The organism is Actinomyces sp. HMSC08A09 (assembly GCF_001807465.1).
In the GTDB taxonomy this organism is placed as follows: Bacteria; Actinomycetota; Actinomycetes; order Actinomycetales; family Actinomycetaceae; genus Actinomyces; species Actinomyces oris.
The window spans coordinates 1-56,309 of record NZ_KV789088.1 but is presented as its reverse complement, the minus strand read 5'-3'; the positions used below and the strand labels follow the sequence as shown (position 1 = coordinate 56,309).

Here is a 56,309-nt window from a genome sequence, read left to right as displayed (position 1 = left end):
CGTCAGGGACTTGATCGTTTAGAAGTCTCGGAGAATTCGGGGATGCCGACTAACTTAGCTGTCGCATCATTCGAGGATGCTATGCGCGAAAGTGCTCGCGAGCTCAATGCAGAGGTTCGGAAGAGAAGTTTCGGCGAAATCATCCGGAGCAACTCCGTACATGCGGCTATCGGAGTTGCGGCGGCTGTTCCTGGTGGTGCTATGCCTGCGGGAATCGCTGGAGCGGCCTCGGTGGCGACGGTGATTTACGAGTGGCTGCGAGGTCGCCGTTCCCCAGGGCGGTCGGCAGTCAGCCTCCGTTACCTATCAATGCTTGGTGGCGCCCGGTCGCATGACTCAACTTCAGCTTGAGTTGTTCAAGATGAACCGGGATTTGATAGGTTGGGTTGTCAGGTCGCGAGTTTGGGTGATGTACATCAGCGTGTGGAGTGGAACCAGTCACTGCGCGATGGTTGCTGCGATGTGGTTAACCCTAGGGCTGTATGTCGACGGTAAGGCTTGTTCGGCTTCTCGTTTGTGGCCGAAGTTTTCTCCGAGTCTCGATTTCGTCGAAGTTGGAGGTGTCGTATTCTGATTTCAGGTTAGACTTTGGGGTGGCCTGTATTAATCGGTGGGAGGTTTTGATTGAACTAACTCAATATCCGGTGTATTTGCATATAGGTCGCTACTTTCTGCGCTTCTTGGCTGTAAGTGAGAATGCTTCCCGTGATGGTGTTTCATTTTGTCTTAATGTTAAAGTTTGCTCTTCTTGATCCCACTGAACAGAGAACTTGAATCGACTTTTCCTATCCTCCTCTTCGTCAGTTCCGTGAGCCCAAGTAAACGACTCCGGCATGTCTTTGGTGTCTAGTTCTTTGGGGATTCCTGAAGCGGTATCTTGATATTCATATACAAAGTTCCTCTCCTCTCCTTCTTCTGTCACAGTCACAGATGTTCCAGACATAACCCATGCTCCATGACCGGTTCGATATGGCGCGTCGTCTTTTCTCGCCTTCAGGTCCCAGGTTCCATCGCCAACCGTCAGGACGGCGTCTCTCCAGTCGGGCAAATTGTCGAAAGAAATTCCCCATTTACCGACGGCAAACTTCTTAAAGGCGAGTGTTGTTCCAGAGCAGCCAGTGAGTGGGCTGATTGCTGCGCCTATAGTCGCGATCGACAGGTACTTGAGCGTCTCGCGGCGGCCAAGAGTTCTGGTGAGAAAACGAATCTTCTGACGCATAGTGTCATCCCTTCGGGAACGTTCGATTAATGAGTTCCGGGCGGCTCTTGTAAGTATCCGTAATAATATACGTCTCTTTCTACTTTGCGCAGTAGACCCACGTCAGTCTTTCGGCACCTGACTAGGTGCGTACGCGCTCTTCACTCCCCTGGTGGTTGGGCCGCATTTTGCCCGCAGGCGTGCCGCTGCAGGGTGGGGCTGCTCCCGTGCGTTCGTAGGGTAGGTCGCCGGTGTCCACAGCGCTGACATGAGCGAGCCTGCCGTCGAAGCACCCGGCGGGGATCGTTGGAATCCTGCGGTTCTTCACCGGGGTGCAGTCCCGATTCGGGGTTAATGTCAGCGCTGTGGACACCGATGCCCCGCCAGACCTCTTCCCTTTGGCCCGCCCTCGCCACCAAGGCCACCGGCCTGCCCAAGGTCGCCGCCCGAGCGAGTGTCTCAGAAGTGAGGAGACAGCACAGTGATGAAGCGCCGCGCGTTCGTAGGGTAGGCCGCCGGTTCGTACCCTCTACCCCTCGAAGGCGCGACCTACGGTACGAACGCGAGCGCCTCCCAGCGCTTCTCAGCGGCGTGAGGCCTTCAGTCGCCGGCCGCTCGCCCACCACAGGACGGCCCCGCAGCCCAGGGCCCACCAGGTGTAGCTCGAGCCGACGGCCTTGGCCCAGACGGGCCAGTTCTGCTCCACGTGGTTCTGCTCGGGGAACCACCACTGCATCGCCAGGACGAAGACGAGGAACCCGGCGGCGCCGGCCACGCCGAGCGCGGTCGAGCGCCAGCGCCAGGCCGCCGCCGCGACCGACATGAGCACGGGCAGGCACCACACCCAGTGGTGCGACCAGGAGATGGGGGAGATGAGCAGGCCGAGCACCATGACCACGCTGATCTGGAGGGACAGGATCAGGCCGTCGTCCTGGCCGGGACCCCCGGCCGCGCCGCCGGCTCCCCGCAGCCGGTCCAGCCGTCGGCACAGGAACCAGGCCGCCGCCACGGCGAGCAGGGAGCACGCCGCCCAGGTGAGGTTCCAGGCGGACTCCGGCAGCCCCCGGGCAATCGCGCCCTTGAGGTTCTGATTGCCCGAGTAGTCGGCGAAACCGGCGCGCCCCGGATCCCACATGGCCGAGGTGAAGAACTCCCAGGACTCGGCGGGGGCCGCCAGGGCGGCCAGGAGCGTCAGTCCGACGGCGCTGCCCGCCATAGTGGCTGCCGCCCGCCACTCCCGGCGTGCCAGGAGCACCAGGATCGCGACCGCCGGCGTCAGCTTGATCGCGGCGGCCAGGCCGCTGAGGGCCCCGCGCCAGCGCGAGCGCTCAGGAACCAGGAACAGGTCCACGGCCACCAGCGCCATGAGAATGGCGTTGACCTGCGCGTACTCCATGGTCTTGGGGAAGGGCTCCAGGGCGATGACCCCGATGAGCGCCAGCCACGGTGCCAGGCTGCGTGCCATCCGGGGCGCGACGGCCAGCCGCCTGAGAACCGCGTAGGCGGTCACGGCTGCGCACAGCGGTGTGGCCACGATCAGCAGCACGGTGGCCTGCTGGTACGACATCCAGGTCAGGGGCGAGATCACCCAGGCCGCCAGGGGCGTGTAGGTGAAGGGCCACAGGTGCTGGCCCGGGTTGGCGTACCAGCTGTAGAGGTCCCCGCCGTCGAGCCACTGACGGACGGCCTCGTAGTAGACGAAGGAATCCAGCTTGAACAGCCACTGGCCGTGCTCATCCACCAGGGACCAGTAGGCGGGCACCAGCAGGGCCAGCCATCCCAAAGCGGCGACGACGGGCGACGAGGCGACGGCGCGCGTGGCCGCCACCAGCCGCGGAGGTCGGGCGGCAGGCATCCCGCTCCCACGGCCGGGGTGCCCCGTGGGGCCGGTGCCCGACTGGGAGGGAAGGGGGGCGTGTTGTGGATTTCCTGCGATCGGCATCGTGCTGAGTGTAGAAGAGTCACCAAGAACGCTGGGAACTGAGTCGCCCGCCGAGGACGCTCAGTGACCACCCAGCGAGCCGCTGGTCCGCGCTCGCCTCAGCGCGGGCAGCCCCAGGACACCAACCACGACGGCGCCCCAGGCGAAGGCGGCCACCGCCAGGTACCCGGCGCGCGAGCCACCGGCGTCGGTGGCCTGCCCCGCCAGCAGGGACCCGATCGAGACCCCGATGTTGAGGGCCGTGCTCACCCATGCCAGGCCCTCGGTCAGCTGGGAGGGGGCCACCGTCACTTGCACGATGTTGTTGCCGCTGGTCAGGGTGGGGGCGATGGCCAGCCCCGTCAGGAGGGCCAGGACGGACAGCACCACCAGGCTCGGCGCGAAACCGAAGGTCGAGGCCCCCACCGCCAGCCCCACCAGCCCGGCCATGAGCTGCTTCCACAGCGGCCATCCCCACGTGCGCGAGCCGTAGAGGAGGGCTGCGCCGAAAGAGCCCACGCCCCACACCGCCAGGACCAGACCCGAGGCGGACTTGTGCCCGGCCTCGGTGGCGAAGGCGACCGCGGCGACGTCGTTGGCCCCGAACAGGGCCCCCAGGATGAGGAAGACGATGGCGATGGACACCATCGCGCCGTAGCGCATCACCGGTGGGTGCGCCGCGGTCTGATCCGACTGCTCGGCGGCCTCGGCGGTGCGCCGCGGCCGAGTCGGGTGCGGCGCGGGCTCAGTGGCGCGCTGGCCGAGGAACCACAGCCCCCCGACCAGCTGCATCGCCACGCAGCACACCCAGCCCGAGATCACCGGCAGGAACGGCGTCGTGCACAGGGCCGTGGCCAGCACCGGCCCGAGAATGAAGGCCACCTCGTCCAGGGCCGCCTCCAGGGAGAAGGCCGCGTGAACCTCCTCAGGGCGGGTGAGCATCGCCGTCCAGCGCGCCCGCACCAGTGAGCCCATGGAACCGGCCAGGCCGCCGGCCAGGGCCGACAGGGCGGCCAGGATCCCCAGGTGCGCGTGCACGGCGGCGGCGCCGGCCAGCCCCACCAGGCTCAAGGACGACACGAGCACCGCGGGCAGCATGACCCGCGACTGGCCGTAGCGGTCGACGCAGCGGGCCAGGATCGGCGCCCCGATGGCCATGGCTACGAAGTTCGCGGCGCTGACCAGGCCCGCGGCCGTGTAGGAGCCGTAGAGCTCCTCGACCGCCAGGATCGTGGAGATCCCCACCATGGACATGGGGAAACGGGCGATGAGCCCGGCGCTCGTGAAGGAGCGGGCGCCGGGGTGAATGAGGATCGTTCGGTAGGAGGTGGCCATGTCGGACGTCGTGCGCTGCTGGAAGGTGCGGCTCGGAGGAAGTTCAGAGGAAGTTCAGAGGAATAGGACGGGTCGGAGCCCCGGCGGGCGGGGCTCCGACCTGGGGTGAAACGGATCAGTTGCTGCGGTGGGTGGTGGGGGTCACGCTCTCGCGGCTGAGGATGAAGCCCTGACCGGTGACCTGGCTCCAGCACTGCATGCCGGAGTCTGCTGACTCACAGGCGAAGGTGGAGTTCTTGGCGGCGGAGCCGTAGCTGAGGCTGACGCCCTTGGTGGAGAAGGTGGACCCGCAGCTCTGGCTGGACTTCCCGTCCGTGCCGATCGTGACCGTCAGCGGCTTCGAGGATGGGCAGGAAGCGGTCGAGGCGTGCTCGTTGATGACGCAGGTGAGGTTGTTGTCATTCAGGGTGCAGCTGATGTTGCCGCTGGGGGCGTCGAAGGCCGACAGCTCCTGAGCATTGGCGGGCGCCGGTGCCTTGAGCGTGGGCGTCGCCGAGGCACTCGGGGTGGCCGAGGCCGAGGGGGAGGCGGACTGGGAGGCCGGGGAGGCGCCGTCTTGAGCCGCGGCCTGGCCGGAGTCGGCCGGGGCCTCGGTGCCCGAGTCGGCGGCCGAGCCCTTGTCACTGCCCCCGGAGAGGTACCAGGTCGCCAGGAAGACCAGGACGGTGGCCACCAGGAGCGCCAGGATGAGCAGGATGCGGTTGGAGGTCAGGAAGGAGGACGGGGCCTCGGAGTCGTCGTCCTCAGTGCCGACGCCGAAGACGCCGTCGTCGCCGGCCACTGCGGGGGCCTGCTGCACGGCAGCCGGAATGACCGGGCTCTGCGCCTGAGAGACGTTCGCGGACTGCTGGAAGGTCTGCTGCAGGGCGGGCTGAACCGGCCGGGCCGGTGACTGGGAGGCCACCGCCTGGGCGGGGTGGGACGTGGGCACCGAGACGGTCGGGTCGCCTGCGGCCTGGAAGCCGTCAACCTGCGTGTTCGCGCCGGCCGCGTTGAAGGCGCTCGGTGCGCTCGCGGCGCTCCTCGAGCTGGTGGCGGAGATCGCAGAGGCGCCGGAGACCGCGCTGCCGGGCTGGAGCGAACGGGGCAGGGTCACCTGCGTGGGGGCCTCGGAGGACCTGGCCGACGGCGCGCTCGGCTGGGCGCCGGGGGGTGAGACCACCGCCAGCTGCGGCGATGACTGCGCCGACTGCGCCGACGGCGCTGACTGGGGCTGGCTGTTGCGAGAGGCCAGGGCTGCATCGACCGCGGGGTCACCCAGGGTTCCCAACCACTCCAGGAGGGCGGGATAGGTGCGTGGGTTGGCGGCGATGTAGGGGCGCAGGCCGGGGTAGTTCTGCGCCAGCTGGTGGAGGGTCTCCAACTCTGCATTGGGATCCTGCGCTCGCGCGACAAGCTCGTCCTTGGCCTGAGACATGCTGGGTCCTTCGAGGGTCGGGAAAACGACGTCGGTCCAGGTTGTGACCGGCACCTGGGGCCGTCGCGGGTCGGGTGTCGGGCCGCCCGTGATACCGAGTCAGGGAACGCAGTACCACCTCGGCGGCATAGGGGTCGGTCAGCCGGCCACGTTGGAAGACTACCTGAGGACACCGTGAATCCGACTGCCTGACGGGTCACGGCCGCAGCTCGTCAGTGTCCGACGACGGCGGATCGTCGCCGACCGCGGCGGTGAGGCAGGCCCGTTCGGCGGGTGCAGCGGGGCCGGCGCCGCCGGCCTCCGATCGGGTGTGGGCTCCCACATGGTGGAATCAGGGCGGTGGCGCGGTGGTTCCGGACGGGGTGCTGGGGTTTACTAGGGGAGTGCACGCGACGCAAGTGAAAGGGAGCCGATGACCGAGCACGTTCGTGCTGATGCCGATGCCATCGTGATCCGCGGTGAGGACGGCATCAGGGCCTCGGAGGTCGTTGTCGGTGCGGCCACTGACGTGGGGCGCCTGCGGACGATCAACGAGGACGGCTACCTCGCCATCGCTCCGGCCTTCGTCGTCGTCGACGGCATGGGCGGGCACGCCGCCGGCCGTATGGCCACGCAGGTGGCCCTTGACTCCCTGTACTCCCTGGCCGGGGCGACCATCACCGACATCGACACGGTGGTCCGCGCGGTGGTGGCCGCGCAGGAGGCGATCATCGCCATCCCGTCCCACGCCGCCTACCTGCCCGGCGCGACGATCGCCGGCGTCATCCTGACCTGGATTCCGGACGAGCAGGGGGTGACGCGTCCCACCTGGGTCATCTTCAACATCGGGGACGCCCGGGTCTACCTGCTGCGCGACAACATGCTCTCCCAGGTCACCCGCGACCACTCCCGGGTCCAGATTCTCATCGAGACCGGTGAGCTCACCCCCGAGCAGGCGCGCCGCGACCCCCGCCGCAACATCGTCACCCGGGCGCTGGGCGGTGGCATCGCCGACTCCGGCGTCCCGGACCTCTACACCGTTCCGGTGGCCGCCGGGGACCGACTCCTCATCTGCTCCGACGGACTCAGTGACGAGCTCGACGACGAGGCCATCGCCACCGTGCTGGCGGCCGGGTGCACGGCGCAGCGCACGGCCGAGCTCCTCGTGGCCGCCTCCCTGGAGGGCGGAGGGCATGACAACACCACCGCTGTCGTCGTCGACGCCCTCCAGGTGCCGGATCTTCCGCCGACGGCGCACCCGTCCCGCCCCGGTGGCGCGAGCAGTCAGGGGGCGCAGTGACGATCTCCCCGGTTCCCTCCCCATCCCTGCCACGCGAGCGGATTCCGCTGCCCGAGGGGCTGACGCGCCTGTCGGACGGTGCTCTGCGGGTCGACGGCGTTGACGGGACCGCCGTCATCAACCCGGCTGCCGGCTCGCAGGCCGGCGGCGTCTCCGTGGAGACGGGCCTGCGGGTCCTGCAGGCCCTGGGCGGCACCTACCTGCCGACGGTGGGGCCGGCGGCCCCCGCGGCACTGAGCGAGCCCTCCCCCCAGGACGCCGCGCCCTCGCGGGCCGCAGCGCTGCGGCGCTCGGACCTGCGGTCCATGGCGCCGCAGCCCAGCGGGATCGTCCCGGCCGAGCCCAGTGACGAGACCACGCTGCTCAGACCGATCACCCCGATCTCCCCGATCTCCGGCTCGCCCCAGGAGGCTGCCCCGGAGCAGGAGCAGGAGCCGCAGCCGGCGCCGGTGCCCCTGGAGGTGCCTTCTCCCGCCGCGGCCGATTCTCCTACCGAGGTCGCTTGCCCCGCCCAGGCCCCTTCCTCTGACGAGGCCCCTTCCTCCGCCGAGGCTGCGACTCCTGCCGAATCCAACAGCTCCACGGACTCGGCTCCCGAGCTGCTGGAGACGGGCGTCTGGGAGGACCCCGACGACCCCGTCGAGCCGCAGCAGCAGCTCTCGCAGACCACTGAGGCCGCTGCGGAGGGCCTGGAGACCGGCGACGTGAGCCCGTTCCCGGACTACCCCGAGCCGGAGCCCGGCTCGGGGCGTCGGCGCCGCGGCGCCCACCGGGCCCCCACCGCCCCCTCGGCGAGCTCGGGCGGCAGCCCGACGGCCAACACCCCCACGGCGCCGGACAACTCCAAGAGCAAGCAGCCCCAGCCCGTCCGGGAGCCCCAGCCCTTGGAGGCCCTGCCCAACACGGAGGTCGTCTCCGCCTCCGAGGCGGCGCTGATCGCGGCGCCCCCGGTGCGGGCCTCGATCTGCCCCCAGGGGCACCCCAATCCTCCCGAGCTCCGGGAGTGCCTGATCTGCGCCCAGCCCCTGCCGGGAGTGACCTCCTACGTGCGCCGGCCGGCTCTGGCCACGCTGACCCTGTCGACCGGCGCCGCCGTCGAGGTCGCCGGCGACGTCGTCATCGGACGCGCCCCCCAGGTGCAGGCCGGGGGTGATCCGCACATCGTGGCCCTGGTCCCGGTGGCCAGCCCGCAGCACATGGTCTCGCGCTCCCACCTCATGCTCACGACCTCGGGGTGGAGCGTGCTGGCTCAGGACCTGGGCTCGTCCAACGGCACTGTCCTGGCTCGCCCCGGTGCGACGCCGGTCCTGCTGGGATCGGGAATGCCGACGCCGGTCTTCATGGGGGACCTCATGGATGTTGGTGACGGAGTGACGCTCCGTATCGATCCGCCGTCGTGGCTGAGGCTCCGTAGTGGCTGAGGTCACTGTCCGAGTGGTTGTGCTTGGCCGGTGCGGTTCCGGCATCTCAGCGAGACTGGACCCGGCCGATCATGAGCCGGGACCGTGGAAGGAGAATTCATGAGCGACCTGACGTGGACGGAGATGCCGGAGGTCGATCCTGAGCAGCCCGACGAGCTCGTCCTGGACTTCTCCGGAGAGATTCACCGGGTCGCTCCGGCCGACACCTTCGTCATCGGCCGAGGCGGAGACCTCGATATCGACGACAACCCCTACCTCCACCGCCGTTTCCTGGTCTTTGCCCACTCCGAGAACCTCTGGTGGATCGCCAACGAGGGTTCGCGGTTGTCGGCCACCCTGACCGACGGCGAGGGGCTGGTCCAGTCCCGGCTGGCCCCGGGGGCCCGCATGCCGCTGGTCTTCCCGCGGGTCATCCTCACCTTCTCCGCAGGCCCCACCACCTACGAGATCAACCTCATCACCTCCGGCGAGGACCGTTTCTCCGGGATCGACGGCGTGCGCCAGTCCTCCGGCCAGACCACCATCGGGGTGACTCCGATGACCCGCTCCCAGCTGCTGCTCGTCCTGGCGCTGTCCGAGCCGGTGCTCAAACGGGCCGGGACCGGGGCCGCTGAGATCCCCTCCTCCGCGGCGGCCGCGGCGCGCCTGGGCTGGCCGCTGACCAAGTTCAACCGCAAGCTCGACAACGTCTGCGAGAAGCTCGACCGGGTGGGGGTGCGCGGGCTGCGCGGTGGCCGGGTGGCCGGAGCCGCCTCCAACCGGCGTACCGCCCTGGTGGAGCACGCCGTGTCCACTCTCATGGTTACCGCCGAGGACCTCTACATGCTTGACGAGGAGCGGGCCGCCAACCAGGCCCCCGCCGACCAGACGGCCGAGCGCTCGGTGAGCACCGCCCCGGTGGCCCAGAGCTCGCCGTCGGCGCCGAGGCGATGACGTGACGCGAGGAGCGATGAGTCACCACAGTGACGCGGACTCGCCTCGGGTGCAGGATGACGCGACCGAGGAGGAGCTCTCCGATCGGGCCCTCCTCCATGAGGTCCTGGCGGACGATCCCGAGGAGGACGACCTCTCGCAGGAGGAGTTCTTCGAGGATGACCTCCCCCACCCTGCCGGTCGACGTCGCGCTCGACGGTGGGTGGCGGTCCTGGTGGTGCTCGTCGTCATCCTGAGCGCCGGGGCTGTCGGGGCGGAGTACCTCGTGCGCGGGCAGGTCGACTCCGCCGTGCGCTCGGCCCTGCCGGGGCTCAGTCCGGACGCCCGGATCGCCACCAGGGGAATCGTTCTGAGTCAGGTCGTCGGCGGCTCACTGGACAGTCTGAGCGTGGACTCCCCGAGCCTGACGATCACCTCCAAGGGGCAGAGCAACGCCTCGGTCACGCTCAGCGACGTCGATGTCGATCTGAGCCACATCAGCCTGCACAAGCCCTATCAGACCGACACGGTGGCGGCGTCGGGCACCGTCAGCTGGCAGCAGGTGGCCACGCTCGCCGCCGCATCGCACCCCAAGCTCAAGGGCATTACCCTTCAGGCCAAGCGCACCGGGACGAGCGCCCAGGATCCGGGAGGCATCCAGGCCTCGATGTCCGTGCTCGGTCTGAGTGGTGAGGCCGAGATCGCCCCGTCGCTGGGTGCCGACGGCAGCCTGATCCTGACCATCACCTCCACCCGGATGAGCGGGAACACCCTCGGCGTCGACGTCGGCACGGGGCAGGACAGCATGCTCAGCTATGTCGGGCTGGACTCCCCGCAGATCACGATCCCCGCGAAGTCTCTGCCGTCGGGGCTGCGTCCGACCAGCGCCATCGTCACCGATGACGGGCTCCGGCTGAGCCTGGCCGGGAGCCGGGTGAACCTCGGCCAGCTCTGATCGCGGGGCGGCCACCCCATGACGACTCGTCTCACATTTCCTTCAAAGTGGCGCGAATCCGGTGAAAAGTGGAGGCCTTCCGGTGCTGTGGGGAGGACTTCCCCGTCGCTCGCGCCACAGGTGGCCCCGGCTCGTATAGCCTGCCAATGCGTCGCCTATCCAGGCGCGAGCACGTGGCGCGAGGAATCAAGCCAGAATTGAGCGAGGAGAACCATGAGCATGCAGCCCGAGCACCGCGCCCAACCCGGCAGTCAGCCGGGTGGCTGGGGCAGTGGCCAGCAGTACGGTCAGTCGAGCGGCCAGCCGGCCGGTCAGCCGGCGGCCCGAGCGGCCGGTCAGCCCGTCGGCTCCTCCGCCGGGCAGGGGACTGCGGCCTCGACGCAGCAGCCACCCTCGGTCCCTCCTCAGATCGACCCGCAGACCGCCGGGGCCGGCTCCGTGCCGACCACGTCATCCAGGATGACGGTTCCCGGCTACCCCTCCGGACCGGCGGCGCCGGCCGAGGAGAAGGTCGACACCGGCCCCCTGCCGTCCCGTGAGACGCTGCGCCGCGAGGCCCGGGCCGCCTCCAGCCGTCGAGGCGCCGGGGACGCCGACGTGGAGCGCGCCGGCGAGCTGCTCAAGTCCGTGGCCAACATCTTCTCCCAGCGCGTCGTTGGTCAGGAGCAGCTGCGCAGGGCCCTGGTGACCGCCCTCATGTCCAGTGGGCACATCCTGCTGGAGTCGGTGCCGGGCCTGGCCAAGACCACCGCCGCCCAGACGCTGGCCTCGGCGGTCTCCGGCTCCTTCCGGCGCATCCAGTGCACGCCCGACCTCATGCCCAACGACATCGTGGGCACCCAGATCCTCAACTCCTCCACCGGCGAGATGACCACCCAGCTGGGGCCGGTCCACGCCAACATCGTCCTGCTCGACGAGATCAACCGCTCCAGCGCCAAGACCCAGTCGGCCATGCTCGAGGCCATGCAGGAGCGCCAGACCTCCATCGGCGGCGTCGTCTACCCCCTGCCCCACCCCTTCATGGTCCTGGCCACCCAGAACCCCATCGAGGAGGAGGGCACCTACGTCCTGCCCGAGGCGCAGATGGACCGCTTCCTCATGAAGGAGGTGCTCACCTACCCGCGGCCCTCCGAGGAGGCCGACGTCCTGGACCGCATCTCCAACGGGACCTTCGACCAGCCCGTGACCGGTCGGCCCATCTCCACCGACGACGTCGAGTGGCTGCAGCGGGCCGCCGAGCGGGTCTACGTCGATCCCGTCATCAAGCAGTACATCGTCGCCCTCATCAACACCTCCCGCGGCGGAGGACCGCGGCCCGTGCCCGGTCTGGACCGGCAGGTGCGCGTGGGAGCCTCCCCCCGTGGAGGCATCGCGCTCATGAAGGTGGCCCAGGCCGTCGCCCTCCAGGAGGGACGCACCTACGTCATCCCCGACGACGTCCGCCTGCTGCGCCACGGGGTGCTGCGCCACCGGCTGGTGCTCACCTATGACGCCCTGGCCGACGGAGTCGCGCCCGAGGCGATCATCGACGCCATCTTCGCGGCCGTCCCCACGCCCTGAGCCCGGTGGGGACCAGCACAGCGATGAGCACGGAGGTACACGGCGCTCCCGGGGCGCCCGAGTCCGATTCCGGCGAGGGCCGGCGCGGTTCGCGGATCGAGCGTCTGCGCGCAGCTCTGAGTCTGCCGACCCTGCGCCGCGCCACGGGGCTGCTCGACGGGCGCCACAAGTCGGTGTTCGTCGGACGCGGGCAGGACTTCGACGACATGTCCTTCTACCGGCCCGGCGACGACATCTCCGACATCGACTGGAAGTCCTCGGCCCGCCTGGGGCAGCCGGTCATCAAGCGCTACCAGCGCGAGTCCATGATGCCCATGGTGCTGGCCGTGGACACGGGCCGGACCATGGCGGCGATGACCCCCTCGGGCGAGGACAAGCGCGACCTGGCCCTGGGAGTGGCGGAGGTCTTCGCCTACCTGGCCCGGATGCGGGGGGACTCGGTGGCGCTCGTGGCCGGTGACGCCGGCCGGATGATCTCGCGCCCGGCCCGTTCCGGGGCCAAGCACGTGGAGACCCTGCTGGCGCTGCTGGCCCGCACCTATGAGGACCTCGACGCTCCCGTTGAGGGGGCGCCCGGCGTCTTCGAGCTGGCCCCCGGGGCCCCTCCCTCCAGCCTGCCGCGCCTCATGGAGCGGGTGAGCACCTGGCACCGCCGCCGCAGCCTGGTCATCCTCATCACCGACACCGCCCACCCCGGCCCTGACGCCGCGACCTGGCTGCGGCGCCTGTCGATCCAGCACGAGATGATCGTCGTCCAGATCGAGGACGACGACCCGCTGCGCCCGGACGGCGGCCGCGGGCGGGACATCGACCTGCCCTTCGAGATCCCCGCCTTCCTGCGCGCGGACTCCTACCTGGCCGCTCAGGCGGCCGTGGTGCGCGAGCAGTGGCGCACCAGCGTCGAGCAGGTGCTCGACGCCCGGCACCTGGAGTACGGCGTCGTCTCCTCCGAGGAGACGCTCATCGACTCCATCGCCGAGCTCCTCCAGCGTGAGCGCGCCGCCGTGGCCAGAGGGAGGCGGTGACCTCATGCAGATCATGCCCCCGGTCCTCATGCCGATTTGGATGGTCATCGTCATGGTCGTCGGCCTCCTGCTGGTGACCGCCTGGCTGCTGCGGACCTTCCTCGTGACCCGCCGCGACATCTCCCAGGAGGTCGGAGACATCCCCATGGCGCCCCGTGAGCGCCGCCAGTGGGGTGAGCGTCTCAGCGAGATCTCCCAGCGCTGGGACGCCGGTGATCTGGACCTGCGCGAGCTGCACCTGGAGCTGGCCGCGCTGCTGCGCGGCTTCGCCGAGGCCCGCAGCGGGGAGGAGATCACCACGGCCACGGTCTCGGAGATCCTCGACATGGCCGCGACCGCCGGGCCGAGCTCGGTGGAGGAGCGCCGGCGCAGTGTGCGCGCGGCGGGCCGTCCCCTGGACATCAACCCGCTGGGGCACGTCGGAGAGCTGCTGGCCGTGTGGGAGCAGCCCTCCTTCGACCGTGAGCCGCAGGCCGCCGCGCAGGAGGCCCTTACCCACGCCAGGGAGGTGGTCACCCGATGGTGATGCTCTGGTTGTTCATTGTTCTTGTCGTCATCGCCGCCGCGGCGATCACCGCGGTGTTCATCATCGACCGCCGCTCCGGCCTGGGCCCCTCCACCGGGGCGCCCAAGCGCTCCGGGATGTCCTGGAGCCGGCGGGGGAGCGAGCAGGTCGTCGAGCTGCCCCGCCGTCTGGCCAACTCGGCGAGCCTGTTCCAGCTGCCGGCGGTGCGCAAGCGCATCCGGGCTCAGCGCTGGCTGCACGCGCTCCTGGCGGTCCTGCTGGTCTCGGGCCTGGTGAGCGCCGCCGCCATCGCCGGTCGGCCCGTGCGCGTCACCGAGCGCTCCGACGCCCTGGCCAACCGAGACATCGTCCTATGCTTGGACGTGTCGACGTCGATGGTCAGGATCGACTCCTCGGTCCTGACGACCTTCTCCGAGATCCTGGAGGATTTCGACGGCGAGCGGGTGGGGATCGTGGCCTGGAACTCGGCCGCGCAGACCATCGTGCCGCTCACGGACGACTACGAGTTGCTGCGTGACCAGCTCAGCGAGCTGGGCGACGTGCTGGACATCGACCCGGAGAACGTCACCTACAAGCAGCAGCTCGCCTACCAGGAGGCCTTTGGCGGCACGGTGAACTCCAGCATCAACGGCTCCTCCCTGGCCGGCGACGGGCTCGCCTCGTGCGCCCAGGCCTTCGACAACCAGGGCCTGGAGCGCTCCCGCTCCATCATCCTGGCCACCGACAACCAGGTCATCGACCCCGACAACGAGCAGATCTATCCCCTGCCCGACGCCGCCAAGCTCCTGGCCGAGCGCAAGATCCGCCTGTTCTCCATCTACGGCGCCGACGAGGACCAGCCCTACCAGGACCTGCTCGACAAGACTCCCGAGGAGTCCCGCGAGGAGCTCAAGACCGTCACCGAGGAGCAGGGCAAGGGGCGCTTCTACGACGTCGAGGACTCCGGCACCGGGGGCCAGATCGTCAAGGAGCTGGAGAAGACCGAGGTCTCCGCGCTCGGGGGGCGCAAGCAGACCCGTCGCACCGACGTCCCCCAGCGGCTCGTCATCACGCTCTCACTGGTGCTTCTGGGCTACCTGGGACTGACTACCTGGAGGCGAGCATGAAGCCGGTTCCGATCATCGGGGACTTCGCGTTCATCCCAGTCACCTGGTGGATCCTCGTCCTCCTCGTTGCGGCCGCCCTGACGGGGCTGCTCATCGTGGCCCGACGCCGCCTGGTCCGTGACGATGCCGAGCCGGCCGCCCGCCGGGCCTGGTGGAGGCGCCTGGCCATCGTCGTCGTCATCATGCTGGCGCTGGCGGGGCCGGCGATCCGCGGCAGCGAGGCCATCAGCGTCTCCAACGTGGAGATCTACATGGTGGTGGACCGCACCGGATCCATGGCCGCGGAGGACTACCAGGGCAAGGGGCCCGACGGCGTCGACCAGTCGGCCTCCACCAGGCTCGACGGCGTGCGCGCCGACATGCGGGCCATCCGCGAGGCCTTCCCGGACTCGCGCTTCTCCATCATCGCCCTGGACAACACGGCGGCCAGGGAGCTGCCGCTGACTCACGACACCAACGCCGTCGACGCCTGGATCGGCTCCTTCAAGCAGGAGGTCTCAAGCCACGCCACCGGCTCCTCGCTGGAGGTGGCGCTTCCGGTACTGGGGCAGACGCTGGCGCAGGCCCGCCAGTCCGAGCCCAAGGACATCCGCCTCGTCTACATCTTCTCCGACGGCGAGGCCACCGACAACGGCCGCGGCGCTCAGACGGCCGACAACGCCGGCATCTCCTGGCAGTCCCTGGCCGGTCTCGTCGACGGGGGAGCAGTGCTGGGCTACGGCTCGACCGAGGGCGGCAAGATGCGCAGCTACGACGGCTCGCCGTCCACCGGCGAGCACACCCAGTCCGACTACATCACCGACGGCCAGGGCGGGCAGCCCGGGGTGTCGAAGATCGACGCCGACGAGCTCCAGAAGGTGGCCAAGGACCTGGGGCTGCCCTACTTCCACCGCACCGGCGGCTCGGGGGATGACCCGACGAGCAAGTTCACCAACCTCGACATCGAGGCCGTCACCTCCGACGGGCGGGCCAAGACCAACGCCCGGGTGTACCTGACCTGGCCGCTGGGACTCATCGCCTTCGGTCTGCTGCTGTGGGAGATCCTCGACCTCATGCGAGCCGACCGTCGCCTGCGTCTTCTCATGGGAAGGGGACGATGATGACGACAGGACACATTCCCGGCGAGGTCCCCGGGCAGGGTGGCGGCGAGACACAGCCCGGTGCTGCCGACGGTGCACAGAATGCCCCGGGTGCGCCAGAGGCAGCCGGTGCCCCCTCGGAGCAGGAGGTCGACTACCTGCAGAATGCGGACCCGAAGGACGATGCCTCCTCCCCGGCCCCCGAGGACCCCAGGCGGCGCGAGGCCCGCCTCAAGCGTCGTCGTCGGCTCCTGACGATCGGTGGGGTGCCCGCGGCTCTGGTCACCATCATCTCCCTGTGGCTCGGCTCGATCTTCCTCATCTCTCTGGCCGGAAACCGTGCCGCGGCAGCGGGCCACTACGACACGGCCCTGTCGCGCTACCGCACGGTCGCCAGGATCAATCCGTGGCTGGAGCAGTGGCGCGTCCACTTCAACCTGGGTACCGGTCAGCTCGCCGCGAAGGATCCGACCTCCGCGGTGACGACCCTCAACCAGGCTCTCAGGGAGGCGCCCAAGGCCAAGGTCGACCCGGAGACCAAGGTGAAGGAGGCCGGCTCCCCGGAGTGCATGGTGCGCACCAACCTGTACGTCGCCCACCTCACCCTGGCGGCCCAGGCCCAGGAGAGCGGAAGCCTCGCGGCGGTGATTGAGCACACTGAGGCGGCTATGAAGGCGGCCGATGCCTGCGAGGTGCCGCCCCCACCTGAGCAGAATCCTTCCCCGAGCCCGAACCCGTCGGCCACGCCCAGCAGTGACCCGAGCTCGACCCCCTCCTCGCAGCCCAGCAGCGACCCGAGCTCGACCCCCTCGGCCACGCCCAGCAGTGACCCGAGCTCGAGCGCCTCCTCCCAGCCGAGCAGCGATCCGAGCTCGAGCCCGTCGTCGTCGAGCTCGCCGGGCGAGACCTCCTCCAGCACCCCGAGCGCCAAGCCGACCCCGACCCCGGTCGATGACCGGGCCAAGCGACTGCGGGACCGCAACAACGGCAGCCCGGGAACCTCCGAGGAGTCCGGTGGCAGCGAAGGAGGGGGAAAGCCCTGGTGAGTGACTCGGATACGGGGCGGGCCTCCCGCCTCGTCGTGGCGGCCGCGGTCCTGGACGACCTGGAGCATCCGACCACCCTGCTGTGCGCGGCCCGCTCCTACCCGCCTGAGCACGCCGGTCAGTTCGAGCTGCCCGGGGGCAAGGTCGAACCCGCCGAGAGGCCCGAGCAGGCCCTGGCCCGCGAGCTGGACGAGGAGATCGGTCTGGGTGTCCGCCTGGGGCCCGAGCTCGTCGTCCCCCGACAGCTGGCGGTTGCGGCGCCACCGAACAGCAGTCCCGGCGACGACGCCCCGGCCTGGCCGGCCATGCACGGCTTCAGGATGCGAGTGTGGCTGGCCGAGCCCGCCCGCCCCGAGGAGCGGGGCAGGGCCGGAGACGACCACCAACGCCTGGAGTGGGTGCGCCTGGATCCGCCCGACCAGCTGCGCCGGCTGCCGTGGCTGGAGGCGGACCTGCCGATCATCGACGCGCTCGTGGACGCCCTGGGGCGCTGATGGACACCGGGGCGCAGGCGGGCGGCCCTCCCCGGGGCCGCGGGCCCGAGGACACCGGCCGCCCCACGGCGCCGGCCCGTCCCAGTTTCTGACACTTCTATCGTCCGCGTCATCTCGTAAGTTAGGGTTACCTCATGCCGAAGATTCTGGGTTCCTCACTGGCCGAGCATCGAGAGCGCACGCGCACCGCCCTGTTCCAGGCGCTGTCCGAGCTCATGAGCCAGCGCAGCTTCGACAAGATCACCCTGTCCGACGTCGCCAACCACGCGGGCGTGGGGCGCACGGCCGTCTACAACCACTTCGCGGACAAGGAGGACCTCCTCCTGGCCTTCATGGAGCACGAGGCCGGCCGCTACGCCGAGGAGCTCTCCCGGGCGCTGGCCGGCACCCAGGACCCGATCGACCGCCTGCGCATCTACGTGCGCCAGCAGGCCCTCATCGCCCGACACTTCCACTTCCCGACCTCGGGGCCCCTGTCCGGGGCGGTCTCGCGCGGGACCGCCGGCCGCCTCAAGGCCCACGGGGCGCTTGTGGCCCAGATGCTCTCCTCGATCCTCACCGACGCCATGGACCAGGGGCTCATCCCTGCCCAGGAGCCAGAGCAGGTCATCCCCCTCATCCACGCCACCGTCATGGGCGGGCGCCCGACCCCCACGGATCCGGAGCAGCGCCGGGCCTACCTGGAGAGCCTGGACGCCTTCGTGCTGCGGGCGGTGGGGGCCCGTCAGCCCGCCCACGCGGTTCCGACCATTGCCCAGCCCCGCGCCACCGAGCCGCTGGAGGGTGCCCAGGCCCCCGGTTCGCTTCGTCACAGCGCGGTCGGCTGACAGTGTGAGCCACGGCCTGCCGCGCACGCGGGCGGGCCTGGCAGACTTCCGCTCGTGAACCTGAGCTGGACTGACACCTGGAACGACCTGCTGACCCGAGCCTCGAGCGTCGTCGGCCTGGACCCCGGCGTGCTGTGGCCGGCGCTGGCGATCCTCCTCATCGTCCTGGCCTGGGCTCCGGCCCGCCGCTGGGGACGCACCCTGGTGACGATCGTCCACGAGGCCGGGCACGCCGCCGTCGGCCTCATGGTGGGGCGGAGCTTCCGCGGATTCGTGGTGAGCCGGGACCTGTCCGGGCACGCCGTCACCGCCGGCAAGCCCACCGGCCCCGGCCGGGTGGCCACCTCCTGGGCCGGCTACCCCGCCCCAGCCGTCCTGGGCGCCGTCGTCGTGCTCCTGGCCCTCAAGGGCTGGGCGAGCGCGGTCCTGCTACTGGGACTGGTCCTCCTGGCGGTCCTGCTGGTCATGTCCCGCTCCGTGCGCACGGTCCTGCTGGTCCTGCTCGTGGCCGCTTTGACCGGGGCCCTGTGGTGGTGGGGCGGGCAGTGGCGCGACGGCGTCGTCGCCGGGACCGGGCTGGCCCTGCTGGTGGGGGCCTGGGACTCCCTGCGCGACGTCGCCGCCTCGCGCGACCCGAGTCAGGACCACCGCACCCTGGCCCATCTGACCCGGGTGCCCGCCGGGGTGTGGCTGACCAGCTGGTTCCTCGTGGACGCGGTGGCCACCGGCGTCGTCGTGCTGGCCCTGCGCGATCTCCTGTGAGGTGAGGGCGGGGGCTCGAGTCCGAGCTCGCCGCGCACATGGCCTACGCTTCCTCCTGGCGACGCGGGGCCCGCAGTGCCCTCCCGCCGTCCCCGCCCGACGTCGCACATCGCGAGCCCACAGGCGCCGTCGCGGCCCCAGGCTCATCCCGCTCCCGGGTACTCCGGGATTCCCTCAAGGAGATCACATGATGCTCACCCGCAGGACGTTCGCCCTGACCTCTCTGGGGCTGGCCGCCGCGGCCACCCTCGCCGCCTGCTCGTCGAAGTCGAAGGACGAGGCCACCGAGGAGGGCAAGATGGCGCTCATCGTCCCCGACGCGGGCGAGGCCGCCGCGGAGGCGCTGTCCAAGGCGGTGGAGGCATTCACCAAGGACACCAAGGTGGAGGTGGACATCAAGCCCGTCTCCGACGTCTCCCAGGAGCTGGCCCGCGGGATCACCGCCGAGCCGACCATCGACGTCGTCGTCCTCAACCCGGCCCAGCTGTCCAGTTACGCCGGCTCCCTGCACCCCTGGGACAAGGGGGCGGCTGCTGTCAAGGACGCGCACCCCGCGCTGCTGACCAGCGCCACCCGGCAGGAGAAGATCGCCGCGGCGCCCCGGGACGTCTCCACCCTCGCCCTGTACATCAACACCTCGCTGTGGTCGGCCGCGGGCCTGAGCGACTCGGACTACCCGACCACCTGGGAGCAGCTCGACCAGGTGGCCGCCAAGCTCACCTCCGGTGGGGTCGTCGGCCTGACCCTCGATGCCTCCTACGCGCGCGTGGGCGCCTTCCTCATCCAGGGCGGTGGGGGCCTGACCAGCGCCGACGGCACGAAGGCCACGGCCTCCTCCGAGGGCTCGGTGGCGGGCCTGACCCAGGTCAAGACGCTCCTGTCCTCCGGCTCGGCCGGATGGGGCGCCGACCTGCCCGCCGGTTCCGCCGCCGACGCCTTCGGCCAGGGACAGGCCGCCATGATGATCGAGACCGAGGCCCTGGTCAAGACCCTGGCGGACACCTACTCGGGCATCTCCTACAAGGTGGTCGAGCTGCCGGCCGGCAGCGGCGGCAAGGGGACCCTGCAGTTCCCCACCTTCTACGGCGTCGTCGAGGCCTCCAAGCACAAGGCCGACGCCATCAAGCTCGTGGAGTACCTTACCGCTGCCGAGCGGCAGGTGGCCCTGGCCGGCGCGGCGGGCACGGTTCCCGCCGGCAAGTCCGCCGGCGAGACCTGGAAAGGCAAGCACGCCGACCAGGCGGCCTTCCTGGCTGGCGTCGAGTACTCCCAGCCCGTGCCATCCGCCTCCGGCACTTCGGACATCATCGCCACCTTCGACAACGAGCTGCCCGGGCTGGCCGGGGGTGACCCGGCGAGCATCCTGGGCAGCGCCCAGGTGAACCTGCAGGCCGTCCTGTCCTGACCCCTGGCCGGCAGGGCTGGCTGGCGCCGCTGGGGCCACTCCGCGCGGCTGGGGACTTTCTCTTCCGGGTGGGGACATGTCACGCGTGCGGGGACAGGAATCCTGTCCCCGACGGCGTCGACTGTCCCCGGCTGCACAGAAATGTCCCCGGCCGTGCAGCCCTGTCCCGACGGCGCCGCCCGCCGGCCTCGGCCGGCGCTGCCTCGAAAGGTTCAGTTGAAGAACAGGGAGGCGAAAGGCCTCGTCTCCTAGTGCTCGGTCGTGATGATGACTTCGTGGTGAACCGGGAAGTTCACCGATCGGGCAATGAAGCAGTACTCGGCGGCGCGGTCGTGCAGCATGGCTGCGCTCTCAGGATCGTTGCCGGGAGCGATGGTCACTGCGGGGCGAAGGGTGACTGACGTGAACTCCCCGGTACCGCCCGGGTGCTCGGCCATGATGCCGGTAGGGGTATCCGAGTAGCCGGTGACGGTGACGCCCGCGTCTGCCGCGAAGTGGAGGTACCACAGCATGTGGCACTGTGAGAGCGAGGCGAGCAGGAGCTGTTCCGGGTTCCACTTGCGAGCGTCCCCTCGGAATGCTGGATCCGCCGATCCACGGATCACCGGCAGGTCGGCGGTGGTTCCCCGGACATCGTGATCGCGCGAGTAGTCGCGGTATCCGGATGTGCCCGTACCCAGGTTGCCCGTCCACTCCACGCGCACCGAATACTCATGATCTGGCATGCAGAAATTCTAAGGATGAGCCGGTTTGACGTCTACGGAGTGGCGAGCTCGGTGGGGGGGGGAGGGTTACGTCAAGGGGGTGGCATTCTCCGGTGGGGCCACTCCACGCGGCCGGGGACTTTCTCTTCCGGTCGGGGACGTTCCACGCGTGCGGGGACAGGAATCCTGTCCCCGACGGCGTCGACTGTCCCCGTTCGGAAGGACACGCACCCGGCCGTACAGAAATGTCCCCGGCCGTGCAGCCCTGTCCCGACGGCGTCGAATGCCCCCGGCCCCACAGGCCGCCACCTCGAGGCCACCTCAGGCGCCGAGCCTGGCCGCGTAACAACGAGGGCCCGAACCGTGACGGTCCGGACCCTCGGGCTGGAGCGGGTGACGGGAATCGAACCCGCGCTGTCAGCTTGGGAAGCTGAAGTTCTACCATTGAACTACACCCGCGTGGCACCAGTGGACGTGCGTCCCAGGTGCGTGCGGAAGTCTAACCCAGACTCCGGCCGTCTACGCAAATCGGCCTGCGCAGGGGCCTCGTGAACCGCGTCGACGACGCCTTTGCCCACTACACTCGCCAACGGATTCCCTGACGTCTTCATAGGTGTGATGAGCGCATGACCGATCCCTCCAACCCTCACGAGCCCACTGATCCGACTGGGCTCTCGGCGAGTCCCTGGCCGGACGTGCCGGCGCTGCCCGCGGGGCCCGCCCCCACGGACTACCCGTCAGGTGGGTACCCGCCCTACGGCGGCCCCTACGCTCCCGGCGCCCAGCCGGGGTATGACCCGCAAGGCGCTTACGGGCCCCAGCCCGGATACAACGCGCCTCCTGGCTATAGTGCACCTCCCGGCTACGGCCCCGTTCCCGCTTACGGTCCTCCCGGCTATCCGAGCAAGTCCAAGGTGGCCGCAGGCATCCTGGCGCTGTTCCTCGGCACTCTCGGGATCCACAACTTCTACCTGGGCTACACGGGAAAGGCTCTCTTCCAGCTCTTGGGCACGCTCTTGAGCTGCGGGTTCCTGGCGCTTCCGATTGCTATCTGGGCCTTCATTGAGGGCATCCTCATTCTGGTGGCCCGCCCCGGCGAGGCGCCGTGGGGCGTTGACGCCTCCGGCATGCCGCTGAGCAGCTGAGGCGCGCTCCGGTCCTCCCGGATCCCCCAGGGCCGGAATCCGTGTGACGCCTCCGGGAGGACCTGGCACAATCGGGCCCGTGCTGCTCTCAGACCGCGATATCCGCACCGAGCTCGACGCCGGACGGGTCGTCCTCGACCCCTACGACCCCGAGATGATTCAGCCGGCCTCCATCGATGTGCGCCTGGACCGCTGGTTCCGTCTCTTCGACAACCACCGCTACCCGGTCATCGACCCGGCCGCCGACCAGGAGGGGCTGACCCACCTCGTCGACGTCGGGGCCGACGAGCCCTTCGTCCTGCACCCCGGGGAGTTCGTCCTGGGCGCCACCTACGAGCGCATCACCCTGCCCGACGACGTCGCCGCCCGTCTGGAGGGCAAGTCGAGCCTGGGGCGCCTAGGGCTGCTGACCCACTCCACCGCCGGATTCATCGACCCCGGCTTCACCGGGCACGTCACCCTGGAGCTGTCCAACACGGCCACCATGCCCATCAAGCTCTGGCCGGGGATGAAGGTGGGACAGCTGTGCTTCTTCCGCCTGTCCAGCCCGGCCCAGGCCCCCTACGGCTCGGGCGCCACCGGCTCGCGCTACCAGGGCCAGCGCGGACCGACGGCCTCCCGCTCCCACCAGTCCTTCCACCGCACCCGCATCCCCGACACCCCGGCGGCCCCCGCCGATGGCGCCGCTCCCATCTCTCAGGAGAAGCACCTATGAGCGACTCGACCGACTTCGCCGTCTCCCTGCCCACCGACACCGGCACCTTCACCGCCGCCTCCATGCTGCCGGTCGGGCTGCTGGACACCAACCACGTCCTGCTCCTGGCTGATGACGTCGCCCCCGACGAGGTTGAGGCCCTGGCCCTGTCCCAGGACATCCAGTCCGGCTGGGTGGGGGTCTCCAGCCTCCAGCTCTTCCCCGGGGTCTCCCTGCTGGGGCCTTGGAAGGTCGACGCCGAGATGCGCCGCCTCCTGGGTGCGCCGGAGTGGACCACGCAGTTGATGATCCTGGACTGCCCCCGCATCCGTGCCGGCGCTCTGCCGGCTGAGCTCGCCGGCCTGGACCCGCTCTCCGACGCCTTCCCCCACGCCCAGCCCACGGGGGCCGAGCTGGTGGCCCTCACCCGACTGCGCGCCATCGCCCGACGCCTGGCCGGGGCCCTGCGGCTCATTCCGGGAGGGGACAGCGAGGACCCGGTGCTGGTCGAGCCCAGCCCGGAGGTCTCGGCCTCCCTGACCGTCTACGCGCCGGTGTGGCTCGGCCCGGAGGACCTGGTGGCCGTCCTGCAGCCCGTGGCCCCCGAGGTGAGCGCTGCGCTGGAGGCTGTTCAGCCGCGGGGCGCCGTCGGGCTGGACGCCATCGACCCCGAGCAGCTGGAGAGCCTCGTCGAGCGCATCGGCCCGGATGTTTTCGAGAAGGCCTGGCGCGGCTCGGAGAAGGTCCGCCAGGACACGATGCGCCAGGAGATCGTCGCCGCCGCCACCGGCAATGTCATTGAGGAGGTGCGTGACGGCTACGCGGTCGTCACCCCGGTCGACCCCGAGCACGAGGGCTGGGGGCGCATCGAGGTGCGTGCCGGCGCCACCGACGGGCTGCCCCTGGCCGTGCGCGGCGAGCCGTGGGCGCGCGGGGCGGTCCTGTCCTACGACCTGCGCTGGATCCCGCTGGACCAGGCCGACGCCTACGCCGAAGTGGTCTCCCGCTCCCGGCGCCGCGAGCGGCAGACCGCCCGGGACCTGGTCGAGGAGCTCGCCACCGTCCTGGTGACCGCCGTCTCCGGGGTGGCCGTGGACGACGATGGATTCCTCGTCTCCCTGGGCGAGGACGCCGCGGAGGCCTGAGCTGCCTCGCCAGGAGGCGTGGGTGCTGCACGGTCCCTTGAGGGCGCCGTCGTCTTGACCTGCTGAGCAAGGGCCGGGTGCCAGTCGATGAGGCGTGGGGCGCCCCGAGCCGTCCCGTGCGATGTGGAGCAGGCGGCCGGGGCGTGGTCGGCTGAATCGGGGACTGCGTTTCCCGCCCAGAACGTACTTCTCCTCCAGACGACTGAGGCCGTACCCCAGTCGTCTGGAGGAGAACGCAGTCCTCGTGGGAGAAGTAAGTCCCCGATCAGGAACGGAGCGGCGACACCCGCCCCGGTGGCCCTGATCCAGGGCGGGTCGGCCCCGCGGACTCGGGCTCGGGACGGGCTCGCTCGGCACCGGGCGTGGTGCGCGCCGTGAGACGCTCGATGCCGGCCCGAGCCCTTGCCGCGTCCCAGTGCCAGCCGGTGAAGCGGCGAGCCTCAACGAGCGAGCGGGCCCAGGCCACCGGCTCCTCGCCCCGCTGAGCCCCCACCGCCAGGTAGTGGCGCAGTAGGCCAGCAGCGGCCAGGGCGTCGTCGAGCGCATTGTGGTGGCGGCCGATCTCCACCCCGGCCACCTCGCAGCAGGTAGTCAGCCGGCGCGATGGCGTCGTCATGAAATGGCGCGCCCACTCCATCGTGCACACCCGCGGCACCCGCGCGCCGCGGTCGAGCAGCCCTCGCGTCCCCAGCGCCTGGGTGAGGAATCCGACGTCGAAGCGGGCATTGTGGGCCACCACCGCTCTCCCGGCCAGGTCGGCCACCAGTAGGTCGGCGACCTCATCGAAGCCGGGCGCCCCGATGAGCTCCTCGGCGACAAGACCGTGGATGTGGGTGGGGCCCACGTCCACACCCGCGCCGGGGTCGATGAGCGTGGACCAGCTGCGCTCGACGCGCCCGGCGGCGTCGGTCAGTACGAGCGCGACCTCCAGGATCGAGTCCGTTGTGGGGGACAGGCCGGTGGTCTCCAGGTCGACGACGGCATAGCCGACCCCGGTTGCCTCGGCCAGCTCCGCGGGTGTGGGAGTGGCGGCCGCCTGGCCGGGGGCCATGGGGGAGCAGGGGCGCAGCGGGCCGCGGTCGGCGGGTGGGCGGTGGTAGAAGGGCATCGCCCCGATCCTCTCGCGAGCCGGCAGGTTTCGCAGAGTTACGGCGCGCCGGGTCGCAGGCCTGGGTGGTCCGGGCCGGCTGTGGGCTGGTCCGGGTGGCTCCGGGCGGCCGGCTCTCGCGGCCGTGCCCTATGGTTCGCAGACGGAGGTCGGGGTCGGCCCCCGGGCGTAAGGTACGGTCGCGAGGGCGCTCGGCCGGCCGCGTCGAGAGCCGATCCCAGGTGAGGAGGAGCGATGACCACCCCGGATACCCCTCAGGCGCCGGCCCCTGCCCTGCCGGCGCTGGCCGCCTTCCCCTTCCCGACCGCTCTCGTCGTGACCGGCAGGTCCGCCGCCGGCGACGGCGTGCTCCTCGAGGCCGGGGACGTCGATGAGGTCTTCCCTTTCGCCTCGGTGACCAAGCCGATCGTTGCCTGGGCTGCCCTGGTCGCCGTCGACCGGGGACTGCTGGACCTGGGGGCCCCCGCCGGTTCGCCCGCGCCCGACGGCGCGACCATCGAGAACCTGCTGTCCCACTCCTCAGGGATCGCGGCCAACTCCGACGAGCGCCTGGCGGCCCCGGGCACGCGCCGCATCTACTCCAACCGCGGCATCGAGATCCTGGGGGAGCGGCTCGAGGAGGCCACCGGCACTCCCCTGGAGACCTGGGTGGAGACCACCGTGCTCGAGCCCCTGGGGATGGCCAGCGTCCTCATCCCCGGATCCCCCGCCCACTCCGGGGAGGGCAGCGCCCGCGACCTGTCCCTGTTCGCCCGCGAGCTGGCCGCGCCCAGGCTCGTCTCGCCCGCGCTCGCGCAGCGCGCCCGCACGCCGGTCCTGCCCGGCCTCGACGGCGTCCTCCCCGGGTACGGACGACAGACGCCCAACCCCTTCGGGCTGGGGGTGGAGGTGCGCGGAGCCAAGTCTCCGCACTGGACCGGGGCCGGTAACAGCGAGCAGACCTTCGGGCACTTCGGCCAGTCGGGCTCCTTCATCTGGGTGGATCCGGTCGCCGAGCGCCAGGCCGTCTTCCTGGGGGCCAAGCCCTTCGGGGCGGTTCACCGGCGGACCTGGTCCGAGCTCGGCGACCAGATCCTGGCCGTGTAGGCCTTGTAGACCCTGTCGTTCGTGGAGGGCAGGCTCACCGGCAACGGCGGCCCGGTGCCCGGCCCCGGCCCGTGGCCCTGGGTCTCAGCTGACCTCGACGATGACGGGGACGTGGTCGGAGGCGCCCTTGCCCTTGCGCTCGTCGCGGTCGATGGCGGCGCCGGTGACGCGGCCCGCCAGGGCCGGCGAGGCGTAGACGAAGTCAATGCGCATGCCCTCGTTCCTCGGGAAGCGCAGCTTCTGGTAGTCCCAGTAGGTGTAGTTGGTGACCCGCTCGTGCGTGACCTCACTCATGCCCACCTCGGCGAAGGCGGCGAAGGCCTCCCGCTCCGGCTCCGAGACGTGGGTGGCGCCCTCGAAGACGCTCATGTCCCACACGTCCTCATCACGCGGCGCCACGTTCCAGTCGCCCACCAGCGCCAGCGGCAGGTCGGGCTCGGCCTCGAGCCAGGCGGCGACGTCGTCGCGCAGCACCCGCAGCCAGTCGAGCTTGTACGTGTAGTGCGGGTGGGTGAGCTCGCGGCCATTGGGCACGTACAGGCTCCACAGACGCACCGGCGCCGCATCCGAGGCCGCACCCACTGTTGCCCCGAGCGCCCGGGCCTCCACGACCGGCTCAGCCTCGGGCTTGGCCGCCCAGGCGGGCTGGCCCGGGAAGGAGACGGCGACGTCGTCGAGGCCCACGCGTGAGGCGATCGCCACCCCGTTCCACTGGTTGAGCCCGTGGATGGCCAGCTCGTAGCCGGCGGCCTCGAAGGGCTCGACCGGGAACTGGTCGGGGCGGCACTTGATCTCCTGCATCGCCAAGGCATCGATGTCCTCACGCTCCAGGAAGGCCAGGACGCGGTCGACGCGGGTGCGGATGGAGTTGACGTTCCAGGTGGCCAGGCGCATGGCAGCAGAGTAGTCGGTGTCTGATTCCCATTGGGCACTCACCAATCGCTCGTAGTCTGCGGCCATGGGAACAGCACTTGTCACCGGGGCCACGAGCGGTCTCGGCCTGGAGATCGCCTGGCAGCTCGCCCAGGCCCGTCATGACCTCGTCCTCGTCGCGCGCACCCCCGAGCGGCTGCGGGTGGTGGCCGAGGAGATGCGCCAGTTCGCAGGCGTCCAGGTGGAGACTCTGCAGGCCGACCTGTCCAAGCGCGATGAGCTCGAGCGCGTCGCCGAGCGCCTGCAGGAGACGAGCAAGCCCGTGGGGCTCCTGGTCAACAACGCCGGCTTCGGGCTGGGGCAGCGCTTCGTCGGGGGAGACCTGAGCCGCGAGGAGGATGCCCTCAACGTCATGGTCCGAGCGGTCATGGTGGCCTCCCACGCTGCGGCCGGCGCCATGGTGGAGCGCGGCCGCGGCGCCATTCTCAACGTCTCCTCCATGACCGCGCACACCGCCATGGGTACCTATGCGGCCCACAAGGCCTGGGTGCTGCGCTTCACCGAGGGGCTGGCCGCCGAGCTCGCTGGCACTGGGGTGAGCGCCACGGCGCTGTGTCCGGGGCTGGTGCACACCGGGTTCCACGCCGCGGCCGGCATCGACGAGACCCAGTGGAAGGCGCCGCTGTGGTTGGACGCCGAGCGAGTGGCCATCGACGCTCTGGCGGCGGTGCGGCGCGGCCAGGTCATCTGCACCCCGAGCCTGCGCTACCGCAGTGCCAACGCCGTGCTGCGGCTGGCGCCCCGCTGGTTCGTGCGCCGGGTGGTCGGGCCGGAACGCTCCGGCCAGGGGCGCGACTGAGGCCGTCGGGGCTCGCCGGCGGCGCAAAGTGTCACAGATGGCGACTATTCGGGGGCGATCACCGTTGCTGCCGACCTTCCCAAGGCGCTGACCAGCGCAGACGCGGCGAGGTTGGCGGATGTTGGCGGATACTGCCTCCTAAAAGTCGCCAATCGTGACAGATCCGGGCGCGTGCACCGGCTCGCGGTCCGATCCCGTCGCGGAATCGCCCAGGGCTGAGCGCCCCCGCTGGTCAGGAGCGCCGTGACCTGCAACGATCGCACCATGGCTTCTATTACCTTCCACGGAGACCCCGTCAGCACCGTCGGCGAGCTGCCCGCTGTGGGCTCGGCCGCGCCCGCCTTCGACCTCGTGGGCGCCGACCTCGCCCCGGTCACCAGCCAGTCCCTGGCCGGTCGCCGCGTGGTCCTCAACATCTTCCCCTCGGTGGACACCGGGGTGTGCGCCGCCTCCGTGCGCCAGTTCAATAAGCTGGCCTCCGAGCTGGACAACACGACCGTGGTCTGCGTCTCCGCCGACCTGCCCTTCGCCGGATCCCGCTTCTGCGGCGCCGAGGGCCTCACCAACGTGGTCACCGGCTCGACCTTCCGCTCCACCTTCGGCGCCGACTACGGCGTCACCCTGGCCGACGGCCCGCTGGCCGGTCTGCTGTCGCGCGCTGTCGTGGTCCTCGACGAGTCCGGCAAGGTCGTCTACACCGAGCAGGTCCCCGAGGTCGGCCAGGAGCCCGACTACGACGCCGCCGTGGCCGCCCTGTCCTGACTCCTTCTTCCGCTGAGCCGCCAGGAGCCCGCCCCGTCCGCACCGCGCGGGCGAGGGCGGGCTCCTGTCCACAGTGGGTGTCTACCCGGCGCGCAGCCCCCGAGTCCCACTACCATCGGAGCCGTGAGCACCAACGACTCCCACATCACCCGCCTGGCCGAGCTCGTCAACGAGCTGTCCGTCGTCCGTGGCAAGGTCACCCTCGCCTCCGGCCTCGAGTCCGACTTCTACGTGGACATGCGCCGCGCCACCCTCCATCACGAGGCCGCCCCCCTCATCGGCCACGTCATGCTCGACATGCTCGAGGAGGCGGGCCTGGGCACCGACGAGATCGACGCCGTCGGCGGCCTGACCATGGGGGCCGACCCCGTGGCCGCCGCCATGCTGCACGCCGCGGCCTCGCGTGGCCTGGACCTGGACGCCTTCGTCGTGCGCAAGGCCGCCAAGGACCACGGCATGCGCCGTCGCATCGAGGGACCCGACGTCGCCGGACGCCGCGTGGTGGTCCTGGAGGACACCTCCACCACCGGCGGCTCACCCCTGGAGGCCGTCGAGGCCCTGCGCGAGGCTGGTGCCGACGTGCGGGCCGTGGCCGTCATCGTCGACCGGGCCACCGGCGCGCGCGAGCGCATCGAGGCCGCCGGCCTGCCCTACTACGCAGCGCTCGGTCTGGCCGACCTCGGCCTGGAGTGAGCACCCGACGACGCCCGCAGACGGTTGGGGCGGCCCCCGAGGCTCCCGCCGACCTGCCTGAGGGGGAGTACCTGCCCGCGGCGACCTCAGCAGATTCTGTGTCGGGCCCGGAGGAGGACCGGCCGGCCGACGTCCGTCAGGTCGGCGTCGGCCCCTGGCCCGGCGGCCCCGAGGCCTGGCCCGCCGACCCCCGCTATGACCGCGAGCTGCTCGCCGACGGCGACCGGCGCAATGTCGTCGACCGGTACCGCTACTGGACCATCGCGGCCATCCGCGCCGACCTGGCCGCCCGGGCCCACCGGCTGCACATCGCCATCGAGAACGTCAGCCAGGACCTCAACATCGGCTCCATCGTGCGCAGTGCCAACGCCTTCAACGTGGCCGGCGTCCACATCATCGGCCGACGCCGCTGGAACAAGCGCGGCGCCATGGTCACCAACCGCTACCTGGACGTGCGCCACCACCCCGAGCCCGGTGAGCTGCTCGCCTGGGCGCGGGCCGAGGGCTACGAGGTCATCGGCATCGACAACGGCCCCGGGGCCCAGCCCCTGGAGGCCGCCGACCTGCCCGAGCGCTGCCTCATGGTCTTCGGTTCCGAGGGGGAGGGCATCAGCCCCGAGCTGAGCGCCGGCTGCTCCCGACTGCTGCGCATCGGTCAGTACGGCTCCACCCGCTCCATCAACGTGGCGGCCGCCGCGGCCGTGGCCATGCACACCTGGATCCTCCAGCACGCGGGACCGGCGCCCGACTGACCCGGGGCCGTCGCGGCCCGCTGGGACGGCCCGCCCCGTGGGAGGCGGGGCCAAACCGCCCCTGAACAGAGGTCATGCTGCCGGACTGCTGCCTGACTGCTGCCTGACCGGCGCCCGACCTGGGACCATGATCCGGTTCACGTGGCCTCGAATTCGTGGAACAATCGGCCCCGCACCACTGACTCATACAGACATCAGGAGGCACCCAGTGGCCATTGCAACCCCGGAGTCCTACGCCGACATGCTTGACCGCGCGAAGGCCGGCAAGTATGCCATCCCCGCGATCAACGTCACCTCGTCCCAGACTCTGTCCGCCGCCCTCCAGGGCTTCACCGAGGCCGAGTCCGACGGCATCGTCCAGGTCTCCAACGGGGGCGCCGCCTACTGGTCCGGCTCCTCCCGCGCCGACAGGGTCAAGGGCTCCCTGGCCATGTCCGCCTACGCCTACTCGATCGCCGACCTGTACCCGATCACCTTCGCGCTGCACACGGACCACTGCCCGCGCAAGCTGGTCGACACCTGGCTCAGGCCGCTGCTCGAGATCGAGATCGAGCAGGCCAAGCGCGGCGAGCCCACCGCCTTCCAGTCCCACATGTGGGACGGCTCCGCCGAGACCCTCGACGACAACATCAAGCTCGCCGTCGAGCTGCTGGCCATGAGCAAGAAGGCCAACACCATCCTGGAGATCGAGATCGGCGCCGTCGGCGGCGAGGAGGACGGCATCAAGGGCGAGGAGAACGCCAACCTCTACACCACCGCCGACGACGCCTGGGCCGCCGTCGAGGCCCTGGGCCTGGGCGAGAACGGCCGCTACACCACGGCGCTGACCTTCGGCAACGTGCACGGCGCCTACAAGCCCGGCCACGTCAAGCTCCGCCCCGAGCTCCTGGGCGAGATCCAGGCCGACGTCGCCAAGCGCCTCGGCGACCGCCTGTCCTCCAAGGTCGGCGACAAGAGCTCGCCCTTCGACCTGGTCATGCACGGCGGCTCCGGCTCCACCGCCGAGGAGATCGCCACGGCCGTGCGCAACGGCGTCATCAAGATGAACGTGGACACCGACACCCAGTACGCCTTCACGCGCCCGGTGGCGGACCACATGTTCAAGAACTACGACGGCGTGCTCAAGATCGACGGCGAGGTCGGCTCCAAGAAGGCCTACGACCCGCGCGCCTGGGGCAAGGCCGCTGAGGAGGGCATGGCCGCCCGCGTCGTCGAGGCCTGCGAGCGCCTCGGCTCCGTCGGCTCCGCCCGCAAGTGAGTCCCCACCCCGCACAGGGGTGAACGGCGACTGATCGCTGTACGTGGCCCCGGCACCCATGCGGTGCCGGGGCCACGTCCTGCTTGCGCAGGGGTCGGTGGGAAGGTTCTCGACGACGAACTGACCGATCGTTGCATAGTTGCAGAAGGTGTCGGTGAAGGAAGCGCCTATCGGAGCAAGGAGTGGAATGAGCGGTCTGACAAGGAAAACAGGGTGCCGCACGAAGGATCCCAAACTGAGACCCAGGCCACTGATTGCAAACCTTGCAGCAATGCGGGCGGAAATGTGCCATGATAGGTCGTCGCCGTTGAACCGACGGCTCCGCCGCCGGCGACACGGCAGTCGCGCCTTGCGGACGCCTCTGTCCGCGCCTGTCCCATGCGTCCAAAGGAGGACCCCAATGCGACTCATCTCCCGCCGCTCCATGCTCGGTGGAACTGCTGCGATCGCTGTCGCCGCGACCCTGGCGGCCTGCTCGAAGGGCTCGTCCGGCTCGGACGGCGCCGGAGGCGTCTACTTCCTCAACTTCAAGCCCGAGTCGGAGCAGGCCTTCAAGGACATCGCGGCCGCCTACACCAAGAAGACCGGTGTGAACGTCAAGGTCGTCACCGCCGCTTCCGGCACCTACGAGCAGACCCTGAAGTCCGAGGTCGCCAAGTCCAACCCGCCCACGCTGTTCAACCTCAACGGCCCTGTGGGCTACGGCAACTGGAAGGACTACGCCTCCGACCTGTCCGACGCCGACTTCACCAAGCAGCTGACGGATGAGTCCATGGCCCTCAAGGGCGACGAGGGCAAGATCGTGGGCGTCCCGCTGGCCATCGAGGGCTACGGCATCATCTACAACGCCGCCATCCTCAAGAAGTACTTCGGCATGGAGGGTGCCAAGGCCACCTCCGTCGACCAGATCAAGGGCTTTGACAAGCTCAAGGAGGTCGTCGAGGACATGCAGGCCAAGAAGGCCGACCTCGGTATCGAGGGCGTCTTCGCCGCGACCTCGCTGTCCCCCGGTGAGGACTGGCGCTGGCAGACCCACCTGGCCAACTACCCCGTCTACTACGAGTACCGCGACGCCAAGGTCGACGACCTCGACGAGGTCAAGCTGACCTACTCGGACAACTACAAGAAGATCTTCGACCTCTACCTTAACAACTCCACCATCAAGCCCACCGAGGCCAGCGCCAAGACGGTCACCGACTCCATGGCCGACTTCGCCCTGGGCAAGGCCGCCATGGTCCAGAACGGCAACTGGGGCTGGTCGCAGATCTCCGAGGTCTCCGGCAACACGGTCAAGGCCGAGGACGTCCACTTCATGCCGATCTACGTCGGCGTCTCCGGAGAGGACAAGTCCAACATCGCCATCGGCACCGAGAACTACCTGACGATCAACTCCCAGGCCGCCGAGGGCGACCAGAAGGCCACCAAGGACTTCCTCACCTGGCTGTTCACCGATGCCGAGGGTTCCAAGATGGCCGCCGAGAAGCTCAGCATCATCGCGCCCTACAAGGCATACGCCGAGCTGGCCCCCTCCGACCCGCTGGGCAAGGAGGTCTCCGCGGCCATCAACAACAAGGACCTCACGCCCGTCAAGTGGGTCTTCCCGACCTTCCCGAGCCAGGACTTCAAGGACCAGCTCGGCCAGCACCTGGCGCAGTACGCCTCCGGCAGCGAGGACTGGGCGAAGGTCAAGGACTTCTTCGTGACCACCTGGGCCTCGGAGAAGAAGGCGTCCAAGGAGGGCTGACATCTCAGAGTCGCTCGAGCCCACCGCCGAGGGTGCTGCTCCAGCGGGCATTGCGACGGCGACTCATCTCCCCATCCCCTCTCCTGTCGGGGCGGCACGTTCGAGCCGTTCGTCTCGCACGCTGCCGCCCCGGTGGGAGCTCTCTGGTACCCGCCCACGCAGGCGGTTGCCGGTCGCACCTCGAGGTAGTTATGACCAAGGCACTGAAAAAGTTCTTCCCAGTATTTGCAGGGCCAACCCTGTTGGCCTTCATGATCGCGTTCATCGTCCCCTTCTTCATGGGGCTCTATCTCTCCTTCACCAAGTTCAGCACCCTCACCAATGCGCGGTTCGTGGGCACTGACAACTACGCCAGGGCCCTGGGGGAGCGCAGCGACTTCCCGCAGGCGCTCGTTTTCACTGCCGTTGTCTCGATCATCTCGATCATCACGGTGAACCTGGGGGCCTTCGCCCTGGCCTACTTCCTGACCCGCAAGCTGCGCGGCACCAACTTCTTCCGTGCCGTCTTCTTCATGCCCAACCTCATCGGCGGCATCGTCCTGGGCTACACCTGGCAGGTGATGCTCAATGCGCTCCTGCAGCGCTGGGGCCAGACGATCGTCAACGACTGGCGACTGGGGCTGGCCGGACTGGTCATGCTCGTCAACTGGCAGCTCATGGGCTACATGATGGTCATCTACATCGCCGGTCTGCAGAATGTGCCGCCCGAGCTCATCGAGGCCTCGCAGATCGACGGCGCCAGCAGGTGGCAGACGCTGCGCAACGTGACGCTGCCGATGATTATGCCCTCGATCACCATCTGCCTGTTCCTCACTCTGGCCAACACCTTCAAGATGTACGACCAGAACCTCGCCCTGACCAACGGTGCGCCCGCTAAGCAGACTCAGATGGCCGCGCTCAGCATCGTCAACACGATGTACAAGAAGATCGGCCAGGAGGGTGTCGCCCAGGCCGAGGCCGTCATCTTCTTCCTCATCGTCGCCGCCATCGCGCTCATCCAGCTGAGCGCCACTCGTTCCAAGGAGGTCGACGCGTGAGCACCGCCGTCAAGACTCAGTCCCCCGCTTCAGCCGCCCCTGCCGGTCAGAAGGTCGCTCCGCAGACGACGGGGCAGAAGACACTCGTGGGGCTGCTGGCCGTCCTGGCCTTCGTGTGGGTCATCCCGCTGGCCTTCATCGTCATCAACTCCTTCAAGGGCAAGTTCTACATCTCCGACAGCCCCTTCGCCCTGCCGACGGCGAAGACCTTCGCCGGCCTGGACAACTACGCCACCGGCCTGGCCCTGTCGGGCTTCGCCAGCGCCATGGGCTGGTCGCTGTTCATCACCGTGGGCTCCGTCGTCGTCATCGTGTCCCTCACGGCGATGACCGCCTACTACATCACCCGCATCAAGACGTGGTGGACCTCCATGATCTACTACGCCTTCGCCTTCTCCATGATCGCTCCCTTCCAGATGGTCATGTTCCCCACCGTCAAGGTGGCCGACCAGCTCGGCCTGGCCACTCCCTGGGGCATGATCGTCCTCTACCTCGGTTTCGGTGGGGGGCTGTCGGTGTTCCTGTTCGCCGGCTTCATCAAGTCGATCCCCATGGAGATCGAGGAGGCCGCCTACATGGACGGCTGCTCGCCCCTGCAGACCTACTTCAAGGTGGTCATGCCGCTGCTCAAGCCGACGGCGGTCACGGTGGCGATCCTCAACGCCATGTGGGTGTGGAACGACTTCCTCCTGCCCAACCTCGTCATCGGCCAGGACGAGCGCTACAAGACGGTTCCGATCGTCATCCAGTCCCTCGTCGGCTCCAACGGCAACCGGGACATGGGTGCCCAGATGGCCATGCTCGTCTTCGCCATCGTCCCGATCGTCGCCTTCTACCTCTTCGGTCAGAAGCACATCATCGAGGGTGTGGCCGCGGGGGCGGTCAAGGGCTGATCCCCTCATAGCTGCTCTGATACGGGCGGTTCTCAAGGCCCCACTTCCGGCCTGGAGAACCGCCCGTATCATGTCCACCTGTTACTGCCCGAGTCCCCACGAAGGAGCCCCTGTGGCGCTGTTCCCCGGCCCTGACAGCCCGGCCTACCGGGCCTGGTCCGCAGCGGCGGATGTCGTCATCCTCAACGTCCTCACCCTGGCGGGCTGCCTGCCGGTGGTGACGGCGGGCGCCTCCCTGACGGCCTGCGCCCGGGTGGCCGGTGAGATGGTGGCCGACGACGATCCGGCGGTCATGAGCACCTGGTGGCGCTCCTTCCGTCTCAACCTGCGCCAGTCCCTGGCCTGGTGGCTGCCGGTACTCGTCCTGGTGGCCCTGAGTGCCTGGGAGTACCTGCTCCTGTCCGACTCCTCCCTGGGGGAGAACAACGGCGGAGTAAGCGGTTCACTGTCCGGGCTGGTGCTGGCCGGGGGAGTGCTCCTGGCCGCGATCCTCGTCTGGCTGCTGCCGCTGGCCGCCTTCTTCGACGCACCGGTCTCCCGGCACTTGTCCAATGCGCTTCGTCTCGCGGTGGGGCGTCTTGGAGTCACCGTGCTCGCTCTGGTGATTGTGGCGGCGCCCACGATCGTCTTCTGGGGGCTGGCGGCCTCGCGGGCCGCGGTCGCCTGGTTCATGGTTCTGATCGGGCCGGCTTTCCAGGCCTATCTCATCGCCCTGCTGCAGCGCTCCACCATGGTGGCGCTCCGCGGTGCTTCGACGTCGGAGTCCTGAATGATGCGAGCGCGCTTTCGGTGAGTGCGGCGTCATCACGCAGCGTCATGGCCCCGGAATCATTCGATTCCGGGGCCATGCGTCTGGGGGAGCTCGTCAGAACCGCGGGCCGGGCTGGCCCGGCTGGTTGGTGTAAGGCGGCTGGTAGGGCTGAGCCTGCTGGTAGGGCTGTGACGTTGGCTGTCCCTGCTGGTAGGGCTCGGTGTAGCCGGGCTGGTAGGGCTGCGGCGTCGGCTGGCCCGGCTGGTAGGGCTCGGTGTAGCCGGGCTGGAAGGGCTGGGTGGCGGGCTCGGCATAGCCGGGCTGGAAGGGCTGTGGCATCGGCTGGCCGAAGGGTGCCTGGTTGGGGTCGTAGACCTGAGCGGCAGCCGCGTAGGCAACGAGCTGGGACTGCTTCTTCTTCCTCTGGTTCATGACGAGCACGCCCACAACGCCACCCACGATGGCCACGGCAAGCGAACCGATCAGGATCCAGACCCACACGGGAATGGAACCGCTGTCCTCCTCTGCCGCTGCGCCCTGCGAGCTGCCTGCCGCTGCGCTCTTGGCGGGCTTGTCCTTCCCCTTGACCTCATGCTTGTCGTTGTCCTTGAAGGAGACCTTGGTGCCCTCGACCGTGCCGCCGTCGGCCTCGGTGACCTTACCCGGGAAGGTGACTGACTGAGAGATCTCGGTGACGTCCTCGTCGCTGATGCTGTCGAAATTCAGCGTCTGAACGATGTACTCGTCGCCCTCGTGCTTGATGTTCTTCGAGGACGTGGAGATGGAGTCGGTCCCCTCCATCGTGCATGTGCGGGTGCCGTCCTTCTCCACGAACTTCACCTTGAAGTCATCGTAGGGCGAGTCCTTGACGGTGGATGAGTCCTTGTTGCACATGCTCTTGCTGAGCGCCGGGATGGAGCCGCTCTCCGACATCGTGAGCTTCACGGAGAACGTGTTGTCCTCCTTGATGACGATGTCGCTGGAAATGCGGAAGTTCGTGTCGTCATCAGCTGCGGGGAGGGAGGACGCCGGAGTACCGATCAGGGCCAGGACGGCGAATACGGTCATGGCGACGAGGCCCGCCAGCGCAGGGCGCCGTGTGGAGCTGCGGTGGGCGGTGACATGAGGCATGTCCCCACCGTATCGTCTCCTGTTTCTGTTGGTGGGGGACGCCGGTGGGGACCTCTCCACCCGGCTCCGGTAGGCTAGAGGACGGTGTGTCCACCGGCACGCCGTCACTGAAGTCAGGGAGCAGCCATGCCAGCCGTTGTCGTCGTCGGGACCCAGTGGGGAGACGAGGGAAAGGGCAAGGCGACTGACCAGCTCGGTCAGGACGTCGACTACGTCGTGAAGTTCAACGGCGGCAACAACGCCGGACACACCGTCGTCATCGACGGTGAGAAGTTCGCCTTCCACCTCCTGCCGGCCGGTGTGCTCACCCCCGGGGTCACCCCCATCATCGGTAACGGCGTCGTCGTCGACCTGGAGGTCCTCTTCAACGAGATCGCTGAGATCACCTCCCGTGGCAAGGACGCCTCCAGCCTCCTCATCAGCGCCAACGCCCACATCATCCCCTCCTACAACCGGGTTCTGGACCGCACCACCGAGCGCTTCCTGGGCGCGCGTCAGCTGGGCACCACCGGCCGTGGGATCGGACCGACGTATGCGGACAAGATGAACCGCGTGGGCATCCGCGTCCAGGACCTCTTCGACGAGTCGATCCTGCGTCAGAAGGTGCACTCCGCTCTGGACCAGAAGAACAGCCTCTTCCTCAAGGTCTTCAACAGGGCCGCCATCGATGCCGACGCCGTCGCCGACGAGCTGCTGTCGTACGCGGATCGGGTCCGGCCCATGGTCGTCGACTGCTCCCTGGTGCTCAACCACGCCCTCGATCAGGGCAAGACCGTCCTGTTCGAGGCCGGCCAGGCCACGATGCTCGACATCGACCACGGCACCTACCCCTTCGTCACCTCCTCCAACCCCACTGCCGGCGGCGCCTGCACGGGTACCGGCGTGGGGCCCACCCGGATCGACTCGGTCGTCGGTGTCGTCAAGGCCTACACGACCCGCGTGGGGGAGGGGCCCTTCCCCACTGAGCTGCTTGACGACATGGGGGAGCGCCTTCGCACCGAGGGCGGTGAGTACGGGGTCACCACCGGCAGGCCGCGGCGCTGCGGCTGGCACGACGCCGTCGTCACCCGCTACGCGGCACGCGTCAACGGGCTGACCGATCTGGTGATGACTAAGCTCGACGTCCTCACCGGGCACAAGACCATTCCGGTGTGCGTCGCCTATGACATCGACGGCACCGTCACCCAGGAGATGCCGCTGACCCAGTCCGGCTTCCACCACGCCGTCCCCGTCTACGAGGAGCTGCCCGGCTGGAGTGAGGACATCAGCGAGGTCCGCCGCTTCGCCGACCTGCCTCAGGCGGCCCAGGACTACGTGTTGCGCATTGAGGAGCTGGCCCGCTGCCGTATCTCCGCCATCGGCGTCGGGCCGGGTCGCGAGGCCACGATCTCCCGTCACTCGCTCATCGGGTGACGTGAGGGCGCGGCGTCAGCGATAGCGGCTGCTCGACGGCGCCGCGCTCAGGAAGCGGAATAGAGAGCTTCCGGGAGCGTGTCCACCGTGGGCCGACCGCAGTGCTGCCAGCATGATGACCATTGTGATGCGTGCTGGGGCAGCCCGGGAGCGATGGCCCTTTCCAGGGCCGATCCTTCTCCGATGTCCTCGTCGTGGGCTGCATCGATCCGGACCTGCTGTCGGGGAGTCATCATGCGAGCCGGATTGACGCCCACCCGAGTCTGAGCCTCAGTAGCCGCTGTACCCGTTGTGGTTCGGTGGAAACTGCGGAGCGGGGGCCGGTCCCTGAGACTGCGGCGGCTGATACTGCTGAGGGGCAGCTGAGTAGCCGGGCTGAGCGGGAGGTGGGCCTGCCTGCGCTGGAGAGGGGAAGGCGGCCGGATGGGAAGTGGGCATAAGAGTGCTTGCCTGAAGCGACTGCTGCCCCAGCGCATCCAGGTACTTCTTCTCCCGGCTCTTCTTGAGCGTGTTGCTGACGATAGCGACAACTCCTTCGACCACAGCAATCACAATGAGTGTCACGACGATAGCTCCCCTCCCGCCCGATGACTGCGACGAGGACGTAGAACCGGGGGTGGCCGTCGAACTGGATGAGGATGCCGAGCTGGATGCGGGCGTCGAACTGGGCGAGGGTGTCGAGCTGGGCTGAGACGCCGCCTGGGCGGTGTCCTTGCCGCGGGCCTTCTGATTGTAGAAGCTGCTGAAGGAGACCTTGTTCTGTTGATCTCCCTCGACCTTGCCCCCTCCGGATTCCGTCACCTTACCGGGGAAGACGACTGTGAGGGAGAAGGTGTCGGCGCTGCCGTCCTTGGGTGCGGAGTCATCATGGGTGTCGACGACGTACTCGTCTCCGTCATGAGTCACGTAGTTGTTCCTGGATACGGGGGTGGTGTACGTGGCCTTGCAGGTCGGAGTCCCGTTGTCGTTGGTGAACGTAATGTCGGGTGGGGTGGCGGCCTGTGAGAACGTCTCTTGGACGCAGTCCTCCTTCAGGCTCTTTTCTCTGGAGGCCGGTGACGTGATCGTGATGGTGGTCGTCAGCTCTTCATCGGACTTGATGGCGAGCTCGAAGTTGATTTTCTCCTGGCTCGTGAGCTGTGCAGGTAGCGCGGCGCTGGTGGGGCTTGCCGCCACCGCCAGGAAGAGCGAGGCGGCCAGACAGAGCATCCCGACGAGACTCGTCGCGGGGTTGTGTCTCAGGGCGAGATAACGCATGTACAGCCTTCGAATGGTGCGGGTCGGGTGACTGCAAGGCGGTGCAGAGGGCGTCGCCACTCGGTGCGACGAGCTCCGCACCGCCGTCGGAGCTCAGCCCCAGCTGGAGGGCGGGGGTGCTGACGGGTAGCCAGGGGGAGGCGGTACGGCCCCCGGAGGCATCGTGCCGTCCGGTCCGGGCTGGTTGTCACCTTGGGCGACGAAGCCGGAGGGGGACGGAGGCATGGCGCCGGGAGCCTGCATCTGGCCAGGAGCGTAGGGCTGCTGCTGCGGTACGTATCCCGGGGCGCTGACCGCGTAGGCCTGCTGCTGCGCCTTCTTCTTGCGCCTGAGGAACCAGAAGAGGCCGCCGCCGATCGCTCCGACCACCACAACCCCCACGATCACCCATACCCAGGGAAAGGCGGGAGTGTCCTTGCCGCTGACGCGGTACCTTCCCGGCTCGTTGAAGGTCACCGTGTTCCCACTGACCTTGCCGCCGTCGGCATCCGTGACCTGGCCCGGGAACGTGACGGAGAGCGTGTACTCATCGAGGAATCCGGAAGAAGAGGAGGGAAGGTTCCCCTTCTTGCTGTCGAGGGTGTACTCATCGTCCTTGTGCTCGATGAACCCATCGACCTCGGAGATGTCGATCGACTTGCCCGTGAGTGTGCAGGTGGGGAAGCCATTGCGCTCGGAGTAGGAGGCCTTCAGGTCTTTGAACGGCCCTCCGGAGTCAGAAGAGTTGCAACTCTCCTTGAAGTCCCGCTTGGCGGATGAGGACTTGCTCTTGACTTGCCCGACAACGGTCATGTTGTAGGTGTCGTCCTGGTTGATGACGATCCGCACGGAAATTGAGGGGTTCGAATCGTCGCTCGCCGCGGAGGTGACGGCGTGACTTGGAGGGATCAGGAGTGTCAGAGTCGAGAGAAACGCCAGAAAGACGAGCGTTCCCAAGGAGCGGTGTCTGGTGGCGGTCACGGCCATAGTTCTCACCCTAGATGGTTCGGTGTTGATGGGCTCTCCGCATGAGGAGTGATGACGCGAAGAAAGGTGTTGTGGCCCCGGGATCGTCAGATCTGAGGGCCACAACACCGGGAGGGGTAATGGGTCAGTAGGTGCCTTGGCCGGGAGCGCCGTAGCCGGTCTGCTGGCCGGGCTGAGCCTGGGGGGCGCCATAGCCCGCCTGCTGGCCGGGCTGAGCTTGGGGGGTGCCGTAGCCGGGCTGTGCCTGGGGGGCGCCGTAGCCCGCCTGCTGGCCGGGCTGAGCCGGGAACGCCTGGTTTGGGTCATAACCCTGGACGGGAGTCCCGTAGGGCGCCTGGGGCTTGTTCTTCTTACTGCGGATGACGAGGAAGGCGACCAGGCCGCCGATTAGTGCCAGGACGCCGACGCCGACGATGATCCAGACCCACATCGGGATGGAGCCGTCTCCGCCCTTCACGGTGTGGGACTTGATATCAGTGAAGGTGACCTTGTTGCCGTCGACCTTGCCGCCGTCGCCCTCTGTGACCTTTCCAGGGAAGGTGATCGACTGGGTGACGTCGAGCTGGCCCGTGTCGCCGATCGCCTCGTCGGTGCCGATCTTGACGACGTACTCGCTGCCCTGATGCTTAATTGTGCCGTCGCTGTCCTTGATGGGGGCGGAGCCTTCAATCGTGCAGATGGTCGAGTCGCCATCTTCCTTGAACGTGGCCTTGGCGTTCTTGCTGTTCTTGCCGAACTTCGTCTGGGAGAAGTCCTCGACTTTGCAGTTGTCTTCGTTGAAGATGCCGAAACCGCTGTTGTCGGTCATCACCGCTTTCACGGAGTAGGTGTCGTCGGACTTGATGACGATGTCTGAGGTGATCTTCAGGCCGGGGTTTGAGGAGTCGTCGTCCATGGGGGCGGCGTGTCCCGGGGCGCCGATCAGTGCGAGGGGTGCGGACAGAGTGAGCACCGCAAGGGCCGTCAAGATGGACAGGGGCCTAGGGATGCGGTGGGCGATGGCAGGTGTCATGCCCACACAGTAGCGGTTCAGGTGCCCGGTTGTAACCGGATCGTCATGGGTATCGTTCCCCGGGGGCTGTTACTGGAACTGCTGCGGCGGCGGCCAGGTGCCGTGCTGTTGGGGCGGCCAGGTGCTGTGCTGCTGGGGCGCCTGCGTGGGGGAGGGCGGGTAGGAGCCGTTGGCGGTGCTGGAGGGGGAGTAGAGCGGTGACGGCTGTCCCGGGTGCTGTTGGTTCGGTTGAGGTGCAACTGGTTGCCCGGGGTACTGCTGAGGAACCGGCTGACCGAGGTGGGATGACTGCGGTTCAGGACCCGGGACGGGGACGGCCTGCATGGCGGCACCCGGAGCGCCCTGCCCGCTTCGCTGACGACGTCGCACAACGACCGCCATCGCGATGAGCCCGATGACCACGAGCGAGCCGACGCCTTCGATGATCCACGGCAACACCTTGCTGGTCGTCGTTTCCGAGGCGGGACGGTCCTTGCCCTTGACGATCCGGCCCTTGAAGTCCGTGAAGGAGACGGTGTTCTTCTCCTCCCCCTCGACCTTTCCGCCTTGGCTCTGGGTCACCTCTCCGGGGAACGTGGCGGCATAGAACAGCTGCAGCTCCGGGGACGGCGTCTTGCGTCTGTCCATGCTGCTGGTGTCGATGGCGTACTCGTCGTTCTCGTGCCTGATCATCCCGTTGGTCTCAGAAATCTTCCCCTTCGTCGCGATGGTGCAGACTCGTTTGTCCTTCCCGTCAACGAATGTCGTCTCAGCGTGGGAAAAGATGTTCGGTTCCACGAGGAAGTAGTCCAGCGTGCAGCTGTTTTTAGTGATGGGAGGAATCAGGCTGTAGTTCGTCTGATCGGTGATGACGAAGGACGCCTCAAAGGTGTCATCGCTCTTGACGGTGACTTTCATGTCGATGGTGATGATGAGCTTATTGTCCTCTCCAAGGAGCGGCACCGCGTGAGCAGGAGGGGAGGCCACGGCCATAGCGGCGATGAAAGCGAGAACGGCCAACGCAGCCAGTACGGCGTGGACTCTCCTGATAACAACGGCACAGCTCATTGCGCCACCCTAGTCGTTGCCTCGGTTCCCCGGCGGCTGTTCGAACGGCAGTACTACTCACCCTGATACGGCGGATAGTACTGCCCGTTCTGACCTCCGCCGCCGGTGAGCTCCTGCGGCGGCCGGAAGTCGGCCTGACTGTGCCCTTCCTGGTAGGGCATCTGCGTGTATCCCGGTCCGGGCGACTGGGTTCCCCCCTGCTGGGCGCCATAGGTGCTGAAGACGCCGGCGCCTCCAGGGGACTGAGGTGGAGGGAGAACGCTGGTGTCCTGGCCCGGGTCGGCGTAGGGGGCGTAGCCGTCGCGAAGGTTGGTGACGGGATAGGGGTGGGTCGATCCCGGCATCGGCTGCAGGGGGCTCGGGGGCGACTGGTACGGGCCGCCGGTATAGACCTCCGGAGGCATGGTGCTGGTCGCCTCGGCCCCCTGAAAGGCTTGACCATAGACCTGGCCGTAGGGCTGACCGTAGGGCGGTGCCGGAGCCAACTGCTTGGCCCGACGAGTCTTGAGGAGATACACCACGACGCCGACAACGATGAGGAGGACGACGGCGCCGGCCGTCGCGATCATCCACCACTGCAGATGGAACGTGCCGTCCCCGCCCTCGGCGTGGAGAGCCTCAGAGCTCTCCATCACGTTGTCCCAGGTGACCTTGTTGTCGTCATTCCTCCCGTTGGACTTCGTCACCTCTTCGGGAAAGGTCACGGATACTGAGATCTTCATTCCTCCCGAGGTGCCCGGGGAGGTGGGGAGGGAGTCGTCCTTGCCGAGCTTGCTCAGCGCCTCGGGGGACAGGTCGAAGACGTACTTCCCGCCCTGGTGCTTGATCGTCCAGATGTCGGTCTGCAGGTTGTTGAGGGGAACCGACTTGGCTGTGACCTGGCACGCCGGCTGGCCGTTGTGGGACGTGAAGGTGTAGTTCGCCTTGACTCCCTTGGGCAGGGGGGTGGACTTCTCGAGCTTCGCCTGGGTGCAGCTCTCCCTGCTGATGAGCGACAGTCCCGACGAGTCCCACATGACGTAGGACAGGTCGGCGGTCTCGTTGTCATGGATGACGAAGTCGTAGTGAGCCCCGCATCCGGCCAGCAGCAGTGCGAGGCCGGTCAGTACCGCCACGGCCACTCGTCGCCTGACAGTGCGGGAGTCATGATTCATGTGTCGAGTCTAATTCGGTGCTGTGACAACGTGGAATAGTCGGAATGCTCAGTGTCGCCCCGGCGCCGCCTGGCGGGGTGCGCGTCCGCTGCTGCGCCGTCGTAGGACGGCCACTGTCAGGACGCCGCCGAGCAGGGCCAGCCCCGCGGTCAGCCAGATGCGGGAACGAGTCCACCATGACACCCCCCGCGAGTCCTGGGCGTAGCCCGAGGCGCTCACGCCCTTGGCCACCGTGTCCGGGTCGTCCCAGGTGACCGTGGTGCCCGAGACCTTCCCCCCGCCTGACTGCGTCACCGCGCCGGGAAAGGTGACGGAGACCTTGGTGTCGACCAGGCCCTTGAAGGACGTGCTGCTCGGCTGGGCTCCGCCCGAGTCGCCCGAGTCGCTCGACGGCGCGGCGGGGGCCTGAGATGCGCTGCCCTGCGCGCCTGCGGCCCCGTTGGCGTCCTGGGAGGGGTCGGAGGGGAAGGGCTGGATCGTCACCTTGTAGACCTCGCCGTCGCGCACGACGATCGTGTTCGGCTCGGCCTGTGAGGCCTGGGGGACCTTGACCCCGCTGATGCTGACCTGGCAGCCGATTCCGTCGTCGCCGGTGATCGGGGTGGCCTTGACCGTGGTGCCCTCGGGCACGCCCAGGGCGGTGGGGTCGGAGTAGGTCGAGCAGTCGGGGGCCTTTCCCTTCGGGAAGACGGTTCCGCTGGTATCGCGCATCTCCAGGGCGACGTCGTAGCTGCCCTGGGAGCGGATGGTCATGTCCATGTGGGCGGTGCAGGCTGACAGCGCCAGGCAGGCGGCGGTTGCCACGACGGCCGGTCGAAGCGCCCGGAGTGCCGGCGGGCGGGGCAGGGGACGCGAGACGAGGCTCGTGGGACTGGACGCGGAGGACGGCGCGACGGACATGCGGGCACGCTACACGCTCGCACTGGACCTTCACTGAGGGCGGAACGACGCCGTTTCAAAGGCGGCAAAAGCCGCCATCCTCCCGAATGTGGCCGATCACATGCCGGTCCGGCCTGGCAGAGAGGCCCAGTTGGGACCTTCGGCGATGTGACCTGGGGCGCCCGGTGGGGGAGGATTGCTCTCGACCGAGCGAGTCGGCAACGGCGCGCTCACCGGATCAACATACCCAAGGAAGGGACTCGCATGACTGTGTCTGAGAAGGACGTCCGCGCCGCCGCGCCGGCCAACGCCCCTGAGGATGTCATCGAATTCGTCACGCGCATCGCCGAGCTGGCCAAGCCCGAGAACGTCTACTTCGCGGACGGTTCACAGGAGGAGTGGGACCGCCTCACCACCGAGATGGTGGAGTCCGGCGTGTTCACGCGCCTCAACCCCGACAAGCGCCCCAACTCCTTCCTCGCGCGCTCCCTGCCCAGCGACGTCGCCCGTGTGGAGTCCAGGACCTTCATCTGCTCCGAGAAGGAGGAGGACGCCGGCCCGACCAACAACTGGTACGACCCGGCCGAGATGAAGAAGATCCTCCACGAGAAGTTCGACGGCGCCATGCGCGGCCGGACCCTCTACGTGATCCCCTTCTCCATGGGTCCGCTGGGCGGCCCCATCTCCCAGCTCGGCATCGAGCTGACCGACTCCCCCTACGTGGTGGTCAACATGCGGATCATGACCCGCATGGGTGCGGCCGCCATGGACCTCATCGCCGAGGGCCGCCCCTGGGTCCCGGCCGTCCACTCCGTCGGCGCCCCGCTGGCCGAGCACGAGAAGGACACCACCTGGCCCTGCAACGACGAGAAGTACATCACCCACTTCCCGGAGACCAACGAGATCTGGTCCTTCGGCTCCGGCTACGGCGGCAACGCCCTGCTGGGCAAGAAGTGCTACGCACTGCGCATCGCCTCGACCATGGCCCGCCGTGACGGCTGGATGGCCGAGCACATGCTCATCCTGCGTCTGACCGACGAGAAGAGCGGCAAGCAGTACCACGTCACCGCCGCCTTCCCGAGCGCCTGCGGCAAGACCAACCTCGCCATGCTCCAGCCCACCATCCCGGGCTACAAGGTCGAGACCGTCGGTGACGACATCGCCTGGATGCGCCCCGGCCCCGACGGCCGCCTGCGCGCCATCAACCCCGAGGCCGGCTTCTTCGGCGTCGCCCCCGGCACCTCCTACGACACCAACCCCATGGCCATGGACACCATGAAGGCCAACACCATCTTCACCAACGTCGCCCTGACCGACGACGGTGACGTGTGGTGGGAGGGCATCGACGCCCCGATGCCGGAGCACCTCATCGACTGGCAGGGCAACGACTTCACCCCGGCCGACGCCGCCGAGGGCAAGAAGGCCGCTCACCCCAACAGCCGCTTCACCACCCCGGCCTCGCAGTGCCCGATCATCTGCCCCGACTGGGAGGCCCCCGAGGGCGTGGCCATCGACGCCATCCTCTTCGGCGGTCGCCGCGCCACCAACGTGCCGCTGGTCGCCGAGCAGTACGAGAACGCCCACGGCGTGTTCATCGGCTCCGCCGTGGCCTCTGAGGTCACCGCCGCCGCCCTGGACGCCAAGGTCGGCTCCCTGCGTCACGACCCCATGGCCATGCTGCCCTTCTGCGGCTACCACATGGCCGACTACTGGTCGCACTGGCTGGAGATGCAGGAGAAGCTGGGCGACAAGTTCCCCAAGGTCTACCAGGTCAACTGGTTCCGCAAGGACGAGAACGGCAAGTTCATCTGGCCCGGCTACGGCGACAACTCCCGCGTGCTCGACTGGATCGTGCGCCGTGCCTCCGGTGAGGTTGAGGCCGTCGACGGCGTCACCGGCCGCTACCCCAAGTTCGAGGACTTCAACCTCGAGGGCCTCGACCTGGGCGAGGAGGAGTGGGCCAAGATGTACGACATCGACCCCGAGGCCTGGGCCGCCGAGATGGACGACACCGAGGAGTACTACAAGCAGTTCGGTGACAAGCTGCCCGAGGCCATCAAGGAGCAGCTCGCCAAGTTCCGTGCGCGCATCGATGAGGCCAAGAAGGCCTGATCTCAGCTGAGGTCCTTCCCTGAGGAGGACTGAGACGGGGGCTCCGACCGGTTCGCCGGTCGGAGCCCCCGCTCGTTGCTGCTGTTGCCGCCCTCGCCGCCGGCTCGGTGGCTGCTGCGCGCCGTGTCGGCGGCGAGGACGCACCCTCAGGTTCGAGAGCTGAGCGCCGGGCACAGGCCTCGAACCGTGTGGTGCGTCCACGCGGGGCATGTCGCGGAGGGATGGTGAACGGTGCCCATCGGAGAACGCGAATCGGCGCCGCGGCCGCTACTACAGTGACGAAGGGCCGATGGTGGGGGCGTGGATTGCTCTCCCATCGTGCCGGCGACCTGCAGCGGCGTGGAAGGTGCGGAGCATGAAATGGCAGGACAACGACCTCGGTGGCGGTCGGGGGGACCTGTTCGATGAGACGCTCGGGAAGTCGATGCGGTGGTGGGCGACGGAGACCGCTGATGGGCGCCTGCTCCTGCGACGCTCGGTGATGATCCGCTGCTGTGCGCTGCTGGCGCTCGCGGTGGGGGTGCCCGGCGTGGTCTATAACGCGCTGCCGCTGATGAGCCCCTACATCACCGAGTATGAAGTCAAGGACGCCATGATCTGGGCGATCATGTTCGGCATTCCGGTGGTCTGGGCGATCAATACCCTGCGGCGTCGGACGGTGCTGAGCCAGGACGGCATCGCCATGCGCCGCCTGCTGTTCACCGAGCGTCGTCCTTGGGCGTCGGTGGGCTCGAGGTTCACGCTGTCGACGCTCAACCTGACTGACGGGCCGTCGTCGTACGGCGGATTCATTGAGCGGACTCGGATCGCCATCGAGAACGGCGACGGCGATGATGCCATTCGGCTTCCCGGGTGCGTCATCGGGATGACGTGGGGGAGCTCTGAGGACCGCGCCGCTGCGGCTGTGGGGGACTTGCAGTACTACATCTACGCGCGGGGGTGGGGTGTTTCGGAGGAGGCCGCTGTCAGCGAGGACCCTCATCTTGTGGCGGCCCGGGGCCGGCATGGCGCGGAGAAGATGCTGCAACGCAGTCGTCTGGTGTTCTGCACCCCGCTCTGGCGCAGAATCAAGGAGCACCTGTGCAACGGCGGGCTTTTCCTCATCGGCATGGGGGTGCTGTTCCTGGTGATCGGTGGTCAGCAGTTGTTCTTCGAGACGAAGCCGCTCAGCGGTTCGGATATCGCTTTCGCGGTGTTCTGTCTTCTGCTCGGACCGGTGACCATGGCGTATCCGCTCTACAAGATCTACGAGTGCTTCCAGCGGGTCGTTGTGGACGAGCAGGGGATTCGCGTGGGAAGACGCTCGTGCGTCTGGCCGGAGTCCCGCTCCGGACTGTTCGTTGCGGGGGACCGGATCTTCGTCGTCTATGGCAACGGGAAGCACCTGGCCATGGATGGCGCCGGTGTCACGTGGGGGAGCTTTCAGCGCCGGCAGGAGCAGCTGGTCGCCAGGTGTGAGGCGATCTGGCTCTGGGGGGTCGCCCATGGCGCGACCCGGGAGACCGGCCGTTATGTTCCCCTCGCGGATGCAGGCATGCAGGAGGAGCGGGAGACCCTCGAACGCGGGATCGGCTTAGCGGTTCCTCGCCAGGGTCAGCGCGCTTGACTCTGTGCGGCCAGGGCCCGGTGGCGCCAGATCAGCAGGATGGTGGCAAAGATCCAGCAGACCGCCCCAGCGGCCAGGCCGGCGACGAGGGGCACCGCGAACTTGCCGAACGTGACGGTGGGGCCTACGAGGATCGCGTCGGTGTCATCCAAGCCCTCACATGAAACCCGGTAGTCTCCCGACTTGTCGGCTTTGAACGTGAGAACCGAGCTGAAATCGCCGTCGTTGTTGGAGATGTTCATCCCACCGCCGGGGGAGGTGCGGACCTCCTTGCCGTCAGGGTCCACAACGGTGCAGTTGTTGGCAGCGGCGGTTCTCGATACGTACAGAGCACGCTCGTCATTGCTGCTTAGGCTGACCTGCTGCCCGTTGGTGACGACGTCACCACTGGTGGCGATGCTGGCGACGGCGATGACCGACCCGATGCCCCAGATGGCCAGTCCCATCAATGGGCCGATGACGAACAGGATGATCGCCACGACCAGCTTTCCGACGTGCGTCTGGCGGGGGCGCTGCTGCCCATAGGGAGGCACGGCCTGATACGAGGGCTGGTACGGCGGCTGGTATGGGGGCTGATTCTGGGGAGCTGACATCGGTCCATCTCCTGAGTGTGCTTCGACTGCCGTTGTAGCGTAGCAAGTCAGCTATACGGTGATCCGGCCCATTTCAGGGCCTCAGCAGGCGGTTCCTTCGGTGAAGGAGACTCCGCGCTCTTCGGCAGCGCGGAGCAATCGCTTGTCACGTGTCCACAGGCGGGCGCCGGGGACCAGTATGACGGAGCCGAGCAGGTGTGCATCGACTGGGCTGAGTCCCCGGCCCCACAGTGCATGAGCTGCGACCAGAGTCAGTAGCTCGTCATGTGAGAGGACTGGGAACTGGCGGAGGTGCGTTAAGTGCTTGAGGACGTCATCTCTGGACCTGAGTGATCCCATCGCCAGCTCCTCCGCCACGAGTGGATGGGATCCAATCTCGTCCTCGTGCAGCAGGCTGACGAGTACTGGGTCCGAGTGGTGGAAGTGATCGATCCATACCGAGGTGTCGACAAGGATCACTGGCTGGCGCTCCGACGTCGTGGAGCGGCGCTCGCCGTCCGATCAGAGCCGCCGAGAGCCGCAAGGCGGCGTGCGCTCTCCACTCTGACCAGGGTCTCCAGGCCGGCCCGCAGCAGCTCGGTGCGCTCAGTGATGCCTGTGAGCTCCTGAGCGTTGGCAATGAGGTCATCACTGAGTGTCACGGTGGTTCGCACGGTACCTCCTGCACCAGAAATGTCATCAGATGATGTAGATGCTAGTGCATCTGCCATGTGATGGCCAGTGATCGGTCATGAGCTGACCGATCTCGCTCGACGGAGCGGGCAGCCACTTCGGGCCGGTGACGATGCCGGACAGTGGGTTGGAGATGAATAGGAAGAGATGGGCCCTCGTTCTGGAGGTCACCGCTGTGTAACGTGTTGTCATGTGCCAGCACCCACCTGACGGGCCCATCTCGCCGGGATCGGCCCGCTCGGTTCCGGCCGTCGACGGCGCACAGACGGGGCAGTCGCTTGGCGAGACCGCCGCTGACCTGGCGTTACGTGCCACCCGGTACCTGCGCACCCGTTTCCGTGAACGTGTCACCGTTGGGGACCTCTCCGCGCACCTCGCCTACAGTCCCTCCCACCTCACCCGGGTCTTCACGTCCGTCGTCGGCACCTCGCCCATGGACTCCCTGGCCGCGTGGCGACTGCACGAGGCCAAGCACCTCCTCATCACCCACCGACTGGGCGTGGCCGAGACCTGCCACGAGGTCGGCTACACCTCGGTGGGCACCTTCAGCCGCCGCTTCCTGCGCGACGTCGGAACCCCACCCGGTTCTCTGCGTGGCATTGCCGATCGAGTGGCCGAGCGGACCCAACCGGCCGTGAGCCTTCTGGTACCGGCGGCGGGAAGGATCTGCATCCGCCTTGATATTCCCGAGGGGATGCGCCGCACGCTCGGGCCTGCCCCCTATCAGTGGGTCGGCACCTTTCCCCGTCCTGTCCCCAGTGGGCTGCCGACGAGCGGCTCACTGCGCCGACACATCGACGAGGTGGAGCTGCCCATGGTCTCAGGCTCTCCCTGGATCCTCGCCACCATCTTTCCCGACGGCGCCGACGTCCACGAGCAACTCGCCCCCACTAACCCCCTTGTCGCGCGCCTGCGTGTCCCCGAGGAGCCCGTCCCCGCCCCCGTCACCTTGCCGGTGCGCGCCGCGTTCCCATGGGATCCGGCGGTTCTCGTGGCGCTGGCGGCGATGGTGGTCTGACGGTCGTCTGAGATGGCCTGAAAAGGGCGCCGCTCAAGAGAGCAGGATCGGAGTCGTCCGCTGTGTGCCGGTCGGTCTACCGTCATGGAACGTCAAGATGTCCCTCGACATGCAGCTGGATACGCAAAGGAGCCACCGATGACCGCTGCCACCGCCAACGCCTTGCCCACCGAGCGCCTTGCCGGCTTTCCATGCTGGATCGAGCTGTACACACCGGATATCGATGCCTCGGCCGCCTTCTACCGGGACCTTCTCGGCTGGGAGATCACCCGTGCCGAACCGGGTGAGCCACTCACCACTGAGGTGCATCACGACGGTCGGCTCATCGGCTCCTTCGAGCCTGCTGACGCGGCGCCCGGGGACCCCGGCTGGCAGGTGAGTTTTATGGTCGACGATGTCCGCGCCGCCGTCGGAGCCGCCGAGAGCGCCGGTGGGAGTGTGGTCGTGGAGCCCACCGACGTCACGGAGACCATGGCCTACGCCCTCGCCGCAGACCCCGACGGCAACGTTGTCGGGCTCCTGGAGGACGAGGACTGCGAGGGGCCCTACCCCCACCAGGCCGGGATGCCGGTGTGGTTCGATGTCCTGGCCAGTGACCTGGAGCCGGCCGAGCGCTTCTACCGGGAGGTCGCAGGGTGGCCCACCCGCCGGCTGACCATCGCCGACCAGGAGCAGGACTTCTACACGAGCGTCGTCGGGGGCAGATCCGTGAGCGGCGTCGGTCGGGCCGGCTACTTCGGTGAGGAGGTCCCCTCGCGCTGGCGCATCTACTTCGGGGTTGAGGACGCCGACGCCGCAGCCCGGCGCGTGCGCGAGCTGGGAGGAACTGTCATCGTCGAGCCCTTCGACTTCACGTTCGGGCGCATGGTGGAGGTGGCGGACCCGCACGGCGCGCGCTTCCTGCTCACCACCTTCTGATCCTCACGCACTAGCCGGGCGGGGCCACTGGTGGTCCCGCCCGACTGTGTCTGATACTTTAAAAATGAATCTAGCGATACCGCATCGATGGGTATGGGAAGATTCAGCCGTACTGTTTGAGTTCCTGTTTCCTGACGAAAATCAGCTTGTCGCAGGTTGTGTTGTGTTGTGTTGGTGGTATCCGGCGGATTCCTATAGAGCGCTGTTGACTTTTGTGTGAGTAGACTGTAATAATTTAGTATGCGAGATCCACTCGGTGATGATTTAGGGCGCGGCGATCTTCCCAAAGTTGGCGGATGGGTGTTTCTGGTTGTCCTTCCGTTGGTTGTTGCTGTCGTCCTAGCGGTGGTGGTACCCCTGGGGTCGGGTGGTAGGCGAGTGCTCTCTATTGTTTCGCAAATCGCGAGTGCCAGGTCTGAGTTGCTTCCCATACTGATTGGTTCCCAGCTCGGAGTGTCAGCGTTGGTCGTCGCTATGACGCAGTTTCAGCCTGAGCGGTGGCGTGGAACTCCGAAGGAGTTGGGTGACTGCTGGCTGAGTGAAGTGAGGCTGGTTGCATCCAAAGAAAACCGTTATATCGCGTCTATGTTCGGGTTGCTTGGTATATCGAGCGTTATTGTGTTTGGGGTTGCTGCTTGCGTATCCCAAAGGATGGATGTGGGAGGAGTCTTGCTCCTGCTGATTGTCTGGGGGATTCATGCCGTTTCCTCTGCTGTTTTAATTATGGTTCCTGCGACGGGGGCTGCTGCGGTCGCTGATTACTGGAGGTCGCTCATTCGATTGGTGTACGTGGCTGAAATGTGGCCAGGAGAACTGGAGTTCGCCAAAAAAGAGGTCGATAGGGTCGGCATGTCTCCGTTGGTGCATGTCAGGCAATGGAAGGGGGTCGTCGTTCTTGGTGTTCTGTTTGTTGCATTAATTCCGGTTATTATCCTTGGTCGCATTTGTTTTGGTTTTCCAGGGTGGTTGCTGCAGATTGGTGTGGTTGAAATGATGGTAGCATCGGCGCTTTTGTCGATTGGGGCAGGGTGGGGGCGATGGAGTAGTGAAGGCTTCCTTGTCATTCTTTTTTGGCTTTCATGGCCTCTTATGCTGCTTCAAGGCTTCATCTTAGAGCTTGAATTCATCGCGATTGTGACAGAACCTTCCCTAGTAAGAAACGTAAGTATTGGTTTTGTAGTGGTAGCTACGCTCTTCTTGGGTGCCTTGTTTGCGGTAGTCGCATGGGGTGCTCGCACTGTATGGGCTCGATTCAATCTTCTTAAAAGTACTCTAACTTTGAACTGGATCATGGATTTAAGGTCGCAGCGCCGATGCGGAAACAGGTGTTCCAGTGACGAGAGAGAGGCTGTTGAGCGCTCTGTTGTTGAGGTGTTGGGTGATAAAAATAGAGAAGACACTAGTGAGATTGTAAAAAATAGTGTGCTTCTGGGGTTTTTATATGTTTGATGGATGGAGGTAAAATAGTCGGGCGGGGCCACTGGTGGTCCCGCCCGAATGCGTCCGGAGAGCGAGGGCGCTGGAGATGCTGTGAAAGAGCAGAAGGAAGCACCCTCATGGCCGGACCTGCCCAGGTTACTCCGCCTGTCGGCCCGCCTCGCCCCCGCCCACGTCGGGGTTCCTCTCCGCCGTGACCTCCGCGGGGCCCAGCAGCGCCAGGATCCGCTCGGTCTGCCATGGCAGGATCCCGCCCTCACCGAAGACCAGCTGGGCCTCATCGGGGTCCTCGACGACGACGTCGGCCAGGAGCCCCAGCAGGTGCGCCAGCGGCATACGCTGCCCCTCCAGCAGGTCGAGCAGGTGCGCCAGGACCCGGTTGCTGCTGAGATCCAGGTTCGCTACCTGGTGCTCGCCCACCCCCACGGGCAGGTCCCACCAGATGAGGCGGCGCTCAGCGAGGTCGATGACGAACGGGGTCGCGTTGAACGTGGGCGAGATCAGGTCGAGGCGCTGCATGACGGTGGAGGCCTCGAAGACCTCCCCGCTCTGCGGATCCGCGCCGCGGGCCATCGCCCCCGCCCAGCACTCGGGCACCTCACTGAGCCGGTGGTGGGAGAAGGAGTGGACCGTCATGACGACGTAGCGCCACCCCTGCCGCAGCGCCTCGGCCAGGGTGACGTCAATGAACTCGGCCGCCCCGTCGGGCGCTGAGGTGAGGTCGCCCGAGTGCACGGCCGCCGTGGAGCGAAGGTTGTAGTAGGCGATCTGCTCGGTGCGCGCGAAGTCCTCGGAGACGAAGAAGGCCGACAGGTCCAGGTCCACCCGGGTATCCCTGTCCTCGGCTGCAGCAGGTCCGGCAGGCCCCGGGGCCTCGGGTGGGGCCTCCGGCAGGTCACGCCAGTGCAGGAAGAAGCGGATCGTCTCGCCCTCGGGCAGGGGCAGTCGCGTGCCGCGCCCCGCCGTGCGCATACCCGGTGAGGCCGAGCGCAGTCCTACCGGAGCCGTGTAGCCCTCGTACATCCCCTGGTCGACAGCGATCCGCCCCAGGCGCTTCCGCTGCCGTAGGGCCTCCTCGACGGCGCGAACCACCGCGGCGTCGGCCGGGCCGGGGCGGCGGGTGGAGGGGATGAGCGTCGTCTTGGTGCCCGTGGCCGCCTTGATGGCGACGACCCGCCACGGCAGGGCGTCCGGTCCGGGGGAGGAGAAGTACTCCCACAGGCGCACCAGGACCGGCAGGGAGACCTCGGGCGCTACCCGGGCGAACTCGGCGACCACGCGCTCGCGGGCGACATCATCGGCGCACAGCCGCAGTAGCTGGTTGAGCCGGCGGGCGAAGACCCCGGGGCGGGCGGACAACAGGCGAAGAGCACTTTCGACGTCGCGGCGCACCAGGGCCTCCTCCAGGCGGGAGGTGAAACCTGCTTCGGCGTCCCCGGAGGCGACCTGGTGCAGGAGCGCGGTGGCGCGCGGGAAGCGACGCGCGTAGTCGCCGGGCCGCAGGTGGCGGGCCAGCCGCTTCCACCGCTCGCAGCGCCGAGCCATCTCCTCAGCGCTGTCGCGGCCGTCCTGGACCTGCCCGACGGCGTCAAGCAGACCCAGCAGCCGGCGCCGCTGCGCACGGGAGAAGGAGGGGAACCGGCACGGTTCGGCCAGGGAGACATCGCCGCCTGCCATGGCGACCGCCAGGCGCAGCACGTCGGTGACGGTGCGGTAGGAGGCGGAGAAGTCCAGGTCGGGGAAGGTGACGGTGAGGACGGCGAGGTTCTCCTTGACCGCCACGCGTGGCGCCGCCTCGGGGCCGAAGTCGCGCAGGGCCGTCAGGTCTGCGCGGTCCTGGGCGCTGAAGGGGGTCGCCTGGGCGATGAGGTCGGCCACGATCCGCTCCAGGTCCTGCGTCGTGGCCAGGCCCAGCTCGGTGAGGGCGCCGTCGCCTCCCGGCAGGGGCTCGCGGGGGCTGGGGCGGTAGTCCGGCAGGATGCGGACCCCGACGACGTCGCCCAGGTAGTGCAGAGCGGCGTTGACCAGCAGTGTGGCCTCGGAGGCGCTGCGCACCTGGATGGGGAAGTCGGGGTAGAAGGGGCGGTACTCGGCGGATGGGGAACCGGAACTGAGGCGGGCGGCGGCATTGACCAGTGCCCAGGCCTGCTCTGGGTGGGTGAGGGCCTCCCGGGCCGGGGTGGAGAGCCGGTAGCCCAGGGCCCGCAGCGTGGTCAGGGCCGTATCGACACCCGCGTCGGCGCCCCGCTGCGGCGTGGGCTGCGCCTCCTGCGGTGAGGCGAAGCACGACGGCGCCGGCCCACCGGTGGCCGACGGGATATAGACGGCCCCGAGCCGGCGGATCGTCACCGCGTTGAGCTCCGCGGTCGCCTCAGTGTCAGAGGTAGGGGTGGCCGCGGAGCCGGCTCCTGCATCGAGTGATCTCCTGACAGAGGACTGATCGACTTCCACCCGGGCCTCCTGATGCCTTGCTGTCCGAGGCCCCGACGCCCCGGAGTCGACGTGAGCCTAGTCGTCCTTCCTCGGGCGGTGGGGGAGAGAGGCGGCTGGGCTGCCTCAGAAACGTCCGTAGGAGTTCTCCAGGAGCGTCTTCAGGGAGTCGATCTCCACCTCCACCGAGCTGAAGCCGCTCGACACCATGACGCCCTGGTCCCCGACCTGGAACAGACGCATGAAGAACCCGTCGTTCGTGGTGCGTATCCCGTAGGGGAAGCCGTAACGCTGCTCCAGTGCCTGGGCGATGCGCCAGGCATAGTCGGCGACGTGGCGCTTGTCGAAGCACAGCCGCTCCTCCGCTTCCCGTTCGGAGTGAGTGACCACCTCGATGCTCCAGGTGCCGGAGAATCGCGATCGCTCTGCGGCCCAGCCGTCTCCGCGCAGGACGGGCTCGTCCCACCTGATATCGGGGCGTCCGCCGAACCTCTTGAGCACGCTCTCGACGGCTGCTCCGCTGAGGACCTGCTCGACGACGGAGAGGATCTGGGGGATGGACAGCCCGATCCGTATCGGGATGACTTGCCAGCTCACCGGTGGCCGGCCGGGACCGGTGGGTGTGGGTGTGGAGGCGGCCAGCCTGCGAAGCTCGTCCATCGTCATCGCGGGCCCGGGCGAGTCCGTTCCCCGGTCCTCCAGAAGGAACTCGATAGCGTCCTTATCGATCTCATTCTCGTCCCCGCTGGGGCTGGCGGCGAAGACGCCGTAGTCGCCGAAGCCCTCGGAGCCGGCGAAGCGAATGTCGATGAGAGGGCGCCCTCCGGCGAGGCCGGCGACGACGTCGCGCATACTGATCTGGCCCGTTACCTTGTTGGTGGTCCCGGGTGGT

Annotated in this window: 52 protein-coding genes, 1 tRNA gene and 1 pseudogene (1 of these 54 running past the window's edge); 34 read left to right on the top strand and 20 right to left on the bottom strand. The window is 68.1% G+C overall.

Going from position 1 to position 56,309, the window contains the following annotated elements; all coding sequences use genetic code 11:
* Positions 1–351 carry the end of a hypothetical protein gene (locus tag HMPREF3165_RS13150; RefSeq protein ID WP_141744992.1) on the top strand. The gene continues 915 nt to the left of window position 1, outside the view, so 351 of the gene's 1,266 nt are visible here — the last part of the coding sequence; its start codon lies beyond the left edge, outside the window; it ends in the stop codon at positions 349–351.
* 313 nt (positions 352–664) lie between these two features.
* Here HMPREF3165_RS13150 and HMPREF3165_RS13145 read toward each other — a convergent pair whose 3' ends face one another.
* The 4 genes from HMPREF3165_RS13145 to HMPREF3165_RS01860 form a co-directional block, all read right to left on the bottom strand.
* Positions 665–1,219, bottom strand: a complete 555-nt coding sequence (locus HMPREF3165_RS13145) for a hypothetical protein (RefSeq protein WP_141744991.1) — start codon at positions 1,217–1,219, stop codon at positions 665–667.
* Positions 1,220–1,781: 562 nt separating this feature from the next.
* Positions 1,782–3,053 carry a glycosyltransferase 87 family protein gene (locus HMPREF3165_RS01870; protein ID WP_070510450.1) on the bottom strand — a complete coding sequence of 424 codons (1,272 nt, stop codon included), beginning with the start codon at positions 3,051–3,053 and terminating at the stop codon, positions 1,782–1,784.
* Positions 3,054–3,200: 147 nt separating this feature from the next.
* The gene (locus HMPREF3165_RS01865; protein WP_070510448.1) at positions 3,201–4,454 is read right to left on the bottom strand and encodes an MFS transporter; all 1,254 of its coding nucleotides are present in this window, start codon (positions 4,452–4,454) and stop codon (positions 3,201–3,203) included.
* A 115-nt stretch (positions 4,455–4,569) separates the two neighbouring features.
* Positions 4,570–5,871 (bottom strand): variant leucine-rich repeat-containing protein, encoded by a 1,302-nt coding sequence (locus tag HMPREF3165_RS01860; RefSeq protein WP_020991960.1) that lies wholly within the window; start codon positions 5,869–5,871, stop codon positions 4,570–4,572.
* A gap of 412 nt (positions 5,872–6,283) precedes the next feature.
* On the opposite strand from HMPREF3165_RS01860, the gene HMPREF3165_RS01855 reads away from it, so the two are divergent.
* From HMPREF3165_RS01855 to HMPREF3165_RS01790, 14 genes are all read left to right on the top strand, one after another.
* Entirely contained in the window at positions 6,284–7,150 is an 867-nt protein-coding gene (locus tag HMPREF3165_RS01855) for a PP2C family protein-serine/threonine phosphatase (protein WP_070510446.1), read from the top strand.
* Entirely contained in the window at positions 7,147–8,571 is a 1,425-nt protein-coding gene (locus HMPREF3165_RS01850) for a hypothetical protein (protein WP_070510444.1), read from the top strand. The genes HMPREF3165_RS01855 and HMPREF3165_RS01850 overlap by 4 nt, the downstream gene beginning before the upstream one ends.
* A gap of 99 nt (positions 8,572–8,670) precedes the next feature.
* Positions 8,671–9,504: an FHA domain-containing protein gene (locus tag HMPREF3165_RS01845; RefSeq protein ID WP_020991959.1), complete on the top strand. Its 834-nt coding sequence runs from the start codon at positions 8,671–8,673 to the stop codon at positions 9,502–9,504.
* A gap of 16 nt (positions 9,505–9,520) precedes the next feature.
* Entirely contained in the window at positions 9,521–10,438 is a 918-nt protein-coding gene (locus HMPREF3165_RS01840; RefSeq protein ID WP_070510442.1) for an LmeA family phospholipid-binding protein, read from the top strand.
* Positions 10,439–10,651: 213 nt separating this feature from the next.
* Entirely contained in the window at positions 10,652–11,998 is a 1,347-nt protein-coding gene (locus tag HMPREF3165_RS01835; RefSeq protein ID WP_070510440.1) for an AAA family ATPase, read from the top strand.
* Between the two features lie 23 nt (positions 11,999–12,021).
* Positions 12,022–13,023, top strand: coding sequence for a DUF58 domain-containing protein (locus HMPREF3165_RS01830; protein WP_003787794.1), 1,002 nt, complete (start codon positions 12,022–12,024; stop codon positions 13,021–13,023).
* A gap of 4 nt (positions 13,024–13,027) precedes the next feature.
* Positions 13,028–13,549 carry a hypothetical protein gene (locus HMPREF3165_RS01825; RefSeq protein WP_009405425.1) on the top strand — a complete coding sequence of 174 codons (522 nt, stop codon included), beginning with the start codon at positions 13,028–13,030 and terminating at the stop codon, positions 13,547–13,549.
* Positions 13,543–14,655, top strand: coding sequence for a VWA domain-containing protein (locus HMPREF3165_RS01820; protein WP_070510438.1), 1,113 nt, complete (start codon positions 13,543–13,545; stop codon positions 14,653–14,655). The genes HMPREF3165_RS01825 and HMPREF3165_RS01820 overlap by 7 nt, the downstream gene beginning before the upstream one ends.
* Entirely contained in the window at positions 14,652–15,755 is a 1,104-nt protein-coding gene (locus tag HMPREF3165_RS01815) for a VWA domain-containing protein (protein WP_070510436.1), read from the top strand. The genes HMPREF3165_RS01820 and HMPREF3165_RS01815 overlap by 4 nt, the downstream gene beginning before the upstream one ends.
* Positions 15,755–16,780, top strand: coding sequence for a tetratricopeptide repeat protein (locus tag HMPREF3165_RS01810; protein WP_256274760.1), 1,026 nt, complete (start codon positions 15,755–15,757; stop codon positions 16,778–16,780). Before HMPREF3165_RS01815 ends, HMPREF3165_RS01810 begins: the two co-directional genes overlap by 1 nt.
* Positions 16,777–17,274: an NUDIX domain-containing protein gene (locus tag HMPREF3165_RS01805; RefSeq protein WP_070510432.1), complete on the top strand. Its 498-nt coding sequence runs from the start codon at positions 16,777–16,779 to the stop codon at positions 17,272–17,274. The genes HMPREF3165_RS01810 and HMPREF3165_RS01805 overlap by 4 nt, the downstream gene beginning before the upstream one ends.
* A 134-nt stretch (positions 17,275–17,408) precedes the next feature.
* Complete coding sequence (locus HMPREF3165_RS01800) at positions 17,409–18,101, top strand: TetR/AcrR family transcriptional regulator (RefSeq protein ID WP_070510430.1); 693 nt, start codon at positions 17,409–17,411, stop codon at positions 18,099–18,101.
* A 54-nt stretch (positions 18,102–18,155) separates the two neighbouring features.
* The gene (locus HMPREF3165_RS01795; RefSeq protein ID WP_070510428.1) at positions 18,156–18,863 is read left to right on the top strand and encodes a M50 family metallopeptidase; all 708 of its coding nucleotides are present in this window, start codon (positions 18,156–18,158) and stop codon (positions 18,861–18,863) included.
* A 187-nt stretch (positions 18,864–19,050) separates the two neighbouring features.
* Entirely contained in the window at positions 19,051–20,268 is a 1,218-nt protein-coding gene (locus HMPREF3165_RS01790) for a sugar ABC transporter substrate-binding protein (RefSeq protein WP_070510426.1), read from the top strand.
* Between the two features lie 248 nt (positions 20,269–20,516).
* Here the strand turns inward: HMPREF3165_RS01790 and HMPREF3165_RS01785 are convergent, their stop codons facing one another.
* Together HMPREF3165_RS01785 and HMPREF3165_RS01780 are read right to left on the bottom strand one after the other, a co-directional pair.
* The gene (locus HMPREF3165_RS01785) at positions 20,517–20,993 is read right to left on the bottom strand and encodes an OsmC family protein (RefSeq protein WP_070510424.1); all 477 of its coding nucleotides are present in this window, start codon (positions 20,991–20,993) and stop codon (positions 20,517–20,519) included.
* A gap of 364 nt (positions 20,994–21,357) precedes the next feature.
* Positions 21,358–21,431, bottom strand: a tRNA-Gly gene (locus HMPREF3165_RS01780).
* A 167-nt stretch (positions 21,432–21,598) separates the two neighbouring features.
* On the opposite strand from HMPREF3165_RS01780, the gene HMPREF3165_RS13575 reads away from it, so the two are divergent.
* From HMPREF3165_RS13575 to HMPREF3165_RS01765, 3 genes are all read left to right on the top strand, one after another.
* Positions 21,599–22,117, top strand: coding sequence for a TM2 domain-containing protein (locus HMPREF3165_RS13575; protein ID WP_256274758.1), 519 nt, complete (start codon positions 21,599–21,601; stop codon positions 22,115–22,117).
* A gap of 79 nt (positions 22,118–22,196) precedes the next feature.
* Complete coding sequence (dcd, locus tag HMPREF3165_RS01770; protein WP_009406034.1) at positions 22,197–22,832, top strand: dCTP deaminase; 636 nt, start codon at positions 22,197–22,199, stop codon at positions 22,830–22,832.
* Entirely contained in the window at positions 22,829–23,956 is a 1,128-nt protein-coding gene (locus HMPREF3165_RS01765; protein WP_070510420.1) for a hypothetical protein, read from the top strand. The genes dcd and HMPREF3165_RS01765 overlap by 4 nt, the downstream gene beginning before the upstream one ends.
* Before the next feature lie 265 nt (positions 23,957–24,221).
* Here HMPREF3165_RS01765 and HMPREF3165_RS01760 read toward each other — a convergent pair whose 3' ends face one another.
* Complete coding sequence (locus HMPREF3165_RS01760; protein WP_070510418.1) at positions 24,222–25,064, bottom strand: 3'-5' exonuclease; 843 nt, start codon at positions 25,062–25,064, stop codon at positions 24,222–24,224.
* A 234-nt stretch (positions 25,065–25,298) separates the two neighbouring features.
* Here HMPREF3165_RS01760 and HMPREF3165_RS01755 point away from each other — a divergent pair, with 234 nt between their 5' ends.
* Entirely contained in the window at positions 25,299–26,150 is an 852-nt protein-coding gene (locus HMPREF3165_RS01755) for a serine hydrolase domain-containing protein (RefSeq protein ID WP_070510417.1), read from the top strand.
* A gap of 84 nt (positions 26,151–26,234) precedes the next feature.
* Here HMPREF3165_RS01755 and HMPREF3165_RS01750 read toward each other — a convergent pair whose 3' ends face one another.
* On the bottom strand, positions 26,235–27,044 hold the full coding sequence (locus tag HMPREF3165_RS01750; RefSeq protein ID WP_070510415.1) for an exodeoxyribonuclease III: 810 nt from the start codon (positions 27,042–27,044) through the stop codon (positions 26,235–26,237).
* Positions 27,045–27,108: 64 nt separating this feature from the next.
* Here HMPREF3165_RS01750 and HMPREF3165_RS01745 point away from each other — a divergent pair, with 64 nt between their 5' ends.
* The 9 genes from HMPREF3165_RS01745 to HMPREF3165_RS01705 all read left to right on the top strand — a co-directional run bounded on the left by HMPREF3165_RS01745 (position 27,109) and on the right by HMPREF3165_RS01705 (position 35,790).
* Positions 27,109–27,882 (top strand): SDR family NAD(P)-dependent oxidoreductase, encoded by a 774-nt coding sequence (locus HMPREF3165_RS01745; protein WP_070510414.1) that lies wholly within the window; start codon positions 27,109–27,111, stop codon positions 27,880–27,882.
* Positions 27,883–28,146: 264 nt separating this feature from the next.
* A complete protein-coding gene (tpx, locus tag HMPREF3165_RS01740; protein ID WP_070510467.1) occupies positions 28,147–28,644 on the top strand; it encodes a thiol peroxidase in 498 nt (165 codons plus the stop codon).
* A 123-nt stretch (positions 28,645–28,767) separates the two neighbouring features.
* On the top strand, positions 28,768–29,337 hold the full coding sequence (gene pyrE / locus HMPREF3165_RS01735; protein WP_070510411.1) for an orotate phosphoribosyltransferase: 570 nt from the start codon (positions 28,768–28,770) through the stop codon (positions 29,335–29,337).
* A 53-nt stretch (positions 29,338–29,390) separates the two neighbouring features.
* Positions 29,391–30,089 (top strand): TrmH family RNA methyltransferase, encoded by a 699-nt coding sequence (locus HMPREF3165_RS01730; protein ID WP_070510465.1) that lies wholly within the window; start codon positions 29,391–29,393, stop codon positions 30,087–30,089.
* A 208-nt stretch (positions 30,090–30,297) separates the two neighbouring features.
* Positions 30,298–31,347 (top strand): class II fructose-bisphosphate aldolase, encoded by a 1,050-nt coding sequence (fbaA, locus tag HMPREF3165_RS01725; RefSeq protein ID WP_070510409.1) that lies wholly within the window; start codon positions 30,298–30,300, stop codon positions 31,345–31,347.
* A gap of 400 nt (positions 31,348–31,747) precedes the next feature.
* Positions 31,748–33,091: an ABC transporter substrate-binding protein gene (locus HMPREF3165_RS01720; protein ID WP_070510407.1), complete on the top strand. Its 1,344-nt coding sequence runs from the start codon at positions 31,748–31,750 to the stop codon at positions 33,089–33,091.
* A 191-nt stretch (positions 33,092–33,282) separates the two neighbouring features.
* Positions 33,283–34,128, top strand: a complete 846-nt coding sequence (locus HMPREF3165_RS01715) for a carbohydrate ABC transporter permease (protein WP_070510405.1) — start codon at positions 33,283–33,285, stop codon at positions 34,126–34,128.
* Positions 34,125–35,021 (top strand): carbohydrate ABC transporter permease, encoded by an 897-nt coding sequence (locus HMPREF3165_RS01710; RefSeq protein WP_070510404.1) that lies wholly within the window; start codon positions 34,125–34,127, stop codon positions 35,019–35,021. The genes HMPREF3165_RS01715 and HMPREF3165_RS01710 overlap by 4 nt, the downstream gene beginning before the upstream one ends.
* A gap of 112 nt (positions 35,022–35,133) precedes the next feature.
* A complete protein-coding gene (locus HMPREF3165_RS01705) occupies positions 35,134–35,790 on the top strand; it encodes a MusI family membrane protein (protein ID WP_070510402.1) in 657 nt (218 codons plus the stop codon).
* 96 nt (positions 35,791–35,886) lie between these two features.
* Here the strand turns inward: HMPREF3165_RS01705 and HMPREF3165_RS01700 are convergent, their stop codons facing one another.
* Positions 35,887–36,903: an LppM family (lipo)protein gene (locus tag HMPREF3165_RS01700; protein ID WP_070510400.1), complete on the bottom strand. Its 1,017-nt coding sequence runs from the start codon at positions 36,901–36,903 to the stop codon at positions 35,887–35,889.
* Positions 36,904–37,029: 126 nt separating this feature from the next.
* On the opposite strand from HMPREF3165_RS01700, the gene HMPREF3165_RS01695 reads away from it, so the two are divergent.
* A complete protein-coding gene (locus HMPREF3165_RS01695) occupies positions 37,030–38,316 on the top strand; it encodes an adenylosuccinate synthase (protein WP_070510398.1) in 1,287 nt (428 codons plus the stop codon).
* Between the two features lie 270 nt (positions 38,317–38,586).
* Here HMPREF3165_RS01695 and HMPREF3165_RS12600 read toward each other — a convergent pair whose 3' ends face one another.
* From HMPREF3165_RS12600 to HMPREF3165_RS01665, 6 genes are all read right to left on the bottom strand, one after another.
* Entirely contained in the window at positions 38,587–39,573 is a 987-nt protein-coding gene (locus HMPREF3165_RS12600) for a hypothetical protein (RefSeq protein ID WP_083303143.1), read from the bottom strand.
* A gap of 93 nt (positions 39,574–39,666) precedes the next feature.
* Positions 39,667–40,401, bottom strand: coding sequence for an LppM family (lipo)protein (locus HMPREF3165_RS01685; protein ID WP_083303148.1), 735 nt, complete (start codon positions 40,399–40,401; stop codon positions 39,667–39,669).
* A gap of 262 nt (positions 40,402–40,663) precedes the next feature.
* The gene (locus tag HMPREF3165_RS01680; protein ID WP_070510392.1) at positions 40,664–41,551 is read right to left on the bottom strand and encodes an LppM family (lipo)protein; all 888 of its coding nucleotides are present in this window, start codon (positions 41,549–41,551) and stop codon (positions 40,664–40,666) included.
* Positions 41,552–41,620: 69 nt separating this feature from the next.
* On the bottom strand, positions 41,621–42,598 hold the full coding sequence (locus tag HMPREF3165_RS01675; protein ID WP_070510390.1) for a hypothetical protein: 978 nt from the start codon (positions 42,596–42,598) through the stop codon (positions 41,621–41,623).
* Positions 42,599–42,651: 53 nt separating this feature from the next.
* The gene (locus HMPREF3165_RS01670) at positions 42,652–43,752 is read right to left on the bottom strand and encodes an LppM family (lipo)protein (RefSeq protein ID WP_070510388.1); all 1,101 of its coding nucleotides are present in this window, start codon (positions 43,750–43,752) and stop codon (positions 42,652–42,654) included.
* A gap of 48 nt (positions 43,753–43,800) precedes the next feature.
* The gene (locus tag HMPREF3165_RS01665; RefSeq protein WP_083303142.1) at positions 43,801–44,652 is read right to left on the bottom strand and encodes an LppM family (lipo)protein; all 852 of its coding nucleotides are present in this window, start codon (positions 44,650–44,652) and stop codon (positions 43,801–43,803) included.
* A 243-nt stretch (positions 44,653–44,895) separates the two neighbouring features.
* Between HMPREF3165_RS01665 and HMPREF3165_RS01660 the strand changes: the two genes are divergently transcribed.
* Positions 44,896–46,743 (top strand): phosphoenolpyruvate carboxykinase (GTP), encoded by a 1,848-nt coding sequence (locus HMPREF3165_RS01660; RefSeq protein ID WP_009747636.1) that lies wholly within the window; start codon positions 44,896–44,898, stop codon positions 46,741–46,743.
* A gap of 355 nt (positions 46,744–47,098) precedes the next feature.
* Positions 47,099–48,349 (top strand): hypothetical protein, encoded by a 1,251-nt coding sequence (locus HMPREF3165_RS01655; RefSeq protein ID WP_070510386.1) that lies wholly within the window; start codon positions 47,099–47,101, stop codon positions 48,347–48,349.
* On the opposite strand, the gene HMPREF3165_RS01650 is transcribed toward HMPREF3165_RS01655, so the two are convergent.
* From HMPREF3165_RS01650 to HMPREF3165_RS01640, 3 genes are all read right to left on the bottom strand, one after another.
* On the bottom strand, positions 48,337–48,828 hold the full coding sequence (locus tag HMPREF3165_RS01650) for a hypothetical protein (RefSeq protein WP_256274749.1): 492 nt from the start codon (positions 48,826–48,828) through the stop codon (positions 48,337–48,339). The genes HMPREF3165_RS01655 and HMPREF3165_RS01650 overlap by 13 nt on opposite strands.
* Positions 48,829–49,023: 195 nt before the next feature.
* The gene (locus tag HMPREF3165_RS01645) at positions 49,024–49,401 is read right to left on the bottom strand and encodes a type II toxin-antitoxin system VapC family toxin (protein ID WP_003787713.1); all 378 of its coding nucleotides are present in this window, start codon (positions 49,399–49,401) and stop codon (positions 49,024–49,026) included.
* Positions 49,398–49,595, bottom strand: coding sequence for a type II toxin-antitoxin system VapB family antitoxin (locus HMPREF3165_RS01640; RefSeq protein ID WP_003787711.1), 198 nt, complete (start codon positions 49,593–49,595; stop codon positions 49,398–49,400). The genes HMPREF3165_RS01645 and HMPREF3165_RS01640 overlap by 4 nt, the downstream gene beginning before the upstream one ends.
* Before the next feature lie 209 nt (positions 49,596–49,804).
* On the opposite strand from HMPREF3165_RS01640, the gene HMPREF3165_RS01635 reads away from it, so the two are divergent.
* From HMPREF3165_RS01635 to HMPREF3165_RS13140, 3 genes are all read left to right on the top strand, one after another.
* A complete protein-coding gene (locus HMPREF3165_RS01635; protein ID WP_070510381.1) occupies positions 49,805–50,632 on the top strand; it encodes a helix-turn-helix domain-containing protein in 828 nt (275 codons plus the stop codon).
* A 138-nt stretch (positions 50,633–50,770) separates the two neighbouring features.
* Complete coding sequence (locus HMPREF3165_RS01630) at positions 50,771–51,550, top strand: VOC family protein (RefSeq protein WP_070510379.1); 780 nt, start codon at positions 50,771–50,773, stop codon at positions 51,548–51,550.
* 240 nt (positions 51,551–51,790) lie between these two features.
* On the top strand, positions 51,791–52,999 hold the full coding sequence (locus HMPREF3165_RS13140; protein ID WP_141744990.1) for a hypothetical protein: 1,209 nt from the start codon (positions 51,791–51,793) through the stop codon (positions 52,997–52,999).
* 126 nt (positions 53,000–53,125) lie between these two features.
* On the opposite strand, the gene HMPREF3165_RS01625 is transcribed toward HMPREF3165_RS13140, so the two are convergent.
* Together HMPREF3165_RS01625 and HMPREF3165_RS01620 are read right to left on the bottom strand one after the other, a co-directional pair.
* Positions 53,126–55,438 (bottom strand): TerD family protein, encoded by a 2,313-nt coding sequence (locus tag HMPREF3165_RS01625; protein WP_070510377.1) that lies wholly within the window; start codon positions 55,436–55,438, stop codon positions 53,126–53,128.
* A 105-nt stretch (positions 55,439–55,543) separates the two neighbouring features.
* Positions 55,544–56,309 (bottom strand): annotated as a pseudogene (locus HMPREF3165_RS01620) (hypothetical protein); the annotation flags it as partial.

Coding starts and splice junctions, on each gene's coding strand:
- HMPREF3165_RS13145 (WP_141744991.1), bottom strand. CDS start 1,219: ATGCGTCAGAAGATTCGTTTTCTCACCAGAACTCTTGGCCGCCGCGAG.
- HMPREF3165_RS01870 (WP_070510450.1), bottom strand. CDS start 3,053: ATGCCTGCCGCCCGACCTCCGCGGCTGGTGGCGGCCACGCGCGCCGTC.
- HMPREF3165_RS01865 (WP_070510448.1), bottom strand. CDS start 4,454: ATGGCCACCTCCTACCGAACGATCCTCATTCACCCCGGCGCCCGCTCC.
- HMPREF3165_RS01860 (WP_020991960.1), bottom strand. CDS start 5,871: ATGTCTCAGGCCAAGGACGAGCTTGTCGCGCGAGCGCAGGATCCCAAT.
- HMPREF3165_RS01855 (WP_070510446.1), top strand. CDS start 6,284: ATGACCGAGCACGTTCGTGCTGATGCCGATGCCATCGTGATCCGCGGT.
- HMPREF3165_RS01845 (WP_020991959.1), top strand. CDS start 8,671: ATGAGCGACCTGACGTGGACGGAGATGCCGGAGGTCGATCCTGAGCAG.
- HMPREF3165_RS01840 (WP_070510442.1), top strand. CDS start 9,521: ATGAGTCACCACAGTGACGCGGACTCGCCTCGGGTGCAGGATGACGCG.
- HMPREF3165_RS01835 (WP_070510440.1), top strand. CDS start 10,652: ATGAGCATGCAGCCCGAGCACCGCGCCCAACCCGGCAGTCAGCCGGGT.
- HMPREF3165_RS01830 (WP_003787794.1), top strand. CDS start 12,022: ATGAGCACGGAGGTACACGGCGCTCCCGGGGCGCCCGAGTCCGATTCC.
- HMPREF3165_RS01825 (WP_009405425.1), top strand. CDS start 13,028: ATGCAGATCATGCCCCCGGTCCTCATGCCGATTTGGATGGTCATCGTC.
- HMPREF3165_RS01820 (WP_070510438.1), top strand. CDS start 13,543: ATGGTGATGCTCTGGTTGTTCATTGTTCTTGTCGTCATCGCCGCCGCG.
- HMPREF3165_RS01815 (WP_070510436.1), top strand. CDS start 14,652: ATGAAGCCGGTTCCGATCATCGGGGACTTCGCGTTCATCCCAGTCACC.
- HMPREF3165_RS01810 (WP_256274760.1), top strand. CDS start 15,755: ATGACGACAGGACACATTCCCGGCGAGGTCCCCGGGCAGGGTGGCGGC.
- HMPREF3165_RS01800 (WP_070510430.1), top strand. CDS start 17,409: ATGCCGAAGATTCTGGGTTCCTCACTGGCCGAGCATCGAGAGCGCACG.
- HMPREF3165_RS01790 (WP_070510426.1), top strand. CDS start 19,051: ATGATGCTCACCCGCAGGACGTTCGCCCTGACCTCTCTGGGGCTGGCC.
- HMPREF3165_RS01785 (WP_070510424.1), bottom strand. CDS start 20,993: ATGCCAGATCATGAGTATTCGGTGCGCGTGGAGTGGACGGGCAACCTG.
- HMPREF3165_RS13575 (WP_256274758.1), top strand. CDS start 21,599: ATGACCGATCCCTCCAACCCTCACGAGCCCACTGATCCGACTGGGCTC.
- HMPREF3165_RS01765 (WP_070510420.1), top strand. CDS start 22,829: ATGAGCGACTCGACCGACTTCGCCGTCTCCCTGCCCACCGACACCGGC.
- HMPREF3165_RS01760 (WP_070510418.1), bottom strand. CDS start 25,064: ATGCCCTTCTACCACCGCCCACCCGCCGACCGCGGCCCGCTGCGCCCC.
- HMPREF3165_RS01755 (WP_070510417.1), top strand. CDS start 25,299: ATGACCACCCCGGATACCCCTCAGGCGCCGGCCCCTGCCCTGCCGGCG.
- HMPREF3165_RS01750 (WP_070510415.1), bottom strand. CDS start 27,044: ATGCGCCTGGCCACCTGGAACGTCAACTCCATCCGCACCCGCGTCGAC.
- HMPREF3165_RS01745 (WP_070510414.1), top strand. CDS start 27,109: ATGGGAACAGCACTTGTCACCGGGGCCACGAGCGGTCTCGGCCTGGAG.
- tpx (WP_070510467.1), top strand. CDS start 28,147: ATGGCTTCTATTACCTTCCACGGAGACCCCGTCAGCACCGTCGGCGAG.
- HMPREF3165_RS01720 (WP_070510407.1), top strand. CDS start 31,748: ATGCGACTCATCTCCCGCCGCTCCATGCTCGGTGGAACTGCTGCGATC.
- HMPREF3165_RS01715 (WP_070510405.1), top strand. CDS start 33,283: ATGACCAAGGCACTGAAAAAGTTCTTCCCAGTATTTGCAGGGCCAACC.
- HMPREF3165_RS01700 (WP_070510400.1), bottom strand. CDS start 36,903: ATGCCTCATGTCACCGCCCACCGCAGCTCCACACGGCGCCCTGCGCTG.
- HMPREF3165_RS01695 (WP_070510398.1), top strand. CDS start 37,030: ATGCCAGCCGTTGTCGTCGTCGGGACCCAGTGGGGAGACGAGGGAAAG.
- HMPREF3165_RS12600 (WP_083303143.1), bottom strand. CDS start 39,573: ATGCGTTATCTCGCCCTGAGACACAACCCCGCGACGAGTCTCGTCGGG.
- HMPREF3165_RS01680 (WP_070510392.1), bottom strand. CDS start 41,551: ATGACACCTGCCATCGCCCACCGCATCCCTAGGCCCCTGTCCATCTTG.
- HMPREF3165_RS01675 (WP_070510390.1), bottom strand. CDS start 42,598: ATGAGCTGTGCCGTTGTTATCAGGAGAGTCCACGCCGTACTGGCTGCG.
- HMPREF3165_RS01670 (WP_070510388.1), bottom strand. CDS start 43,752: ATGAATCATGACTCCCGCACTGTCAGGCGACGAGTGGCCGTGGCGGTA.
- HMPREF3165_RS01665 (WP_083303142.1), bottom strand. CDS start 44,652: ATGTCCGTCGCGCCGTCCTCCGCGTCCAGTCCCACGAGCCTCGTCTCG.
- HMPREF3165_RS01660 (WP_009747636.1), top strand. CDS start 44,896: ATGACTGTGTCTGAGAAGGACGTCCGCGCCGCCGCGCCGGCCAACGCC.
- HMPREF3165_RS01655 (WP_070510386.1), top strand. CDS start 47,099: ATGAAATGGCAGGACAACGACCTCGGTGGCGGTCGGGGGGACCTGTTC.
- HMPREF3165_RS01635 (WP_070510381.1), top strand. CDS start 49,805: ATGTGCCAGCACCCACCTGACGGGCCCATCTCGCCGGGATCGGCCCGC.
- HMPREF3165_RS01630 (WP_070510379.1), top strand. CDS start 50,771: ATGACCGCTGCCACCGCCAACGCCTTGCCCACCGAGCGCCTTGCCGGC.
- HMPREF3165_RS13140 (WP_141744990.1), top strand. CDS start 51,791: ATGCGAGATCCACTCGGTGATGATTTAGGGCGCGGCGATCTTCCCAAA.